Here is a 57671-nt window from a genome sequence, read left to right as displayed (position 1 = left end):
TTAATCCATTTTCATATCCAATAACTAATAATTGGAATGCTTCGCTATAATAAATTGTTGAAATAGTTTCACCTGAAAGCCCATGAACAGTAGTTAGTTCGTCAATCTCATTGGTTTGAGTATCTAGAGTAAAAATTGCATTATCCGAAGCCGCATAAATTTTATTATTCCCTTGAGAAAAGTCTTTAATGTGATTATATGAAAAATGCCCTTCCCAAAGTGCAGAAAAGTCTTGAGAATAGTTAAGAAAAGGGGTTATACAAATAAAAAATAAAACTAATTTCTTATACATGGATATCATTTGGACGCTCAAATATATTTATAACTAACGAGTTTTACTTTAAAATAATATATTTTAAAGTAAAAAAGCTTCCCTTTTTCAAGGAAAGCTTTAATATAATTTTGAGTTAAAGGTTTTAAACAATACCCTGAGCCAACATAGCATCGGCTACTTTTACAAATCCAGCAATATTTGCGCCTTTAACGTAATCTACATAGCCATCTTCATCTTTACCGTATTGAAGACACGATTTATGAATATCAGACATTATATCTTTTAATTTATTATCTACTTCCTCTCTTGTCCATTTATATCTTAAAGAGTTTTGTGTCATTTCTAAACCTGAAGTTGCAACACCACCTGCATTTGAAGCTTTTCCTGGTGCAAATAATATTTTAGCTTTATGGAAAGCAGCTATTGCTTCTTTAGTTGAAGGCATATTTGCTCCTTCACTTACACAAATACATCCGTTTTTTAATAGTGTATTGGCATCATCCTCATTAAGCTCGTTTTGAGTTGCACATGGTAACGCAATATCACATTTTACCTCCCAAGGTGTTTTGCCTTCAACAAATTTAGCCTTAGGATAAGACTTTAGGTAATCGCTTATCCTACCCCTTTTTACATTCTTCAATTCCATTACAAAGGCAAGTTTTTCTTCATTAATTCCGTCAGCATCATAAATATAACCTGATGAATCTGAAAGTGTTAATACCTTTCCTCCTAATTGCAATACTTTTTCAGCTGCATATTGAGCAACGTTACCAGATCCGGAAACTACTACATTCTTACCTTTGATACTGTCACCTTTAGTTTCTAACATTTTTTGTGCAAAATAAACGTTTCCGTAACCTGTGGCTTCTGGTCTAATTAAAGAACCTCCCCAAGACATGCCTTTACCTGTTAAAACACCTGTAAATTCATTGTTCAGTTTTTTATACATTCCGAAAAGAAACCCGATTTCTCTAGCTCCAACGCCTATATCTCCAGCTGGAACATCGGTATTTGGTCCAATATGTCTGAAAAGTTCCGTCATAAAAGCATGACAAAAACGCATAATTTCGTTATCACTTTTCCCTTTAGGATCGAAATCGCTACCTCCTTTACCACCACCCATAGGTAATGTTGTCAAACTATTTTTAAATACTTGTTCAAAAGCTAAGAATTTTAATATACTTGCATTTACTGTTGGGTGAAAACGCAAACCGCCTTTGTAAGGACCAATAGCAGAGTTCATTTGAACTCGATATCCTCTATTTACTTGAATTTCTCCCGTATCATCAACCCAACAAACTCTAAATGAAATTAATCTCTCTGGTTCAACCATTCTAAGTAGAATGTTTTTACCATAGTAAATATCATGTTCAACAATATAAGGGATTACAGTTTCTGCTACCTCTTCAACAGCTTGTAAAAATTCTGGTTCGTGACCATTTCTTTCTTTTACTTGATCTAAAAATGCTTCAATGTTGCTCTTCATATACACACGAATTATATTGTGTTTTTATTAAATAAATAATTTATCGCCACAAATATACGTTATCTTTAAAAATAATGACATTTATTTTAAAAATTCGCAATGGATATTTTTAGGATTATTGCCTAATTCTATTAATATTTGTTTGTTTAGTCAGTTTTTATATATTTGTTGTTAATAACGCCTCAAGAAAACGAACCTTATTATGCTTAACTTGAAACATTTAGCTTATGCTTTTTGCATGTTTGTTATCGCTCAAACAGTAAATGCTCAGCTAGGATTCTCTCACGAAATAGGCGTTATAGCTGGCCCCGTACAATTTCGATCAGATTTTGGTAGTCGAAATGAAGGTGAAACCAATTTTGGTAACATGGGCATTGGTGTAGGTATTATACATTACATTAACTTTTCATATAGAGCAGATTGCAACTGCTACACTACCGATACTTATTTTAACGATCACTTTAAATTAAGAAATGAAATTTCTTGGAATAAAACTAAATTAAATCACCTTGGTCAATGGGTTGGGCCGGACAATATAACTCCAGATGCTGATAGACTTAGGGCTCAGAGTGGTGTTGCTAAAAATTTAGATATTGGTACGCAGATTGAATTTTTTCCATTAAGTATTCGTTCATTTCAAGCTTTTGGATATAGATTTGCTCCATTTGCAAGTTTAGGTGTTCATTATACGTTTACTTCTCCTGAAGCCTATACAACATATGGAAATGGTAATGTTTATGATGAAACAAATATTTATTCGTTCTGGTATTTTGATGATAGTCGTTTACCTCCTGTTCCTTCAGGTGAAGTAAGGCAATATCCCATTGACGATAGTCAATTTTCCTTATGGTCAATCGTATCTAGTGTTGGCGTGCGTTATAAACTTGACAAACTATCCGATTTAATGTTAGACGTTAGGTGGCAATACTATTTTAGTGATTGGGTTGATGGCCTTAACCACGAACTAAGTTTTAACAAAAAAAATGATTGGTTGGTCTGGGTAAATATCGGATATATCTATTATTTAGATTAACCTAGTGCTTGTTTTAAGTCACCTATCAAATCATCAATATCTTCGATTCCTACACTTAATCTTATTAAAGAATCAACCACACCTGTTTTTTCTCGTTCCTCTTTAGGAATACTCGCATGTGTCATACTTGCTGGATGACCTGATAAAGATTCAACACCACCTAAGGATTCTGCCAAAGTAAACACTTTTAAATTTTCAACAATCTTAATCGCTTCTTTATAGTTATTCCCTTTTGTTGTGAAGGATATCATACCTCCAAAATCTGTCATTTGGCTTTTCGCTATATAATGATTCGGATGGTTTTCAAACCCTGGCCAGTATACCTTTTCAATTTTAGGATGACTTGCTAAATACTCAGCAACTGCCTTACCATTTTCGCAATGGCGTTGCATTCTAACATGTAATGTTTTAATACCTCTTAATACCAAGAAGCTGTCTTGAGGGCCACAAATAGCACCACTAGCATTTTGGATAAAATATAACCTGTCCGCTAAATCTTTATCTTTAACTATTAAAGCTCCCATTACCACATCACTGTGACCGCCAAGGTATTTTGTAGCTGAATGCATGACGATATCTGCACCTAAATCTAAAGGCTTTTGCAAATAAGGTGTAGCAAAAGTATTATCAACAGCTAATAGGATCTTATGCTTTTTTGCAATGCCTGAAGCCGCTTTAATATCGATAATATTCATCATAGGGTTGGTTGGTGTTTCAACCCATATAAGTTTTGTGTTTTGATTTACAAAGGCTTCAATATTAGAAGCGTTTTGCATGCCTATAAAATGGAATTTAATACCAAAATCCTGAAATATTTTAGTGAATAATCTAAAAGATCCTCCATACAAATCATTCGTCGAAACAACTTCATCACCAGGTTTTAAAAGTTTTATTATGGCATCAATGGCTGCTAATCCAGACCCAAAAGCAAGACCATAGTTACCATTTTCAATACTTGCTAATGCATTTTCTAATGCATTTCTGGTTGGGTTATGTGTTCTGGAATACTCATATCCTTTATGTCCGCCTGGAGTAGTTTGAGCGTATGTTGATGTTTGATAAATAGGTGGCATTACTGCTCCATAAGCTTTATCATGTTCTTGACCTCCGTGAATAACTTTAGTATTAAATTTCATTTTTCTTTTTAATTTGTACAAATGTAAGTTTTAATTCGGTGTATTCAAATGCAATATTTACCTTTAATGTGGTTTTAAAATTTACATATGCTTTCAAAAAAACTTATCGCAATAATTGGTTGTTTTTTCTTTTTATTATCGTGTAAAGAAGAATTAAAACTAGAATTTTCCGATATTAATGTTTCAACTGATAACAATGATTTGGTTGAAGTCAATATTCCTTTTGTAACCGGAAACACGTTGATCTCAGATAAAATAAATGCAGCAATATCAAAAAATGTTATTACTGCATTGCATATTGGCAACGCGGAAAGTATAACTTCAAAATCGATTGAAGAAAGTATTGCTATTTTTAATCAAGAATATGATACCTTCAAAACCGATTTCCCAGAGACTGTTGCAGAATGGGAAGCACAAATTGATGGTGAAGTTATGTTCCAATCCTCAGAAATAATAAGTTTAGCTATTACTAAATATACCTTTACAGGTGGCGCCCATGGTATTTTAACTATTACATTCTTAAATTTTAATGCACAAACCGGAAATAGTATTGAAAACATTGAATTATTTAATAATCTTAAAAGTTTTAAAACTTTAGCTAAAACTTATTTTGATAAAACTGTTACAGATAAAAACACACTTTTCGAACCTGAAAATTTTGAATTACCGGCGAATTTAGGTTACAATGATGAAGGTATTGTTTTGTTATATAACACCTATGAAATTGCTCCTTATTCAACTGGAATAATTGAATTTTTAGTCCCTTTTGAAGAAGCAAAACCATATTTAGTTTTTAATAGCCTTTAAAAGCGCTAACGTATAGCCATAATGCAATCCTTCGTGGATAACTGCAAACTGCAACGCCTCATCAACATTTGTTAATGTGTTTCCTGTAGTTGAAACCGTATAAGCATTATAATTTTTAAAAATCCCTTTGTTATAATCTTCTTTAGTTTTACTAATAGTAGCAAACAAAAGCTCTTTAATCTGGTCTACTTCAGCTTGTAACACATCGCCATTTGGTTTGGTGTCTTTTCTGTAATTATTAATCATATCGTCCGAAAGTATCGAAGGTAACCCTGATAATCTATAAACTAATAACTGCTCCGAAACCACTACATGGGCAATATTCCAGATAATATTATTATTAAACCCTTTGGGGACTTTGTTTAAATCTTCCAAAGGTGTATTATCAATTATCTTACTTAATATGGCTCTTGTATTATTTAAAACCTGAAATGTAAATTCCATATTATTTATTTTTTTGATAAATATAGTTTTAATTTGTTTTTTAGAAACTAGTGAAAGAATGAAAAAAGTATATTATTTAAAGACATGTAGCACTTGCGTGAGAATTTTAAAAGCGTTGAATTTATCTCCAGAATTTGTTTTACAAGACATTAAAACTGAAGAAATAACCGTGAAACAATTAGAAGAAATGAAGGCTCTTGCAGGAAGTTACGAAGCGCTTTTTAGCAGACGCTCTAAGCTTTATAAAGAAATGGATTTGAAAAACCAAACCTTAACCGAGCGTGATTACAAACAATACATACTGGAGCATTATACGTTTTTAAGCAGACCTGTTATTATTGTTAATGATAAAATTTTCGTTGGAAACTCAGCCAAAACCGTTGAAGCAGCAAAATTATATATTAAATCATTAAATGTTTAGAAACGCCTGTTTTTAAGAATTAACTTAATTATCTTTTAAGCTTTTTCGCTACACTTTTATAATACTCTTGAGTTAATTTCTCTGTCCAAATTGTTGGTTCATTACCATATATGGCAATATAAGAGACCTCACTGTCGGCTGTTGATGTATGCCAATGTTCAATATCTTTTTCACACTTAATTACATCTCCTTTTTTAAGGATTATGGGCTCTTTGCCTCTTTCTTGATAATAACCCTCACCTTCAACAATGATAATTACTTGAGGTGTTGTGTGCTTATGCCAATCTAAAGTTGAGTTGGCACTGAAAGTGGCTTGAGTGATATTGTAGTTTATATCATCATCTGCTTTTACTAGAAAGTTTAACCACGCGTCACCAATATGATGGGTGTTGGGTGCCTTAACACCTTCTTTCATATAAGAAGTAACCGTATAATCGGAATTTTGAGAATAAACTAATAAAGGTAGTATAACCAATAAAATACTTGCTGTTCTTTTCATTGCTAATTATTTTAAATACAAGTTACAAAAAAAGCACCTACATTCCTGTAAGTGCTTTTGTTTTGCTCCCCCTCTTGGGCTCGAACCAAGGACCCTTTGATTAACAGTCAAATGCTCTAACCAACTGAGCTAAGGAGGAGTGTTATCTTTTCGCTTTTGCGAGCGCAAATATATATATATTTTTAATTACTGCAAACTTAATAATTAAAAAAATTATCCAAATAATGCTTTATAAATATCATTTCCGTTTGCAAACAAAACCAAGGCAATTAATATAAAGAACCCTACCATTTGAGCATACTCCATAAACTTATCTCCAGGTTTTCTCCCTGAAACCATTTCATAAAGTAAAAACATAACATGGCCGCCATCTAAAGCAGGTATTGGCAACAAGTTTAAAACTCCTAACATGATGGATAAAAAGGCGGTGATATTCCAAAATACTTGCCAACTCCAAAAGCTTGGAAATATATCATAAATGGCTTTAAATCCTCCAACACCCTTATAAGCACCTGTGCTTGGTGTAAAAATAGCTCCTAATTGATCCCAGTATGAACTCAATTTATCTTTAGTCTTTTTCAAACCAACTGGAAAAGATTCAAAAAAACCGTACTTTTTTGTTTCAAAATTATAATACCCTAGAGCTTCTAGGGTTTCAGGGGTAGAGCCTGTTGCATAAACTAATCCTAATTTACCCTCTTCACTGATTTCTAATGGCATACTAATCTCAGCTTTATCTCTTAAAACTTTAGCGGTAACTTCTTGCCCCTTAAATTTTTCTAACGCCAACTTAACCTCATCGGCATATCTGGTTTCAAAATCGTTTAAGCCAACAATAATGTCTCCTTTTTTAATTCCACTTTTTACATTTGATGATGTATCGGGAACTTTAACTATAACAAATGGTTCTCTTAAGTCTATAAATCCTTTTTCTTTGGAATCAATAAGTTGTGATAAAAAATCTTCTGGCAATATAATTGTTGACTGCTCTCCGTTTCTTTCAATAGTTATATTCTTCCCAAACAAAACCTTTTCAGATATTTCAGAGTAGTTTTCTATTTCATCACCATCAACAGCAATAATTTTATCACCGGTTAAAAGTCCTGCATTATTGGCAACAGTATTTTCTATTAAAAGTCCATCTTTAATATTATCGTTTGGTAAAAACCTATCTCCGTAATAATAGCTCATTCCTATATAAATAAGTATGGCTAATAAAAAATTTACAGTTACTCCACCAAGCATTATTATTAAACGTTGCCATGTAGGTTTAGAGCGAAATTCCCATGGTTGTGGTTCTTGCGACATTTGCTCGGTATCCATACTTTCATCAATCATTCCAGATATTTTCACATAGCCTCCTAGTGGCAACCAACCTATACCATAAACGGTTTCGCCTATTTTCTTTTTAAAAAGTGAAAACTTTACATCAAAAAACAAGTAAAACTTTTCAACTCGTGTTTTAAAAGCCTTTGCTGGAATAAAATGCCCTAGTTCGTGCAAAATAATTAGCAATGAAAGACTCATTAAAAACTGAGATATTTTTATAACAAACTCCATAGTATCTTCAATCAATTTTTTATAATCGCACAAAAGTAAGCTTTTAAACCAACTTTAAAAAGACAATTAAATATCCCTCATTGTTTTTAACATGAATTTATACTTCGTTTCAATTCAGCAATACTAAATTTCATCGTATTTTTGCAAAACAATTACCATTAAACCACTTTTAATGTTATCATTTTTTAAAGATTATAAAAAGTTTGCCATTGTCTTTTCAATAATTTCTATTGTAATAATCGCTCTAATTTATAATACGCTTAATGTTTATAAACCGCTTAATATTTATCAACCTGCAATGGTAAGTACAGAACTTGTTGACAGTACTATTCAATATCAAAAAAAGTATCATAAAATAGCTGATTTTAGTTTAACTAATCAAAACGGAAAAAACATAACCCATAACGACTACAAAGACAAAATATATGTAGCTGATTTCTTTTTTACCACTTGCCAAACAATTTGCCCAATAATGACAGATCATATGGTTGAAATTCAAGAAAAAATTAAAAATGATGACGAGGTTATGTTACTCTCACACACGGTGACTCCAGAAATTGATAGCGTAGCCCAATTAAAACGTTATGCAAAACAAAAAGGAGTTATGGATGCAAAATGGAATTTAGTTACTGGTGATAAAAAACAAATTTATGAGCTTGCTAGAAAAAGTTATTTAGCTGTAAAAGACAATGAATTTGGTGGACAATTTGATATGATTCATACCGAAAACTTCATGCTTATTGATAAAAAGAGACAAATACGAGGATTTTATGATGGTACGAATGCTGAAGACATTGAAAAACTAATTGATGATATTAAAATTTTAAAACAGGAATACGCAAAATAGTTTTTTGGTAACAATTTTTTTAGGCTAAAATTTTACATTACTTTTGCTTCTTTAAAATCAATCTAAATAAGCTTGCAAGACACAATAGCACATCTTAAACGGGGCGAAAAAGGCATTATAGTTGATGTTTCATCAATTCATATCCCATTAAAACTACTAGAAATGGGTTGTTTGCCGGGTAACTCTGTGGAGCTTGTACAGTTAGCACCTTTTCAAGACCCTATGTACTTAAACATAAATGGAACACATTTAGCCATACGAAAAGAAACTGCTACTCATATTTTAATTGAAAAAATAACACATGAGTAAGCAAATTAATGTCGCTTTAATAGGAAACCCCAACACGGGTAAAACTTCGGTATTTAATGCTTTAACAGGGTTAAATCAAAAAGTAGGTAACTATCCAGGTATTACAGTTGAAAAAAAGGAAGGTATTTGTAAGCTACCTCGTGGTGTAAAAGCACATATTATTGATTTACCAGGAACTTACAGTTTAAATGCTTCATCACTTGATGAAAATGTTGTAATTGAACTTCTTTTAAATAAGAACGATAAAGACTTCCCCGATATTGCAGTGGTAATAAGTGATGTTGAAAACCTAAAACGAAATCTTCTCCTTTTTACCCAAATTAAAGATTTAGAAATTCCAACGATTCTTGTTATTAATATGGCAGATCGTATGAATTATAAAGGAATTTCTTTGGATATTGATTATTTAGAAGAACATCTTAAAACCAAAATTGCCTTAATAAGTACGCGAAAAAATCAAGGTATTGAGAATTTAAAAAACCTCATTGCCAATTATAAAGATATTTCGGTAACGCCTTGTTTAAACGCATCGGAAATTGATAAAGATTACTTTGATAATTTACGAAAAGCCTTTCCAAACCAACTACTATACAAACTTTGGTTGGTAATAACCCAAGATGTAAACTTTGGAAAGACTGAAAGAAATGAGATTGATGCAGTTTCCAATTTTAAAACTAAAAGTAAAAGCGATTTAAAACGTTTGCAGCAAAAGGAAACCATAAAACGCTATCAATTTATCAATGATGTTTTGAAAATTGGACAAGTCATTGATGTATCACAGGCAAAAGATTTACGAACTAAACTTGACCGAGTTTTAACTCATAAGGTTTGGGGATATTTTATTTTCTTCATCATTTTACTTACAATTTTTCAAGCTATTTATGATTGGTCGAGTGTCCCCATGGATTTTATTGATAGTGCTTTTGCTTCGTTAAGCGAATGGACAAAAAATCAATTGCCATCTGGTGCTTTTACAAGTTTATTAGCAGAAGGAATTATACCAGGGTTAGGTGGCATTGTTATTTTTATACCACAAATAGCCTTTTTATTTCTTTTTATTTCTGTATTGGAAGAAAGTGGTTATATGAGTCGTGTTGTATTTTTAATGGACAGAGTCATGAGACGTTTTGGCTTAAGTGGGAAAAGCGTGGTTCCATTAATTTCAGGTACTGCATGTGCTATTCCGGCTATTATGGCAACTCGAAATATTGAAAGTTGGAAAGAACGATTAATAACTATATTGGTTACCCCTTTTACAACCTGTTCAGCAAGACTTCCAGTATATTTAATCATAATTGCTTTAGTAATTCCTGAAGGAAGAATTTTTGGTTTAGGATATCAAGCATTAACCTTAATGCTATTATATTTAATAGGTTTTGGAACCGCTATTATTTCGGCTTACATTCTAAATAAAATTTTAAAAATTAGGAGCAAAACATTTTTTGTTATAGAAATGCCTAATTATAAGTTACCGCTTTTCAAAAATGTAGCTTTAACAGTGGTTGAAAAAACAAAATCGTTTGTTTTTGGGGCTGGAAAAATCATATTAGCTATTTCAATTATATTGTGGTTTTTAGCTTCTTATGGACCTGGAGAACAGTTTAATGATGCTGAAAATATTGTAAAAACCGCCTATGCTTCTGAGAATTTAACAGAAGAAGATTTACAGCAAAAAATAGCTTCGCATAAATTAGAACACTCATTTATAGGCATCACAGGACGCGCCATTGAACCGGCTATAAGACCGTTAGGATATGATTGGAAAATTGGTATTGCCATAGTAAGTTCTTTCGCTGCTCGGGAAGTGTTTGTTGGCACGCTTGCAACCATTTATAGTGTTGGTAGTGATGAGGAAGAAACCATTAAAAACAGAATGGCAGGTGAAGTAAACCCGATTTTAGGAGGTCCCTTATTTACCTTTGCCTCTGGTATTTCATTACTATTGTTTTACGCCTTTGCTATGCAGTGCATGAGTACTCTAGCTATTGTAAAACGTGAAACCAATAGCTGGAAATGGCCCACACTTCAACTAGTAATTATGAGTGGTTTTGCGTATATTGTAGCTTTAATTGCTTTTCAATTTTTGAAATAAAATAGTCATAAAAACGACTAAACAAACATGAACACCATTATTCAAAACATCCTAATTTTTATTGCTCTTGGTATCGCCCTAACTTTTTTGGTGCGTAAATTTATTTGGAAACCCAAGAAGAAAAGTTCGAAAGTCTGTGGAAATGATGGTTGTGGTTGCCATTAATTAAAATTTAATCTCTTCATATTATAAATTAGTTACAGGTTTTATTTGTAACTAATTTTTTTTAGTTACATTTGAAAAAAATTTAAGCTTACTTAAAAATATTTTAAAGTAATTAAAAATGTCTATAGCCATAGAAAATTTTGTAAAAGCTATTTACAAAAACGGAAAACGAGATAACAATGATACCAAACCAGGTAACATTGCAAAAGAACTTGGTATTTCAAATGCTGCGGCCACAGATATGGCTCAAAAATTAGCTTCAAAAGACTTACTGCATTATGAAAAATATCAAGCACTAAAACTAACCGACAAAGGCAATAAAATGGCCCTAAATGTGGTGCGAAAGCATCGTTTATGGGAGAGTTTGCTTTTCAAGCTATTTGATATGTCTTTACACGATATTCATCGGGAAGCAGAATTATTAGAACACCAAACTTCGGATTTATTGGCGGATAAGATAAGTGAATACCTTGGAAATCCTAAGTTCGACCCACATGGTGATCCTATCCCAAATGCTAATGGTGAGATTACAACCACTGATACTTCTATGGCACTTTCTCAAACTTCTGAAGGCAAAAAATATACGATTTCTCGATTGATGAGCGACGATAAAGAGTTTTTTGATTTTTGTGCTCAACACGGGTTGAAATATGGGAACTCTCTATTTGTTTCGAAGCAATTCAATAAAAATAAAATGACCCAAATTTCAATAAATAACAATACTATTTTACTAAACGAAGATTTTACTTCAATAATTTATGTCAATGAAAACCATTAAATACACTCTTTTTACACTTAGTTTATTATTATCATTTTTAACCTTTGCGCAAGAGGACGAAAGACTTTCTCAGCCTTTAGTTACAGACCGACCAGATGCTACAGAGGCATCATCAACTGTTGGCAAAGGCACTCTACAGTTCGAAACAGGTGGATTGTTCGAATCTTACAAAACCGGAAATATAAAAACCGAGAATTATACCTTTAATACTATGTTGATTCGTTACGGTATTCTAGATAATTTAGAATTACGATTAGGTTGGGATTTTGTTGAAGGAGTTACCAAAATAAACAACAATAAGCTAGATAATGTTACTAGTGGGTTATCACCCTTATTATTAGGAATGAAAATTGACATAGCCAAAGAAAATGGCGGCTTTCCAGAAATAGCGTTAATCGGGCACGTGTTTCCTGTTTTTAGTGCATCGGCTGATTATAGACCCAAATACACTGGTATTGATTTTAGATTATCACTATCACATACACTCAGCGAAAAATCGAGCATAGGATATAATATTGGTGCCGAATGGGGAAATGATTCTCCCGAAGCTGCAGCCATTTATACACTTGCCTATGGCTATAGCATTACTGATAAATTTGGAATGTATGCTGAGTTATATGGCGATTTACCCGAAGATAGTTCCGCAAACCACTATTGGGATGCCGGTTTTACCTACTTAGTTTCAAACGATTTACAATTAGATACTTATTTCGGTACAAGTATAACCAAAGGGCAAGATATTTTATTCGGACTAGGATTAAGTTATCGAGTAAAGCCTGCTAACAAATTGAAATAAATAATTATGAAAAAACAATTTATCATACTTCTTCTTTCGATTATTTGCATCAGCTGTAAAGAAGAAAAAAAGACTAACGGCAAACTTAATGTAGTTACAACTACAACTATGATAACCGATTTGGTTCAAAACATAGGAGGTGAGCACATTAATTTACAAGGCTTAATGGGTAGTGGGGTCGATCCTCATTTATACAAAGCCAGCGAAGGCGATGTTACTAAATTATCCAACGCCGATATTATTTTTTATAATGGGTTGCACTTAGAAGGTAAGCTAGTTGAAGTTTTCGAGAAAATGAAAAACAAAAAAACCATAGCTATATCTGATGCTATTGATGAATCTACGCTTATTGGATCAGATTATTTTGCTTCAAATTACGACCCACATATTTGGTTTGATGTTGACTATTGGATACAGGCAACTCAATTTGTGGTTAATAAACTTTCCGAAGCTATTCCCGACCAAAAAATAGCATTTGAAACGAATGGTGCTAATTATATTAAAAAATTACAGACCTTAAAGGTTAAGATAAAGAACATTATAGAAACGCTGCCTCAAGAAAAACGTATTTTAGTTACAGCGCATGATGCCTTTAACTATTTTGGAAAAGCTTTCGGTTTTGAGGTTGTAGGTTTACAAGGGCTTTCAACCGCTACCGAGGCCGGTGTTCAGGATGTTCAAAAATTGGCAGCTTTCATTATTGAGAAAAAGTTAAAAGCAATTTTTGTAGAAAGCTCAGTTCCAAAACGTACCATCGAAGCACTACAAGCCGCAGTAAAGTCTAAAAATCACGATGTGGTAATTGGTGGCACACTATATTCCGATGCTCTTGGAAATGCTGGAACTATTGAAGGCACCTATATTGGAATGTTTGAATATAATGTAAATACCATTGTAAATGCATTAAAATAATGAAACAAAAAATAGCAGTACAGGTAGACGATTTAACCGTAGCATACAACTACAAACCCGTGTTGTGGGATATCGATTTAGAAATCCCAGAAGGTGTACTTATGGCTATTGTTGGCCCAAATGGAGCTGGAAAATCTACACTTATAAAATCTATTCTAGGTATTTTAAAACCTATAGCAGGAAGTATAAGTGTTTATGGTAAGCCTTATGAAAAGCAACGTTCGCTTGTGGCTTATGTGCCTCAAAAAGGTAGCGTGGATTGGGATTTCCCAACTACAGCATTAGATGTTGTGATGATGGGCACTTATGGCAGTTTAGGTTGGATAAAACGTCCTGGACAAAAGGAAAAAAAAGCAGCACTTGAAGCTTTAGAAAAAGTTGGCATGTTGCCTTTTAAAAATCGACAGATAAGTCAATTATCGGGCGGACAACAACAACGTATCTTTTTAGCTAGAGCATTAGTTCAGGATGCATCCATCTATTTTATGGATGAACCTTTTCAAGGTGTAGATGCTTCAACCGAAATTGCAATTATTAATATTTTAAAAGCTTTAAGAAAAGCCGGAAAAACAGTTATAGTTGTACATCACGATTTGCAAACCGTTCCCGAATATTTTGATTGGGTAACTTTTTTAAACGTTAAAAAAATTGCTACAGGACCCGTTAAAGATATTTTTAATGATGATAATTTAACAAAAACATACGGTATTAATTATAAAGTAAGTATTCAAGAATAATGACAATAAGTGAATATTTTTCTTTAATTTTCTCAGACTATACGCTGAGGACTATCACTCTGGGAACCGCTGTTTTGGGAGCTGTCACAGGTATGCTAGGTAGTTTTGCGGTATTACGAAAGCAAAGTCTTTTAGGTGATGCTATTTCGCATGCTGCATTACCTGGGATTGCACTTGCCTTTTTAATTACTGGTGCTAAGGATAGTAATATGTTGCTTTTAGGAGCCTTAGTAAGCGGACTTATCGGAACTTTTTGGATTCGCGGAATTATTAAAAAAACACATTTAAAATCCGATACAGCGTTAGGATTAATTCTGTCTTTATTCTTTGGATTCGGCATGTTATTGCTCACTTTTATTCAAAAACAACCCAATGCTAATCAAGCGGGTTTAGATAAATACTTATTTGGGCAAGCGGCCACTTTAGTTGAAAGTGATGTTTGGTTAATGACTATTGTTACTGCTATTTGCTTATTTGTATTGTTACTCTTTTGGAAGGAATTCAAAATGCTCCTTTTCGATGCTGATTATACTAAAACACTGGGGTTTAATACCAAGCTTATTGATGTTCTAATTACGTCCTTCATCGTTTTAGCCATAGTTTTGGGCTTGCAAACCGTTGGAGTTGTATTAATGAGTGCCATGTTATTGGCGCCTGCAGCAGCAGCAAGACAGTGGACAAATAGTTTAAGTGTTATGGTCTTTTTAGCTGCTTTATTTGGTGCTTTTTCCGGCGTATTTGGTACCGCTATTAGCGCTAGTCAAAACAACCTATCAACTGGTCCCGTAATTGTGATTGTAGCAGGAGTTTTTGTTTTAATTTCTTTTGTGTTTTCCCCTAGTCGTGGATTACTTTTTAAACAAATTCGGTTTATTAAAAACCGTCGTGATTTAGAGCTCCATAAAACTTTAGCTTTTATGTTTCATATTGCTGAAACTCACGACAATATTTCGCATCCTCATGCTATTAAAATTTTAAACAATTTTCAAGGATACACAAAAAACACGCTTCAAAAATTAGTAGATAAAAATTATGTGACTATTGTTGGAGACCACTGGAGTTTAACCGAACAGGGTTTTAAAACAGCATCAAATTTATATAATCAACAAAACGAAAACAATGAGTAATGCACAAATTGAAATACAACTTATTGCAAGTTTAGTGGCTATTGCTTGTGCTATTCCAGGAACCTTTCTAGTATTACGTAAAATGGCAATGATAAGTGATGCCATTAGTCATTCCATATTACCTGGTATCGTGATTGGATTTTTTATAACTCAGGATTTAAATTCTCCCTTATTAATACTATTGGCAGCTTTAACAGGTATTATTACCGTCGTTCTAGTTGAGTATATTCAAAAAACCGGCTTGGTAAAAGAAGATACTGCCATTGGGCTTGTCTTTCCAATTTTATTCAGCATTGGTGTCATTTTAATTGCTAAAAATGCAAATGATGTGCATTTAGATGTGGATGCTGTTTTACTAGGTGAATTAGCTTTTGCGCCTTTCGATAGATTGATGATTTCTGGCGTAGATGTCGGCCCAAAATCATTATGGATTATTGGAAGCATTTTAGTAATAACCATTGGTCTATTAATTGCATTTTTCAAAGAACTTAAGGTAAGCACTTTTGATGCTGGTTTAGCCGCATCTTTAGGGTTTTCGCCAGCTATATTACATTATGGATTAATGACGGTTTCTTCGGTTACTACTGTTGGAGCATTCGATGCCGTAGGAGCCATTTTGGTAGTTGCATTGATGATTGCTCCTGCAGCCACTGCTTATTTACTAACCACTAACCTAAAACGTATGCTAGTTTACTCCGTTTGTTTTGGAATTTTTAGTGCCATTTCAGGATATTGGTTGGCACATTGGTTAGATGCATCTATAGCAGGATCCATTACAACCATGTTAGGACTATTGTTTTTAACGGTTTATTTATTTGCACCTAACAAAGGTATTATAGCTGTTTTGTACAGAGAAAAACAACAACGTACAGAGGTTTTACTTATCACCTTTTTGCTTCATTTAAAAAACCATAACGATGAAAGGGAGCGCCATGTAAACCACCTTAACGAGCATATTAATTGGCAAAAAGTACGTTCAAAAACGATATTAGATTTAGCTTTAAAGAATAATATGATTTCAATAGGTAATAAAATAGTCTCACTTACGGAAAAAGGTGATGAGTTTACCACCCAAGCTATTGACTATATAATTACTAATGAAGATGCTCAAATTGAACACATGAAAGATGATTTCTTTTTGTTTAGGGGGTAACTTTAAAAATTATTCCATTCCTCGCTAGAAATATGTAATTGAACAAGAAAATACTTTTTTTGGTTTAAAAGTCAATAAAAAAATGTAAATTTTTCCCACATTATATTTATTAACTGTTACCCATGAAAAAACCTTTATTTTTTACCTACTGCCTACTTATCTCATTTACAATTTCAGCTCAAGAAAAAATCCCATTTATTGATTATGGTAATATATCTGAAGAAGCCGTAAAAGCTATTGAAGCTAATGACTACAACAAAACCATTGAAGTATTAAATAAAATTAATAAGAACGACTCTACGTATTCCAGTGTCTTAATTTCTAAATCTTATTATTTAATTAATCTTGAAAAATACGAAGAGGCCATAAAAGTTACTGATGAAGGATTAAGTTTGAATAACCCTGATTCTAATTTATCCTTTTACATCAATAAAGGTTTAGCATTGTCCAATTTAGAAAAATACGAAGAGGCTATCCAATTATATGAAGAAGGAATAAAAACCTATCCAAAGTATTACCTTTTATGGCATAATAAAGCAGCAGCCTTAGAAAACCTTAATAGAATTAATGAAGCAATTGAAGCCTATCAAAAAGCCATCACCTTTAAACCCAATTTTGCTAAATCACATCTTCAGTTAGGAAATATATGCTACAAACAAGAACTTTTAGCACAAGCACTTATGTGCTATAATATGTACTTGCTTTTAACTTTTGATGAGGATAGTGCCTTTAATACTTTAAAATCACTCAATAATTTAGTTGCCGAAAGAAATGAAAATGAAGCCAATCCAGATTTACAGATTTCTGAAGATGATGAGTCTTTTGAAGATATCGATTTAATTTTAACTAATAAAATTGCTTTAAACGAAGGCTACGAAACGGGAAACAAAATTAACATCTCGCTTACAAAACAAAACCATGCATTACTTACCCAACTTGAAGATTTTGAAGGGAATGGCGGTTTTTGGGACAAAAACTATACTCCTTTTTTTAAATGGGTAAAGGAAAATAATCTGTTCGACATTTTCACTTATACCCTTTCATATTCTATTCAGAATGAAAAATTCATCAAAATAATTAAACAGCAGGAAAAAGAAATTGCTGATTTTGTTGATCAATTTTATGATAAATGGTATAATATTTTAAAAAATAACACTGTATTGTTTGATGGAAAAAAACAAGACGTCGTTTATAATTACTACAACAGTTATACCCAAGCAATTGGTAAAATGACGAACGATCTACCTATTGGCAAGTGGGAGTTTTACAACGAAAATGGGCAATTATCTTCGTTTGGTGAATACGATAACAATGGCAAGAGAAAAGGGAAATGGACATGGCTTCATGAAAATGGCACTATTAAAGAAACTGCATTTTATGAAAACGGAGAGCTTAATGGAGAAAATTTACAGTTTTACAAAAACGGGAAGCCTTATGTTATTGCATCATTTTTAAATCATAAATTAACAGGAGAATATAAATACTATAATGATAAAGGTGCACTCATTCAAAAAAAATATTTTAATGAAGGTGAGTTAGATGGTCTATACCAGTCTTTCTTCCCTGTCGGCGAAGATTTTCTTGAATTTCATATACCATACAAAAACGACTTAGTTAGTGATTTAGCTTTTGAATATTATACAAATGGTACTGTTTATGCAGAAATGCCTTTTAACAATGGTGAACGTCAGGGTTTAGAGAAAAAATATTTCTATAACGAAAAAGTTTCATCTGAAATCAATTATCAAAACGGAGAACTTAATGGTCCATTTAAAAGCTATTATTCTAATGGGAATATATTTGAGGAAGGGCAAAGTTTAAACAATTATTACAACGGTCCATGGAAATCTTATTACTTGGATGGTACTTTGCAGGCAAATTACACATTTGATGAAGGCGCCTTAGATGGAGTATATAATTACTATGATACTGATGGCAAACCCTATTATGATTATCTGTACAGAAAAGGCGAAGTAATAGAATTTAAATACTACGACAAAAATGGTGGTGTTTTAAGTGAAGGTAGAAAAAAAGGAGGCGAATTTCAGTTTACAGGGCATTACCCAAACGGAAATGTTTTATCAAAAGGGCTTTACGACATTAAAGGTGGTAAAGAAGGGTATTGGCAGTTTTTCTCAAAAAATGGCGTTTTAACAAGCAAAGGAAACTACTCGGAGGATAAAATTATTGGTGAATTTATTTCGTATCACAACAACGGTAAAATAGAGGCGGTAAGTAATTATGTAAATGATACTCTTTCAGGATATTATTCGGAATTTTATAAGAATGGTCAACTAAAAAGACAAGGTTGGCATAAAAAAGGTACTGCACATGGTGAATGGCGTTCCTATTACATTGATGGTACTTTAGAAATTATAAATTTTTATCACAAAGATAAGTTACACGGTATTCAAGAATTTTATGCTGTTGAAGGGAAAATTGAGCGTATTTATAAATATGAATATGGCGAATTAAAATCTGAAACCTATTATGACAATGAAGGTAATGTTTTAGGAGAAATTGATTTTGCCCCAAAAGAAAATAATTTCACCGTTGAGTACTTATATAAAAATAAAAAAACAAACACTAAACTAGAATATGTAAACGGCGTTAAACATGGCTTGTACCAATGGTATGACTATTACGGGAATAAATTACTTGAGGGAAATTATGTTAATGGCGATCAAAGTGGAAAATGGATCTGGTACCACAAAAATGGTACAATTGAAAGTGAAAGAACCTATTTGAATGGAAATTTGAATAGTGAAGGTTTTGATTATTACGAAGATGGTTCAATTGAAGCCAAAATGTTTTACGACTATGGGAAAGCTACGGGAACTTGGATTACCTATCATAAAAATGGGAAAATGGCAAGAAGTACAAGTTACTCAAACGACCTTTTGCATGGAAAAAGAATGTTTTATGATAATTCGGGAAAACTACAGCTTACGAGATTTTACGACTATGGAACTCTTATCGGGTATAGCTATTTAAATGAAACATCAGAAGAGTTACCAATGACTCCTATTGAAAATGAGACTGCAAAAATTACAAGTTATTTTGATAATGGAAAGATAGCGAGAGAGCTGGTATATAAAAATGGTGATTTAGTTAACACCTACAAAGAATATTACGCTTCTGGACAATTAGAAAATGAAATGACGTTTATTGATGACGAATATAACGGTACGGATATTGAATACTACACCAATGGGAAAAAAAGAAGCGAAAAAAATTATCACATGGGTGTATTGCAAGGTGTGACCAAAAATTATTATGAAAATGGCCGTTTGAAGGAAGAATTCATTTATAAAAATGGAAGTAAGTCTGGTGAAGCTAAATACTTTAGCGAAAATGGAAAACTCACAAAAAAGGAGTTTTATTTTAATGGTGAAATATACAAATCTGAAATCTACTAAAATGCGAATATTAAGTCTCTTTTTTTGCTTAGCTTTTCTAAATAGTTTTGCTCAAGAATCTGTAGAATATAACCTTTATAAAAAGTTATATCCGAACGCTAAATCCGTTAGAATTAATCAAAATACAACGGTTACAATAAAATTAAATTCGGGGAATATAGATATAACTCAAGAGTTTTTTGAAGAAGATTTATACTTAGATGAAAGTGCTAATTATAACTCTAAAAAAGCTTTAAACTTCTCTTCTTTCTTTGAACTAGATAAAGTTGAAGCTTCATCATTCACTTATACCGATGGCAAGTATAAAGAAATTGAGGTGACAGAGTTTAAAGAAAAAGACGAGTTAGACATGTCATTTTATGACGACAACAAGTCATTAAATTTTATTTTTCCTAGTCTTCAAAAAGGATCAAAATCTGTTTTAAAGTATTCAGAAACTGTAAAAAACCCTCGTTTTTTAAGTCCGTTTTATTTTGGCGATTTCTCTCCAATAGTTAACAACAAAGTTACCATAATTGCTGATAAAGGCATTGACCTTGCGTTTAAAGCCTTTAACACAGATACATTAAATATAAACTTTAAAAAAGTTGAAAAAAGAAACTACAATATTTATACTTGGGAATTAAAAAATATTGATGAGTTTGAATATGAACCCAATACCCCTACTTACAAGACAATACTTCCACATATTGTACCTATTATAACTTCATACAAATCGAACGATATTGATACAAATTTGGCAAAAAATGTGTCCGACTTATATGCATGGTACTATTCATTAGTAAAAGACATTAACAAAGAAGATGTTGATGAAAATCTTGTTAAATTAGTTAAAGAGCTCACTGCCGATAAACCTAACGATTTAGAAAAAGTTAAAGCTATTTATTATTGGACTCAAAAAAACATAAAATATATAGCTTTCGAATATGCCCTTGGAGGATTTATTCCCAGACAAGCTAATGAGGTATTTCAAAAAAAATATGGTGACTGTAAAGACAATTCAAGTATATTATATCAAATGCTAGATATAGCTGGTCTAAAAGGGGATCTAACCTGGATTGGTACACGAAGTATTCCTTACGATTATAACGAAGTTCCTACGCCTTTGGTAGATAATCATATGATTTTATCTTATACAGATGAAAATGATAATACTTACTTTTTAGATGCTACAGGTAGATATGTCTCCATTGATTATCCTACATCATTTATACAAGGAAAAGAAGCCTTAATTTCGGATGGTGCATCTAACTTCATTATTAAAAAAGTACCAATTATTCCTGCCATTAAAAATGCGGTTATAGATTCAACCTCTATTAGAATTGAAGGTGAAAATATAGTAGGAACAGCCAAAATTGAGATTTCAGGATACAATAAAATGGACACCTACAACTATTTAGAAAATGAAACTACCGATGAAAAATTAAAAGCATTTTACAACGCACGATTGAAAAAAGGTAATAACAAGTTTTTAATTAAGTCCTTTTTAGAAACTAACAAATATGATTATGAGAAAAATTTCATTGTAGATTATGATTATACAATTAGTGGCTATGCGAAAAGACTAGGGAATGAAATATATCTTAATTTAAATTTAATTAAAGATTTAGCGGCTTACAAAACTAAAGAAGATAGAAAGCATGATATTGAATACGACCACACAACTTATTTTAACTATATAACTAATTTAGAAATTCCAGAAGGTTACACTGTTGATTATATTCCAGAGAATATTAATTTATCTAATGATTATATATCTGCCAGTATAAATTATGAAGTAACAGATAAAATGGTTATTTATAATCACGCATATAGCCTTAACACTATTACTCTAAACCTAAAAGAGCAAAAGGAGGTTAATTCACTTATTAAAAAATTAGAAAATGCCTTTAAGGAAGTTATTATCTTAAAAAAAATATAATTCATCAAATATGTTAAAAGCCAAATTCATTTTAGTATTTATTTTATTTACTCAATTAGCATTCACTCAAAAAGAGCTGCCGTTTTATACAAGTTACTCTTGGGATAAAAATCCCTCTTACTCAATGACCGAGGATGTTGAGGATCCTATTATTGCTTTGAAGGATAAAATTTTAACCGAATTTTATTTTCAAGAAGAAGGTCTTGTTGAGTATTTTTTAGAACATCGCGTTTTATGGTTAAACTCTGATGATAAAATTGAAAGCTATAATAAAATATATTTGCCATACACGGCAACTTCTGAGCTAAAAGTTAACAAAGCGCGGGTAATAAAAAAGAATGGTGAAATTGTTGAATTAGACGATAGTAAAATATTAACTGCACAAGACGAAGAAACGGGTCAGAACTACAAATATTTTGCTTTTGAAGGTATAGAAAAAGGCAGTTTTATTGAATATTATTATGTTGTAAGAAGATATCCTAGATATAAAGGAAATAAAATAACGTTTCAAACAGATTACAAAAAAAATAACGTAGAATTTGATTTGTATTCACCTAATAATTTGATTTTTGAGTTTAAAACCTATAATGATACTCCTGATATAAAACAAGACACCCTATCAGAAAACAAACTTCACTGGCAATTACATATTGATAGTATTAACTCTTTAAATAAAGAAGATTTGTCTGCTTACAACGCTTCGAAAAAAGCAGTAGTTTATAAATTAGATAAAAATACTGCTGATAATTCTAAGGATATATCTTCATACGGTAAAGTCGCACAAAATATTTATTCTTATTATTATGAAGAATTGAATGGTAAAACTCAAAATCTTCTAAATAAGTTTGTTTTAGAAGCGACTAATGGAAAAGATTTAAATGAGGAAGAAGCTCTTATTCGAAAACTTGAGTTCTTTATCAAATCAAACGTGTACATAACTAAAGATGATAGCGATAGTTTCAAGGATTTAAATAACATTCTTGACAAAAAAATCGCAAATGAAACGGGAATTTTAAAGCTTTATCTCACTCTATTCAAAAGCTTAAATATTAAGCATGAAATAGTAATTACTAGCGATAGACAAGACTTAAAATTTGACAAAGATTTTGAAGCTAATAACTTCTTAACCGATTTTTTAATCTATTTTAATAAATCGAAAAAGTATTTATCTCCACACGAATTAGATTCCAGATATGGATTTCCTCCCGCTTTTTTAACCAACAATTACGGTCTTTTTATTAAAGAAGTAAAGGTTGGTGATTTTGTTTCTGGTCTTGGAAAAATAAAATATATTAAGTCCATTGAGGCGGATAAAACTGTTGATAGAATGATTATTGATGTTGATTTTGATAAAGACAACATATCTAATTGTAGTGTTAAACTAGATCGTTCTATGGCTGGTTATTATGCTATGTATTTTCAACCATATATGCATTTAATTAAGGATAAAGACAGAGATGATTTGATTGAAGGATTTGCAAAAAATATAAATGAAAATATTGATATAACTAACAAGCAAGTATTAAATGATGACCCTGAGTTATTTGGTGTAAAGCCAATTCAATTTAAAATCGATTTTAACACCGAAGCACTCTCAGAAAAAGCGGGGAACAAGTACTTATTTAAAGCAGGCGAATTAATTGGTGAACAAATGCAACTTTACCAAGAAAAAGAAAGAATCTTACCTGTAGAAAACGAATTTACGCGAAGCTATTATAGAACAATAAATATTAAAATCCCTGAAGGGTATAAAATTGCCAATCTAGATGATATTAATATTAAGAATTATTTTACGAAAAATGGAGAAGAACTACTAATTTTTCACTCATATTACGAACTTTCCGGTAACGACTTAGTAATAACAGCTGATGAACATTATAGAGAAAATATAATAGAAACCGAAAACTACGAAGATTATAGAACCGTAATAAATAGTGCTGCCGACTTTAATAAGCTGGTCCTCGTTTTTGAGCCTATATAACCTGCTTATTAATTAAATGGCAAAACACAACGAACTTGGTAAAAAAGGTGAGCAATTAGCAGTCGATTTTCTGTTGAAAAAAGGTTATGACATTATTGAACGTAATTACCGTTTTGATAAAGCTGAAGTAGATATTATCGCGCAACAAAAGTACACCTTAGCCATTATTGAAGTAAAAACTCGTTCGAGTACCGATTTTGGAAATCCCCAAGATTTTGTAAAACCAAAGCAAATAAAAAATCTAGTAAAAGCGGTGGATGAATATGTTACAGTAAATGCTTTAGATGTTGAAGTTAGATTTGACATTATAGCCATTGTAAAAGAAACTAAAGACTATACGATTGAGCATTTAGAAAATGCTTTTTACCATTTCTAAATTAGTTTTCAAAAAACTCTTTTAAAGCGTCAAAATTTTCAGGTTTTGCAGTAATTTCTTTATTCTTATTTAACACAAAATAGGTTGGTGTTGCCTTTACTCCGTAATCGTTACCAATTTCATTATCCCATTTTCCTTTACCATAAACATGAATAAATTCAGGGTATTTTTCAACTAATGGTTTCCAACTATCGGGCTCATCTTCCAAACCAATAGCAACTACTTTTACAAACCCTTTTGCTTTAGTTTTTACAAATGCTTGTAATTGCGGAACCTCATCTAAACAATGCGAACAGGTGCTACTCCAAAATACTATGATATAATTTTCCGCAACATTAAGCTCACTAAGTTTTTGGGTAACTGTTGTTTTATCTTTCTTTATTTGAAATGAAAAGTCGGGTGCTACACTTCCGGTTGAAGTGTCTTTGTATACTATTAAGGCATGTAAAAGATTTTGGTCATTTAAACTTACAGCAACATCCATTAAATATTCTTCTGCAATATAATTTGCAACAGGCTCAATCCCTAAATCTACCATCTGTTGCCATAAATCGAACAGTAAAATGCGCTTAACTTTTGGTGATGTATTTTTCATTTTACTACAAACAACATTAATGTTTTGCTTATAATTAGCAATAACATCCTTTGAATTAGAAGACATCCCAAATACATAATTCAGCATTTTTTCTTCTAAAAAGCTAGAGCTTTGAAGCGTTTTGTTATTAAAATCTACATAATCAAAATAATGCTTTTTTAAATTATTTACATAGGTTTTAACATCTTCCGCTTTTGTTGGAATATATGGCTTATTGGCTTTTATAAACTGAAGTGCTATGGCTTCTTTTGCAGCATTTTCAAAATTTGTTTGGGTATCTCTTTGTGTTTTAAAAATAGCTTTTAACGCAATAGTATCTTTAGCTTGTTTACCATAATAGTTACTTATACTTTGTGTAACCATTAGCATACTATTAGTGTAAGATTCTAATAATTTATTTTCAACTGATTTTATGAATTTCACACCAGTTTCTGAATTGAATGTTAACTCAATATCTTCTTTTCCATTATAAATTATATCAAAATTATAATCTTCTTGAGGAATAGCATAAACCACTCTATACATTCCTTTGGTTGCTGTAGAATCTAATTTGAATTCAAAACTACCGTCCTTTTTTACGTCAGCATTTTTTATATATTCTGATATGGTTGGAGTTACTTTATACAATAACGCCACGTTATAATTTTCAGGTGGTGAAAATTTACCTTTTATGGTATGTTGAGCTAGCAAAAAACTCGGTAATAAAAGCGTTAAAAAAAGAATACGTTTCATTGATGTGTGTGCACTGTTTTTAGTTGATCTTCATTTATTTTAATACAATAATTAAGCCACAATAGGTTGCAAAACATGTAACGCCTGTTTTACAGACTTTATATTGTTGAAAGTTAACATTAATCGCAGACCATTACGAGTTTGTTTTTCTTTCATTACGCAATCGGTTGGGTGCGTTTGTACAAACTGCAACACTTTTGTAAAGTTATTGCTTTGATAAAAGCTACTTTGTTGGTCGTTAATAAAATATCCGATTAACTTTCCTTGTTTCATTACTACTTTTTCAAATCCTATTTTAGTAGCCAACCACTTTATTTGGACGCTGTTTAGCAAATCGGTCACTTCTTTTGGTAATTCTCCAAAACGGTCAACTAATTCATTTTCAAAAGTATGCAATTCTGCCTCCGTTTTTAAATTATTTAATTGCGTGTACAAATTTAAGCGTTCGGTAATATTGTTTATATAACTATCTGGAAAAAGTAATTCAAAGTCACTGTCAATGGTTACATCTTTTACATAAACCTTATTGGCTTCATCTTCATTATACAAATCTTTAAACTCATTTTCTTTAAGCTCTTCAATCGCTTCATTTAAAATTTTCTGGTAAGTATCAAACCCTATTTCATTTATAAATCCACTTTGTTCGCCACCTAATAAGTCCCCTGCTCCACGTATTTCTAAATCTTTCATGGCTATATTGAAGCCACTTCCTAACTCGGTAAATTGTTCAAGTGCGGTAATACGTTTTCTAGCATCATCAGTCATTGCCGAATATTCAGGGGTTATAAAATAGCAAAAGGCTTTTTTGTTACTTCGTCCCACTCTACCTCGCATCTGATGTAAATCACTCAACCCAAAATTGTTGGCGTTATTTATAAATATCGTGTTTGCATTTGGTACATCGAGTCCACTTTCAACAATCGTTGTACTTACTAAAACATCAAATTCACCATTCATAAATGCGAGCATCAATTGTTCAAGTTTTTTCCCGTCCAATTGCCCATGACCAATACCTATTTTAGCATCTGGCACCAAACGTTGTATCATGCCAGCAACTTCCTTAATATTCTCAATACGGTTATGAATAAAGAATATTTGCCCGCCACGTTGAATTTCGTAACTCACGGCATCGCGAATGGTTTCTTCATTAAAACGAATTACATGGCTTTCAATAGGATAACGGTTTGGTGGTGGCGTTGTAATAACCGATAAATCTCGCGCAGCCATTAAACTAAACTGTAAAGTTCGAGGTATTGGTGTAGCGGTTAAGGTTAAAACATCTACATTTTCTTTAATCGTTTTTAATTTCTCTTTTACAGCAACACCAAATTTTTGTTCTTCATCAACAATAAGCAACCCTAAATCTTTAAATTTTACATTTTTATTCACTAATTGATGTGTGCCTATAATAATATCAACCTTACCTTGTTCCAAACCTTCCAAAGTTTCACGCTTTTCCTTGGTAGTTCTAAACCTATTTAAATAATCTACCGTTACAGGAAATTCTTTTAACCGCTCTTTAAATGTTCTGGAATGCTGATATGCCAAAATAGTGGTTGGAACTAAAACCGCTACCTGTTTTCCGTTATCAACTGCTTTAAAAGCAGCACGAATAGCAACCTCGGTTTTACCAAAACCTACATCACCACAAACAAGTCTGTCCATAGGGCGCTCGCTTTCCATATCAGCTTTAATATCAGCCGTTGCAGTACTTTGATCTGGAGTGTCTTCATATAAAAAAGAGGCTTCCAGCTCGTGTTGCATGTAACTATCTGGATTATACTGATACCCTTTTTTAGTTTTACGTTTAGCGTACAGTTTAATTAAATTAAACGCAATATGTTTAACTCGAGTTTTTGTTTTCTCTTTTAATGCTTTCCAAGCATTGCTACCAAGCTTATATATTTTTGGAGGCTTCCCATCTTTTCCATTAAACTTGGTTATTTTATGTAAAGAATGAATGCTTAAATAAAGTATATCACGCTCGCCATACACTAATTTAATAGCTTCTTGTTTTTTGCCTTCCACATCAATTTTTTGAAGTCCACCAAAGCGCCCTATCCCATGGTCGATGTGCGTAACATAATCGCCAATATCTAAATTTGTAAGCTCTTTTAAAGTTATGGCCTGCTTTTTTGCATAGCCATTTTTAAGATGAAACTTATGATAGCGTTCAAAAATTTGATGATCAGTATAGCAGACTATTTTATTATCGTGGTCTATGAATCCATTATGCAACGAAAGAATAAGCGTTGTGTATTGTTTTACATCTAAATGCGAATCGTCAAAAATATCATGAAAGCGTTTTGCTTGTTGCTCGCTTACACATGCAATGTAATTGGTATAACCCTTGTTATGATTAGTGTTTAAATCTTCAATTAACAAATCAAACTGTTTGTTGAATGAAGGCTGAGGCGTCGTGTTGAATTCAATATGATGAGATGTCTCGACTGCGCTCGACATGACCGAAACACTTCCAAACTCAATAATTGAAAAATCTAGTAATTGTTTTTTTAATACTGTTGAACTGCAAAATAATTCATTAGGTTTTGCATGCTTAATATCTGTAGAAAGGGTTTTAAAAGCTTCCTCTGCTTTGTTGTAAAATTCGTCTATTCGTGAAAACATCAAGTCGGCATCCTTTAAACAAACCACCGTTTTTTGCGCTATATATTTTAGAAAACTTTGTCGACTTTCTTGCAACAATTTATTAGCAACATTAGGAATAATATTTATCTTTTTTATTTGCTCGATAGACAATTGCGTTTCTACATCAAACGTTCTGATACTATCAACCTCGTCACCAAAAAATTCAATACGATAAGGTTCGTCGTGCGAAAACGAAAATACATCTACAATGCCGCCACGTACTGAAAACTCTCCTGGCTCAGTAACAAAATCGACCCGTTTAAATTGATACTCAAACAGTACTTCGTTTACAAAATCGATAGATAAATTATCATTAACTGAAACTTTTAAGGTATTACGCTCTAACTCTTTTCTTGTAACTACCTGCTCAAAAAGAGCATCTGGATAGCTTACTATTATGGCAGGTTTTTTTTGCGAATTAATACGGTTTAAAACCTCTGCCCTAAGAAGTACATTGGCATTATCAGTTTCTTCAATTTCATAAGGTCTGCGATAACTTCCTGGATAAAAAAGCACATCTTTATCGCCACAAAGTTGTTCTAAATCGTTTAAATAAAACGCCGCTTCTTCCTTGTCGTTAAAAACTATTAAAAAGGGTTTTTCGGAAACCTTAAAAATATTTGATATTACAAATGAAAAAGAGGATCCTACAAGTCCTTTTAAATGAATCTTATTTTGAGTTTGGGCAATAAGATTTTGCAGATTTTGCGTTTGCAAAGTCTGTGCATAGGTTTGCGAGAGGATGGATTTACTCACCTAATCTTTGTGTTTTTAACGATTGCAAAGATACATTTTACAGTTAATTTTTAACGTATATTCTATCAGAGAATTTATTAGCATTTTTGTACCTTGTTTTTGCATTAGGGATTGAGCTATTTGTTTGAGCACTCCCGATTTTTTTAATCGGGAAGCGAGTAGTAAAAGCCCGCCCAAGCCGAAGCGCAGGAATGCCCAAAAAAAAGAAGTTTTGAGTTACATTTTATAAAAAAAATATGTAGGTTTGCACCACAAAAAATAAGAAATTATGTCGTTTTCAGATTTGTTTGATAGTGGATTTAAAAAGCGAAATGAAGATCATTTTGCGGCCATTGTTCGTGTTGCCATGGATGACGGGATTATAAGTGAAGAAGAAAAAGCGTTTTTAGATAGATTGGCTCGTAATTTAGACATTAGCGAAGCTGACTATAAAGTAATTTTAAAAGATTACAAGTCGCATCCAATTAATCCGCCTTTATCTTATGACAATCGTTTAGAACGTTTATATGATTTATCGAGAATGGTATATGTTGACCATATAAAAGGCGACCATGAAGAGGTTTTACTTAGAAAAATTGGTATTGGATTAGGGTTTCATCCTGATAATGTAAAGTATGTAGTTGATAAGGCTTTAACATTAGTTAGTAATGGAGTTGACTTAGATACCTTTATACATGAAATAAAAAATATGAATAAATAACCTTTGTTGTTTATTAAAAAAAAAGCGAACTCAATAGGTTCGCTTTTTTTTTAAATAGGGTTTATAGACGCAATTGAGGGCTAACCTCAATCAGAAAAGACACACTGAAACTTTATATTTTTATTAACAAACTTTGTTATACATTTACATAGTTATTTTATGATTAATGATAAGGTTTAACTGTTTTCTTTTAACAGTAACGCTAAGCGTCTTTTCGGTAGTTCTCTTAAGCACAGAGAACCAAGTTTCTATTAAATCAGTTAATCACAGCCATGACATAAAATTTGATCATACGTTTAATGCGATAGCAATTTCAGCTAATAATTTACTTCTAGAATTATTTAGTTTTAATGATCAAAAAAACAATAAACCCCTTCTATATTTAGAATCATACGTTGCTTTAAACAAGCTGTTTTTTAATAACAACGAGCTTTATTTAAAAACTTGTGGTTTCATTAATCTAACTTTCACTGCTAGGGAAAAAATCTACCCCTTTCATTCTTTCTTGTAGCATTCTATATTTTTTAGGCCTTTTAAAACTCTAGTTATTTCAAAATAATGACTTAGTGGGTTTTAACTATTCAAAAAAATAATTTAAAATATATACAAAATGAAAATTTCATTAATTATTGTTTCAAGCATTTTAACTTTAAGCGTTTTCGTTCCATTTTTCTTATTCATTATTAATGGAACTCATAATACTTCTAATACCAAAAAACATATTAATTACTTGCTAAAAGATAATGGGGTAGTTTATAGCGCTAAAGAAATATGGCGCAAAAACTTTTTAGGCATTAGTAATGATAAAAAAATACTAACGTACTTAAATTCGAACCAAACAAAATCCATTATTAAAAACATTAATTTAGAGGATATAAAACAGTGCAATATCCTTAAAAGTTATCATAAGGATCGAGACAAAATAGTTAGATTAAAAAGTTCAAGTTTAGAACTCGTTTTTAAATCCTCTGCCAAACAAAACATAACAATTCCTTTTTTCAACATTGACGATGATTTGAGTGAAGATTATGAGATAGAGCGCATTGAAAAATGGCATAAATTAATTTTTGATATCATTACCAAACAATCAAATATAAAATTGGCTTCTTAAATATTAGTATCCATAAAAAAAAGCGAACCATTTGGTTCGCTTTTTTTTATGTTTTATATTTATGAGAGTTTATCCCCCCGCTTGTTGTTTGGCGTCTTCAATCATTTTATCGTTAGGTAAAATAACCACATTTACACGTCTGTTTTTAGCTCGACCTTCAGCGGTTGAATTATCGTGCATTGGTTGTGTTTCACCAAACCAATTAGTTGTTAAACGCCCTGAACTTACCCCACTGCTTGTAAGATAGTTAGTTACAGCATAGGCTCTGTTTTTAGATAGTGTCATATTATAATCGGCATCTCCAACGCTATCGGTATGTCCCACTACAAGAATATTGGTATCTGGGAATTCTTTAAAAACTCCAATAAGCTTATTAAGCGTTGTTTGAGAATTGCTGTTAATATTGTATTTATTTGTTGCAAAATAAACACCACTACCTTCATCAAAAGTTACAACAATACCGTTTTCAACACGCTCTACCTGAGCACCAGGGATTTCTTCTTCAATTTTTTGAGCTTGCTTATCCATTTTATTTCCTATGAGTACACCTGCTGTACCACCTACAACACCACCAATAACAGCTCCTAATTCACCATTACCTCCTTTACCAACATTGTTTCCAATGATGGCACCTATTATAGCGCCACTTGTTGCTCCTATTACGGCTCCTTTTTGTTTGTTATTTGCGTTTTGTACAGCTTTACAGTTTGTAAAACTCATAACTAAAGTGAATACAAATAATACTATGCCTGTTTTTTTTATAAATGTTTTCATGTTTGATTATTATTTAGTGAAATTCAAGTTTATTATAAATGGTTTTCCATCTACATAAACCGTTTGTTGCCATTGCATTTGCGTTTCTGATAAGGCTTTTAACTTTAGTCTAAACCCTTGATTGGTTTCCGATTTACCTTTTTCATTCGTTGGTTTAAGAAGAAAATCATAAAGCCCTGTTTGAGCATCGACTTCTTGAATTGTGAACACAAAATGTCTTTCCCCTGTTAAACAGTTTGAATTATTAATCGTGTAAATGCCAGTATTATTATTAGGTATAAATTTCCAAGTACTGCCTTCAAAGCATTCTTTAGAAACATCGTTTAATAAAGTAACGTTAAAAGTTCCTAAAGCACTATAATCAATAGTGTTTAAAGTCCAATCTCCTTTAATAGTTTTTTTTGAATCTCTTACCGTTTTGGATGCCCCACAGGACATTAATGTTACGGTTATTAGTAATAAAATAATTCGTTTCATATAGTTTATTTTAATTAATGGCTATACTATACATACGAATTTGGTATACCTAGTAGATGTTTGTTTTTGAGCTTCAAATAATTTATAAGATTTTAAACCTCAACAAAAAAGCAAGTATTGTGTTAGTTTTCAGGATGATATGTACTTATATCTGAATTGATTTTAAAAGTTTTTTAACAAGGAATTAACTAATATTCAATACTCCTTAGTCTTCAAATTTCATGATTGTGTACTCCTTGCAATCACCTAAGCAAGAACCAAAAAATAAGCTGTCATTATATTTAAAAATAGTTTCAGCGTTTATAAATTTTTCTTTATCAGATTTAAAATCGGAAATTTTATCGAATACGTTTTCTTGAATTTCCCCTTCAATGTGCTCGAAATTTTCATTAAAAAGGCAGTTTATAAATGTACAGGTTGTATTATTGTAAGTGAGGTAGGAAAAAGTGATAGGCTCAAAAGAAGGGTTTACACTTATAAATTCTACTTGGGGTGCTGAAGGGAATCCAGAATTTGAAGGGCCTTTTGTAATCTTAAATTCATATTGGTTGAACCCATTATTAAACATATTATTATTACCCATACGATTTAATGTAGAAATATTGAGAGCATCTCTTATTCCCCCAAGCGTAATTTGGTGAATGCCATTTATATTGTAAGCTGATATCCCTATTTTTTGAGCTGTAATTTTTCTTAAAAACTTCTTGGTTTTTTCCAGTTCTCTATATTTTCCAAAGGTTAAACTCAATGAATTTACATCTTCGGCTTTATCAGAACCTTTTTCTTGTATAATAGGTGAATTTTTGAAAGTGATAGAGTCATTTTTCTCTACTCTGTACTCTTTAATAGTTGTTTTTGCTTGTAAATCTTTTATACTAAAAGCTAATTCATTTCTTGTTGAAACCAATTGAAACAATTTATCATCATATAAAAACGAATTACTTCTAAAATATTCATTTTCAGCATGAATGAATGGCTTCTCAAAATTCTCAACAGTGGCATTATGGTTTTTTAAGTTGATTTTTATAAGTTGTGTATACGATGTTGTATTGTCCACAGAAATTATAATGTCATCTTCTATAACATACATTTTAATATTCTCAGATGTCAATTCTATGGCATTCGGATTCGAACTTTGAATTTTATGAACTTCAATTGTTTTTCTAATAATTCGATCATCAGATAATGCAAAATTCAATGAGCTAACACCGTTTTTTTTACTTAGAAATTTTTCTTTACTTAAATCGAAGTACGTTTTTTCATACTTACCATCACTATCAAACGTATAAAGGTTGAAACCATTTTCTATTGCAGTGAGTATATAGAAGTTATTTTTATGTGAAATAGATTGCAAAAAAGACTCTTTTTTATACTCAAAATCAATTTCTACCAGTTTTGTCACTTGAAGGTCAAATGAAAAACTAATCATTCCGAAAGCTGTATACTTGTCATTACATATGAAAAGATTATAACTCCCATTACTAATACTGGTTCCTAAAAACTCCTTATACTTTTTAGCTAAAGTTTCTGACGTTACAGTATTAAGTAGCTCAAATTTATTATTGTACAAGTAGGCGTAAATAAAATCTTTATCCTTTAAAAAAACAGCTAAATCATCTGAATAATAGTCGACAATCGTAAATGTTTTTTCTATTTCCCGATCACTTGTTTTAAGCGTGTTTTTAATTCTTAAAACTTCTTCTTGAGCAATTCCACAAAAAGATGAAACAATCAGTGCAACATAAAATATTTTTTTCTTCATAAATAGAATGTCTAGCTAATTTGTAATCCGTTTTTAACATTTGTACCAGCATCCGGATTTACAAACACCAACTTCCCTTCTGGAGTTTCTGTCATTAAAATCATGCCTTCACTTTCAACTCCTCGCAACGCTCTAGGTGCTAGATTCACTAAAACGGTTACTTTTTTACCTACCACTTCTTCCGGTGTAAAACTTTCAGCAATCCCTGACACGATAGTTCTTACATCAATACCTGTATCTACTTTTAAAACCAACAGTTTTTTGGTTTTTGTCATTTTTTCAGCCTCTAAAATAGTCCCGACACGTATATCTAATTTGGTGAAATCGTCAAACGTAATAGTCTCTTTTTGGGGCTCAACGGTTTTTTTAGCTACTTCGTTTGCTTTTTTGCTAGCTGCTAATTTATCAAGTTGAAATTGAATGGTCTCGTCTTCAATTTTAGAAAATAATAATTCGGCTTTCCCTATCTGGTGACCCGCAGGGAGTAATACTTTTTTGGTACTTATTTGATTCCAGGTGTTCTCGATACGATTCTCCGCTGTCGAATCACTCGAACTGACATTCAAAATTGATTTTAACTTCGCAGAAGTAAATGGCAAAAACGGTTCGCTTAACGTTGCTAAAGCGGAAGCGATTTGAAGCGCCACAAACATGATAGTTTTGGTACGTTCTTCATCTACTTTTACCACTTTCCAAGGTTCAGCATCGGCTAAGTATTTATTTCCAAGACGTGCTAAATTCATCATTTCTTGTCCCGCTTCTCTAAAACGATAACGCTCAATAGAGCTTGCTATCACATCTGGATACGCTTTTACAGCAGCCAACGTTTCTTCATCAACTTGCGAGAACTCAGAAGGCTGTGGTACAATACCATCATAGTATTTATTGGTTAAAACCACCACCCGGTTTATAAAATTCCCAAAAATAGCCACTAATTCATTATTATTTCTCGCTTGAAACTCTTTCCATGTAAAGTCGTTATCCTTTGTTTCAGGAGCACTCGCATTTAAAGCGTAGCGTAATACATCTTGCTGACCTGGGAACTCTTTCAAATAATCAGGTAACCACACAGCCCAGTTTTTTGAAGTAGACAATTTATTGCCTTCTAAATTCAAAAACTCATTTGCTGGCACATTCTCTGGTAGGATATAACTGCCTTCCGCTTTTAACATGGCCGGAAAAATAATGCAATGAAAAACGATGTTGTCTTTCCCAATAAAATGCACCAGTTTAGTGTCTTTGTCTTTCCAATAGGGTTCCCAATCTTTTCCTTCGCGTGCAGCCCATTCTTTGGTTGAAGAGATGTAACCAATAGGTGCATCAAACCAAACATAAAGTACTTTTCCTTCGCCTCCTTCTGCTGGAACAGGAATTCCCCAATCTAAATCGCGCGTTACGGCACGCGGACGCAAACCATCATCTATCCACGATTTTACTTGCCCGTATACATTAGGTTTCCAATCTTTTTTATGCCCTTTTAAAATCCAGTCTTTTAAAAAACCTTCATATCGGTCTAATGGTAAAAACCAATGCTTTGTTTCTTTTAAAGTAGGGACATTACCCGTTAAAGCAGACTTAGGATTAATTAAATCGGTAGCATTCAAACTGCTCCCACAATTTTCGCATTGGTCGCCGTAAGCTTCTTCGTTACCACATTTAGGGCAAGTTCCCGTAACAAATCTATCGGCTAAAAACTGTTTAGCTTCTTCATCATACAATTGTTCTGTAACCTCTTCAATAAACTCGCCTTTTACATTTAAGGTTTTGAAAAACTCCGAAGCCGTTTCGTGATGAATTGGCGCTGATGTTCGTGAATAATTATCATAGGTAATCCCAAATTCTTCAAACGATTTTTTAATAATAGCATGGTATTTATCCACCACATCTTGCGGAGAAATGCCTTCATTCTTTGCTTTAATGGTGATAGGAACTCCATGTTCATCACTACCACCTATCAGTGCTACATCGTTTCCAGTTAATCGCAAATAGCGTGCATAAATATCTGCTGGCACATAAACTCCTGCTAAATGCCCAATATGAATGGGGCCATTGGTATAAGGTAACGCTGTGGTAATGGTATATCGTTTTGGTGTGCTCATCAATCTAAAATTAAGCCGTAAAAGTACACATTTTGAGTTCGATTTAGAAAAAAAATGTACATTTACATTATGTCAAAAAACCTACTAATTTTAAGTTTATTTTGTATTGCTTTTTTCTTCGGGAAAAATCTTGTTTTAGCACAAAGTAGCTTATCTCAAAACACTAAAGAATTGATACAGCCACCATACCTAAAAATAGGCGATACCGTTGCTATTGTTGCGCCTTCTGGAATTTTAAAGAATAGAACCAAAGAAATTGACCAAGCCAAAGATTTACTTAAAAGTTGGGGACTAAATGTAGTTGTTGGGAAACACGTCTTTAGTAAAGCCAATCATTTTGCAGGAACAGATGACGAGCGTTGTGAAGATTTTCAGAACGCTTTAAACGATCCAACAGTTAGTGCTATTTGGTGTGCACGAGGTGGTTACGGAACAGTTAGAATTTTAGATAAGTTAGATTTTTCAATATTCAAAAAGAAACCTAAGTGGGTAATTGGGTATTCCGATATTACAGCACTTCATAATCAAATACATAATGTGGGTGTTGAAAGCATTCACGCTATGATGTGTACCAGTTTACAGGACGATTTAAGTAGCATCGCTGAAACCGTTTCAACTTTTAAAGATGCCATTTTTGGTAAGTCTTTAAGCTACACTTTAAAAGGTTCAAAACATAATAAAACAGGGCAAGCATCAGGTGAATTAGTTGGTGGTAATTTAACTATGTTGCATACTATGTTGGGTTCAAAAACTAGTATTGATGTTTCTGGAAAAATATTATTTATTGAAGAAATTGGGGAGTATAAATACCATATCGATCGTATGCTACAAAGCTTAAAACGTGCTGGTTATTTTGATGATTGTAAAGGACTGATTGTTGGCGATATGAGTAAACTTAGAAAAAACACAACCCTTTGGGGAACATCTGTTGAACAACTAATTTTAGATGCACTAGCCGATTTTGATTTCCCAATTGCTTTTAATATGCCTGCTGGTCATGAAAAAGATAATCGGGCTATGATTTTGGGAAGAACAATACAATTAACTGTTGGCAGTGAGCAGTCAACAGTTATTTTTGAGTAGTTAGTGTCTTAATTAGACCCCAAATTGCTTTAAATGATGGTCTAAATGCTTGTAAAATAAATTATTCCATTCGCTCGCTGTTAATTTTCCAAAAGAATGTGATGGTTTATTATCAAAATACGCACTTCCTAAACTTTGTGTCTTTTTTAAAAAATCAATTAACCTAGCTTTTTCCTCAACAAAATTTTTGGCATTAGAAATGACAAACTCTGGTGCCGTCCTACTGTTTTTCTTATAGGGTTTTTCGCTAACTACAAAAGGCTTCACAACAGCTTTTAGCATGAATTTTTTAAATGCATTAGGCTTTTGGTGTTTGGTGTCATAAATCATCTCATAAGTCACATTACAATGCGCTAACATCTGGTCAACACTCATTTTACCCCATAAAGGTTTTGCATAAGCATCCAACTTATTAATTCTTTCAATAATAGCATTAGTTTCACTTAAATCGAAGATGTTTTTCATCTGTTAATATTTATTCGTTTTCAATGGTCATATGTAATGCCCAAATTACTATTTCGGTGGGTTTACAAAAATTGTGAATGGCATTTCATGATTCAAATTTTTGATAGTTAAAACCCACGCTCCTTTTGCAACTGCTCGTAGGCCGCTTGTACTTGTCTAAATTTTTCTTCTGCGCCCACTTGATGCTCTTTTCCTAAATGAATTACTTTATCAGGATGATATTTTTTAGCCATCTTTCTGTAAGCCTGTTTAATTTCATCAACTGACGCGTTTTTATCAATCTCTAATACTTTATAAGCATTATCACTACTGTTATAAAACATGGCTTTTATACTCTCATAATCGCGAGTACTAATGCCTAAATAACCCGCTATAGTATAAATTTGGCGTTCTTCATCACTGGTTACAGTGCCATCAGCTTTTGCTATACCAAACAAAAAATGCATAAGTTGCAAACGTGATGGATGATCCATCATTTGACGAATTTGCAAACACACAGGTCTGACCGATACATTTTGTTTGCTAATACCTTTAAACAGCTTGAAAGCGTGGTTTGCTCGTTCTTTACCATACATGTTTAAAAACTGTTGGCGCACAAAATCCAACTCACGTTGGTCTTGTTTACCATCGGCTTTTATAACTACGGAGGCTAAAATGAGAAGACTTACCTCAAAATCGCCCGATTGGGTTTGCGGACGTTGTCTTGGTTGTGTTCTATAAGTTGTTCCTCTTTTTCTTTGCGTGCGTCGGCCTTCCTCTAAAAAAGGGCGGTCATTTCCATTAGTCATGGCGTCTACCATACTGCCAATTGCAAGCCCTATTATCGCACCGATGGGACCTCCAAACGACCATCCTAAAGCACCTCCTATCCATTTTGAAAAACTCATGTAACTTTATTGTTTTTATATGTTCAAATATACTATTGTTAGTTGAGTTTTTAATGCTTTTGTTACGCAACCTATTTCAATATTTTGCATCTATTTTAAAAAATAAATGAAAACAAAACTTTTTATAATAGTAATATCTACTTTAATCATAGGTGCTTCAAGTTGTAAAACAGATGATGATTTTAATCCTGTAATTTGTACAACAGAATATGTTTATGGACTAAAGATTACGTTGAAAGATATTGATACAGATGCTATAATTACTGAGGGAGTAACTATTGAAGCTATTGATGGACCCCATCAAGAAACATTAGTGCTTAGTGAATCTTCAAATTCTTTTTATGGAGCAGGGGAACGAGCTGGAACTTATACGTTAACTATAACGTCTCTTGATTACCAAACCTATGTAAGTGATCCCATTGAAGTCTCTCGTGATGAATGTCATGTAATTACTGAGACTATTGAAATTTTGCTGCAATCAAATTAAAGCCGCTGCTTTTTCGTTAAGGATAGGAGCGACATCCTTTTTTATGTTCGACACGTTTCATCATCTTAAGATTCCGAACTAAATTCGGAATAAAAAAGATATAGCGTATAGCCTGACCTTATAACGCCATAAGCGTTTTAAGGGAACGCCCAAACAAAAATTGTATGATTTTTGATTAACTTTGCACAGTATTAATTATGAAATAAAAATTTAAAAATATGTATCCAGCAGAATTAGTAAAACCAATGCGTGAAGATTTAACCAAAGTTGGTTTCGAAGAATTGCATACTGCTGAAGCGGTTGATGCTGCTTTAGCAAAAGAAGGAACTACATTGGTAGTGGTAAATTCAGTTTGTGGGTGTGCTGCAGCCAATGCGCGTCCAGGAGCTAGAATGAGTTTGCAAAATGCAAAAAAACCTGACCATATTGTAACGGTTTTTGCGGGTGTTGATAGAGAAGCTGTTGATGCTGCAAGAGGTTATATGGTGCCATTCCCACCAAGTTCTCCGAGTATGGCATTGTTTAAAAATGGCGAATTAGTGCACATGTTAGAGCGTCATCATATTGAAGGACGTCCTGCAGAATTGATAGCAGAAAACCTTGTTGATGCTTATAACGAGCATTGTTAAGACATACGGAAGTATAAAAATTAAAATATTAAAAACCACGATTTGTTCGTGGTTTTTTTGTGCTTAAAACTCATTGAATTACCTTTGTTTTATGATTAAAATATTGGCATATCCATTAACCGTAATTTATTACATACTCTTTTTACTAACCTTAGTAATATTCCACCCTATACAATGGTTTTGCTTTAATGTTTTAGGTTATAAGGCTCATAAAATAAGTGTAGATTGGTTACAGTTTTTCCTGATGCGTTGTATGAATGTTTTAGGAACTCGTTTTACTTTCAATAATCCACATAAAATCGATACAACTCAACCCCTTATAATAGTTGCTAATCATCAAAGTATGTATGATATATCACCTATTATGTGGTATATGCGAAAACATCATCCAAAATTTATTAGCAAAATTGAATTGGGTAAAGGGATTCCTAGTGTGTCATATAATTTGCGTCATGGCGGTTCGGTTTTAATTGATAGAAAAAATCCGAGGCAATCCCTACCTGCTATTATGAAATTTGGGGAATACATTGAAGAGACTAAACGGGCTGCTGTTATTTTCCCTGAAGGTACACGAAGTAAAAATGGCACACCAAAACCTTTTCAAACTAAAGGCTTAGAGATATTATTAAAAAAAATACCTTCGGCCTTAATTGTTCCTATTTCCATAAATAATTCATGGAAAACGTTAAAATATGGTAAATTCCCAATGGGTTTAGGCACTCATATTACTTTTACTGTACATAAACCTATAAATTTAGCTACCTTTGATAATAAGCAGGAACTTATTAATAGTATTGAAACTACTATAAAAGAACATATACACCCTTAAAACATTCAGATGTCGTTAAAAAATGTGCGGTTAGAAGTGATGCAGTTTTTGGAAAAAGACGTAGAATCTCTTATTGAAAAATATCTAATTCCTATAGAGAAAATTTGGCAACCAACAGATTTTCTTCCAAATTCAGAAGGTGATAACTTTTTTGAAGAGGTTAGAGAAATACGTGAGCTATCAAAAGAATTATCATATGATTTTTGGGTAGTTCTGGTGGGCGATATGATTACTGAAGAAGCCTTACCCACCTACGAATCGTGGTTAATGGATGTAGAAGGTGTAAAACAACAAGACCGAGAAAACCCTTGGGCAAAATGGGTACGCCACTGGACCGGAGAAGAAAACCGCCATGGTGATGTACTTAACAAATACTTATACCTTTCTGGGCGCGTAAACATGCGCGAAATTGAAAAAACCACACAATATTTAATTGCTGATGGTTTTGATATCGGTACCGATAGAGATCCTTATAAAAACTTTGTTTACACCAGTTTTCAGGAGTTAGCCACTTACATTTCCCATAATCGGGTTGCAAAAATTGCTAAAAAAAATGGGAATAAACAACTAGGGAAAATGTGTCAGATTATTTCGGGTGATGAAATGAGACATCACAATGCATATTCAGAATTTGTAGAACGCATTTTTCAGGTAGACCCTAGCCAAATGATGATGGCGTTTTATGATATGATGAAGCTTAAAATAGCAATGCCTGCTCATTTTTTAAGAGAGTCTGGGAATAAAATTAGTACAGCTTTCGAAGAGTTTTCAAATACGGCACAACGAATTGGGGTTTACACCTCAACAGACTATGTTGATATTTTAGACAAGCTTATCAAACGTTGGGAAATTGATAAAATTACGAACTTAACCGATGAGGCTGAAAAAGCTAGAGATTATTTAATGAATCTGCCCACAAGAATGTATCGTTTATCCGAACGAATTAAAATCCCTGAAAACTCATTTCAGTTTAAATGGGTAGAACCGGCGATAATAAAATAATTGTTATTATAAATTCCTTTCCAAACCGAGAGGAATTTTTATTTTTATGCAATTATGACTTCAGAAGATATAATCAACAAAACCATTTCATTTGTAAAACATACTTTGGCTGATGCTGAAGGTGGACACGATTGGTTTCATATTGAGCGGGTTTATAAAAATGCCTTGTTAATTGCTAAATCGGAACCCGTGGAAACCTTCGTTGTTTCACTTGGAGCCTTACTTCATGACATTGCCGATAGTAAATTTCATAATGGTGATGAAACTATTGGTCCTAAAGTAGCACGTGAATTTTTATTTAAAATGAATGTAGATTCTTCTGTAATAGAGCACGTGGTTAATATTATTGAAAATATTTCATTTAAAGGCGGCAATGAAACTCAAACATTTAAATCGCCCGAGTTAGACGTTGTACAAGATGCCGACCGTTTGGATGCCATAGGAGCCATTGGTATTGCACGCTGTTTTAACTATGGTGGTTTTAAAAATAGGCCACTTTACAATCCTGATATAAAGCCTAACTTAAATATGACGAAAGAAGCATACAAAGCGTCTAACGCGCCTACCATAAATCATTTTTATGAAAAACTATTGCTATTAAAAGACCGTATGAATACCAATACGGGGAAACGCATTGCCGAAGAGCGTCATAAGTTTATGGAACTATACTTAAAACAATTCTATTCCGAATGGAAAGGCCTAAAGTAATATCTATTTTAATGCTTTAGATTACTGAATAATATGTTTAATCTCCTTTCGGTAGCTTGATGCACTTTTGCCTGTAATCTCATTAAACTGCTTATTAAAATGCGAGAAATTATTAAATCCGCATTCAAAACAAATATCAGCAATACTCATCTGGCTTTCATTTAAAAGTTTAGTGGCATGCACCACACGATGCTCATTTACCAGTTGTGTAAAGGTTTTTCCAGTGGTTTTCTTAAAATATCTACAAAATGCAGGCACCGTCATGCTTACTTTATCAGCTATTTCATCGAGCGTGATATGGCTTTGAAAATTAGCATTTACATACTTATAAATGGTGCTAATCTTAGCACTGTCTTGTGGATTTGTTTCGAGTGCTAACCCATCTGCATTTAAAACCGTGTAATTTTCGGTATTAGCTAGTAAATTTAAAATATTCAGCAACTTTAATAATTGTTCTAAACCACCATATTGTACCAGCTTCATTATTTTAGGACCTACAACAGCTTTAATATCTATCCCGAATTTAATACCTTTTTTAGCGCGATCAAATAATGCTGAAACATTTGCCATTTCTGGGATATTTATAAAATCATTTCCTAAAAAATCTGCTTTAAATTGTATGGTAGTTTCAGTTCCGTTCGCTGTAAGGCGATCTGCAAATCCATTATGTGGTAAATTTTCGCCTATAAGTATAAGCTGACTGTTATTAAAATATGATAGATGGTTTCCAATATGTGTTTTTCCTTGTCCTTTGTTTACGTAAACGAGTTCTAACTCTGGGTGAAAATGCCAAAAAGCATTGTTTTTGTCTACTTTTTCTGCATGCTGTCTCACTAATATAGAACTACCAAAACTAGGGCTAAGTTTTTCTAATGTAGGTTTCTTATTAATCATGTAAACTATTTTAAAACAAATTTACTATATATTATGCATACATTATATGTTTAATTGCCATAATTATATGTTATTTTACCTTAACATTCTCTTAACACTAATTTAATGGATAAAATACCATATAAAATAGTCAAAATTGATGTTTTCTAACACGTATATCACGTGTATCTTTGTAGTGTTAAACATTATGAATCCCAAATCATGAATAACCTAATCTTCAATCCTTAATATTTAGTTAAGTTTAGGTAACATGAAAACAGATAAACTCTATCCTAATAGAGTAACAGAATTCATTAATAATTAGTTTAATGTCTTATTTAGTTTAGTTGGTAAAAGTGAGCTGTGGTGGCTCACTTTTTTTATACATATAATTAAAATTGAATATTTTTAAACTGTACTCTTTTAACAAAAATATATACTAAATTAACTTTACAAAAACTTAACTTAATAATAACAGATAAAATAGCATATAAACTCATTAAAATCCATGTTTTATAAACTTTAATTCCCCTATATCTTTGCAGTGTTGAACGTTAAAAAAACCAAATCATGAAAAACGTAATTAAACACTCAAAAAAAGGAATCTTAATGGTAACATTGTTTGCTACCTTGTTAAGTTTCGCAAATGAAGCTTCATTCTACAGAATTAAAAATGATGCTAAAAGAACCTCACTTACTTTAAGAAATGTAAAGAAAGGAAACCAATTATCTATTATAGATAATCACGGTGTAGTATTATACAAAGAACTTATTGAACGATCTGGTATTTACACGAAAGGATTTGATTTAACATCGCTTCCTGATGGTAGTTATATTTTTGAATTAGACAAAGATTTAGAAATTAATAAAATACCATTTACAGTAACATCTAATAAGGTGGAATTCAATAAAACTGGAGAAAAAACAATTTTTAAACCTTATACTAGAGTTAAAGGGAATGTAGTTTATGTTACAAAACTTGCTTTAAACGAAGAGCCATTGAAAATTGAGATTTACTCTAGAGGTTCTAATGGTAAAGAGCTTGTTTTCTCTGAAAAAATTGAAAACACAAAAAACATTCAAAAGGCTTTCAGATTACCTAATTTGGCAAAAAGTAATTACAAAATTGTGTATTACACTGACGGCAGAACATTTACATCAAATATTTAATTAAAAATTTTCAACATTAATGGTAAAAGTGGGTGTAACAACCCACTTTTTTTGTTTAAAATAACTTTAATTGTCCATCTTTAAAAGACTCATGTAAATCACAATTCAATTTAGGCATTGCTTTATCTTTAAAATACTTATGTCTTGCCAGCTTAACCAGATTATTAATTTGCTCCGCTATTTTACCTTCACCACGCATTCTTGTTTTGTACCGCGAATCGTTTAAAGTACCACCATGGCAACTTTCTATCTGATGCAATACTTTGTCAGCTTTATCAGGCATGGTTTTATTAATCCAATCTGTAAAAATCTGTCCAATAGCACCATTCAGTCGTACAATAGTATGCGCTATTGATAGTGCCCCATGTTCACTTACTGCTTTGGCTAATGGTAAAATTTCATGACTGTTTATGGAAGGAATTATAGGTGCCAACATCACATCTACCGGAATATTATTATTACTCAATATTTTTACGGTTTCCAAACGCCGCTTTGTGGTGGCTGTTCTAGGTTCTAAAACACGGCGCGTTTCTTCTGATAAAGAAGTAATCGACACATTCACACTTATTAAACCATCGGCTGTTAATGCTTTTAAAAGATCTAAATCTCTTAGAATTAAGGCGTTTTTTGTAATAATAGAAACTGGATGTTTGTACTTTAAAAATACCTCCAGACACTGTCGTGTAATTTCAAATTCCTTTTCAGCTGGTTGGTAGCAATCTGTGTTACCAGACATAACAATAGGGTAGGCTTTCCAACTTTTCTTTTTTAGTAGGTTTTCTAATAGTTTAGGCGCGTCTTTTTTTACTAAAATACGTCGCTCAAAATCTAACCCTGCACTGTAACCCCAATATTCATGTGAGTTTCTGGCGTAACAATAAATACACCCATGTTCGCAACCTTGGTAAGCATTCATGGAATATAACATACCAACATCAGGACTTTCTACTTTATTTACTATAGTTTTAGGGAAAACAGGTAAGTAAAGTGTTTTGTTTTTATCGCTTGCTTCACCTTCTTTATGGCAAAATTCAAGAAAATCATCACGTATTTCGTGGCTTAATTCGAAGAAACGATTGGGTACATTAAGCTGTGCACCACGACCTTTTAAAGTAGCTTTGGGGTTCATTAAAGTAAAATTTAAGGTTTGTTGCTGTTTTGAGTAGCTCCTTAAAATTACTTATTATTTGTTTTGGAAAATGTTAAAGTGAAAAGTGATTATTAACAAAATAGTAGTAACCTTACTGTTTAACCAGTTTCATGGTAGAGGTTCTATCTTGTTCGCTAATTAATTTTAAAATGTACACGCCACTTTGTAACGATCTGGAAAAATATTCAAAATCGGAAACCTTTGTAGACTTGTAAATTACTTTACCTAATAGGTTATATAACTCTAAAGATTGTATTTGAGATTTAGTGTCAATATTTACCCCATCAACGAACGGATTAGGATAAATTTTGATGTTTTCAATTTCTAATTTTTTTTTACTCAGGGTAGAACCGTCGCCAGTAAATAGCTGATCGAAATGAGCAGTTGCTGTTCCAGGATCCTGAAGATATACACCTGCTTTCCAATAGCTTGGAAATGTCCAATATGAAACATCTACATTTACTTTTTCCACGCCTTCAAAATCAATAATCATATTTCCATTTACCAATCGGATATCTACGTTAAAGTATCCACCCGGATCAGCTCCTAAATCTACATGCGCATTAATATCCCCTGTAATATCTGTCTTGTAAACCGCCCAAATGTGGTTGTTTGGTGTCTTGTTATTATGCTTGTAAATTCTTAGCAATGGCTTATTTGGTCCACTTCCAGCATTGGCGTCATCATGAATTTGCAATATCGTTACCTGATAGTTATCAGGTGTCTGAGAAACCACATCTATGGTTGCATGTAATGAGCGATCTGCTGAATTAAGATTCCAGTTCACTTCATCTCTCAATTCAGTGCGATTACTATCACCGGTTTGATTAAAAAGAATTTTATCCCCATCAACCACATGAAACCAAGTGCCGTGTGTATAACCATTGTTTAGAACCGTATTTGATGCCGCTGTATTACTACCAGGAGCTTGCAATTTACAATGTGATAAAAAAGCTTGAAATTTAGTTATATCTGAAGGCGCCTGAGCAAATACTCCTGTAATGCTTAGCATGAAACTAAAAATAAAAGCTATTTTTAAACTTGATTTAAGTGTAAAAAAACCACAATAATTTTTCGATAATTTTGATTGTATTAATTTGAAATTCATCATTTTAGAAGCAGTATTCGTGGTGCCAAATAATTGGTTGACCAATTTCACAAAAATTATTGAATAATCCTATTAAAATTTGAGCATTTATAATTATTACTGAAAACTGTAAAAAAACGAAAATGGATTAATGACAAATCTTGTTTTGAATGGTATTTGACCTTGCACGAAAAATTGACTAACTTCGTTTACCAGTGCTGAATTTATTTCAATAACTGCTGATATAAACTACTTGTACTGAACTTGTTTCAGTATTAAAAAAGTTTATATCAAGAACATTGTACGCAAGCTGAAAAACTCACTCAAATTGATAAAAAAAGTACTGATTGGAATAATAGGATATATTCTTGGTATGAGTTTCGGATTCTATTCCGAAGGTTTCTTTCGAGAATTAATTCAAGATATTATGCGATTTACAACTTCTGATAAAATTCAGTTTGTGGGAAAAAATATTTCCATCTTTTCGGACAGAACATTCGAATATATACTCGGATTTGCTTTAATGACTCTTTTATTAGCAAACATCGGACTTAAAACAAAGCAGATTTTTAAAAATATTATACTTTGCTTACTGATTTTTGGAATCTCTATTTTCCTAATTTCAGCTATTAATGCAAATTTAAAAGTAGTTCAATGTACGGCTTGCGAAAACGGAATTGTAAAAATTCATTGGAACAATATAAATTTCGGACTCACAATTGGATTAAGCTCAATATTATCAATAGTTCCAAGTATTATAATATTAGTAAACAAAATAAAAGCCAGCGTAAAACAACGTCTTTAAAAACATCCCTTATTTTCCAGGAAAATCAGCTTTTCTTTTTTGTAAAAACGCCGTTGTACCTTCTTTAAAATCTTCAGTACCAAAGCACTTTCCAAATTGTTTAATCTCAACTTTAAAACCATCTACACCATCTTTATAATTGGCATTTATGGCTTTAATAGCACCACGTATTGCAACCGAAGAGTTATTAGAAATTTTATAGGCTATTTTTTCGCAAAGTGGTAGTAACTCGTCTTGCGTGGTTACATGGTTTACTAACCCGTAGTTTAAAGCGGTTGTAGCATCAATCATGCCTGCTGTCATAATCATTTCCATAGCACGCCCTTTACCAACTAATTGTGGTAAACGCTGCGTACCGCCATACCCAGGAATAACCCCTAACGATACCTCAGGAAGACCTAGTTTTGCATTATCGCTGGCTACTCTAAAATGGCAAGCCATGGCTAATTCGAGTCCGCCACCTAAAGCAAATCCATTTACTGCCGCCATAACAGGTGTAGATAAATTTTCAACAAAATCAAACAACAATTCTTGTCCTTTTGCAGCTAATCGAGCGCCTTCTTTTACATCAAAATCTGCAAACTCACTTATGTCTGCCCCTGCAACAAAAGCCTTTTCGCCTCTTCCGGTTACTATAATAACCTTCGTGTTTTTATCAGCATTGGCTTCATCAAAAGCATCGTGCAATTCTTCAATGGTCTCTTTATTTAAAGCGTTTAATTTGTTTGGTCGATTGATAGTAATAGTAGTAATACCGTTGTTTGCTTCTGATAGAATGTTATTGTAATTCATAGTTTAGTTTAATAAAATCCTTTTTTAGTTAAATGTTTTTTTGAAAACTATATGCTAACAATACCCATGTTGCCTAAATTTAATGGAATTGTTTTTCCGCCTTCTTTTATCGATTTGTAAATGGCTTCAACAATAATCATATCACGTTTACCCATTTCACCTGGAGCAAAGTTAGTGCTTCCTGTTAAAATATGTTTCGCAAAATCGTCCATTTGAATCAATTGCTGACTTCGATGTGGAAAGCTAATGCCTCTGCCCTCAGAAGTTCGTCCTGCTAGAGGTCCATAACTATGACACGGATTCAGCTCTACCCAACCACTTTTAAAACTTACAAAAAGCCTATTTGCGTTAGCGTTATGAGAAGTAAATAAATTGCCAACGGCTCCATTAGGAAATTGCATTTGTGCTGTTATAGTCTCATCGGTGTCTTTAAAATACTCTGGTCTAGTACTAAACTCTTGAGCAGACACGGATATAGGGTTTGTTCCTGTACCATAAATATTACTTTGAATGGCATAAACACCCATGTTTACTAAAGCTCCACCACCAGACAGTTTTTTGTTTAACCGCCACTGGTTGGGATTACCACCAGAATAATACCCAGCATCGGAAGACACGTACTGCACGGTGCCAAATGGCTTTTCTTTTACTAAACGTTTAACCTCATTCGTATAAGGATCGGACTGCATACGATATCCAACACTTAATTTTACACCTGCCTTATTACAAGCATTTATAATAGCATCACATTCTGCAACACTAACCGCCATTGGTTTTTCACAAATTACATGCTTACCTGCCTTTGCTGCTCGAATGCTAAAATCGGCATGCATACTGTTGGGTAACACCACATAAACTATATCTATAGCACTGTTTTTAGCAATCTCATCAAAATTATCGTAATTATAGACATTTTCTTTTGGGATGTTATAGGTTCGCATCCATTCTTTTCCTTTTGATGGTGTACCAGTAACAATACCTGCTAAATAACAATATTTAGTATCTAATAGTGCCGGAGCTAATTGCCATTTGCTATAACCTCCTAAACCAACGAGAGCAACTCCTAATTTTCTTTGATTTTTTTTATCAAAATTATATGCCAAAGCAGACTTAGATAATAAAGATACTCCAAGCAATCCACCAGCTAATTTTGTGTTGAATGTTCTTCTGCTAATTTTCATCGTTCCTAAACTTAATGGGAATAGCGTTTAACTCTTAAATTTATAAAAAATTAAAAGATTATTAACTCGTTAATTACTATTGCTTAGGAAAAACAACTTTAAAGGATGTGCCTTTATTTTTTATCGATGTAAAAGTAATGCTCCCCTTATGCGTTTCTACAATGTTTTTTACCATAGCTAAGCCGAGTCCCATACCACTTGTTTTTGTAGTAAATTTAGGCTCGAATACTTTATTGAAGTTTTCTTCTAAAATTCCAGAACCGTTATCAGCCACTGTTATTACCACATTGTTTTCAAAGGTTTCAACATTAACCGTAATTTTTGGTATTCTATCATCGGGTATGGATTGAATACCATTTTTAACCAAGTTTGTCACTACGCGTATAAGCTGTGTTCTGTCAAACTTTGCAATTATTTCGTCAGCGTCGGCTTTAAATATGATATAATCTTCATTAAAAATATCCAATGCCAATTTTACAATTTTAACCACATTTAAGGTTTCGTTTTGTTGCGCAGGCATTTTTGCGAAATTTGAAAATGCCGAAGCAATAGAGCTCATAGTATCTATTTGTTGAATGAGTGTTTTACTATACTCATTAACTTTGGTATGGATATTTTCGTCTTCAGGATTAAACTTTCGTTGGAAGTTTTGCACAGTCAAACGCATAGGTGTTAGCGGGTTTTTAATTTCGTGTGCCACTTGTTTTGCCATTTCTCTCCAAGCTTGCTCACGCTCGCTTTTAGCTAATTGTACTGCACTTTCTTCAAGCTCGTCAATCATACTATTATATGAATTTACTAAAGCCGAAATCTCTTCACTGGTATCATCTATGTCAATTTTTTCATTACGCTTTTCTAAACGTGTTGTGTTCATTTTATCGCTTATGGTTTTTAACGATTTTGTAATGTATTTTGAAAGCCAAAATGCAATGGCAATTGCCATGAGTAAAACCAACATAAATGCATAACCCATCCGAGTTAAAAATTCTTCTAGCTCTTTTTCAAGAAAATCATCCTTTTCTAAATAAGGTAAATTTAGTATGGCTAAAGCTTTCGATTTTTGGTCGGTAATAATAGTGTATGAAGACTGGAAAATTTCACCATTTTCTTGGTGTTTATCTACATATCGATGTATTGCTGTATTGGTAATGGCATTTAAAACCGTTGGCGTTAAACACTTTTCAGCCGCATAATTTTGTAATCCTGCTTTGGAAGAAATAAGTAAATTCCCTTCTAAATCGTATAAATTTATTTGCAGTTTATGAATGTCGGCTATATTATAAATTTCCTCCTTGAAAATTAATGGAATATTCTCGGTTTTTACTTCCCAAGTATTTTGTCTGCCATTTAAAACACGCTTTAGGTGGGTTTGAATATTTTCCTCCTTACGTTCTAATCGCCCTCTGTGGTAGTCTTCACTTTGTTCTTTATACTGATAGATTGCTACAGCCGAAATTAGTACAGAACCCAGTAACACCAAAAGTATCATGGCAAGAAAAATGCGCGTTCGTAAAGAAAGTTTCTTTATTTTCATTTAAACGATTAATGCCTTAAATATAGCAATAATCAAACCAATTTTTATGGATTAAGCTTCAGGGTTTTTATTTCGGATGTTTTTATAAATTTTAAATCCTAACATGAGCAAAATTCCTAGAATCAAAATACCTACAATCCCCCAAACCCAATTAATAGCGCTTTTTAAAACTACCAAAAACACCACGGCAAAAAGAATAAAAGTGGCGCCTTCATTCCAAATACGCATAAAATTTGATGATTTTACAACCACATCGTTTTGTAACTGCTTAAAATATTGATGGGTTTTTAAGTGATAAATAATTAATAAAACTACAAAGGTTAATTTTACATGCATCCAAGGTTGTTGCAACCAATAAGGTTGTAAAACAAGCAACCAAATAGCAAACCCAGTTGCTAAAATGGCTGATGGCCATGTAATAATATACCACAACCGTTTAGCCATTAATTTAAGTTGCTTTCCTAAAATTTCTTTTTCTGGAGATGGTTTATGAAATGCTTCAATTTGATACACAAATAGTCTTGGAATATAAAATAAGCCGGCAAACCAGGTAATGACAAAAATAAGGTGAAACGACTTTATATAAGGGTAAAATTCCATAAGCTAACTTATTTCAACTGATTCTTTTGCCCAAGTATTAATCCATTTTGATAATAAATTCACAAAGGCATCATCATCATTTAAACAAGGAACGGTTGTGAATTCTTTTCCGCCTACTTCATGGAAAAGCTCTGCGCCTTCCATGGCAATTTCTTCTAATGTTTCTAAACAATCGCTCACAAAAGCAGGTGTAACTATAGCCATGTTTTTTATGCCTTGTTTTCCTAAACGCTCAATAGTTCTATCGGTATAAGGCAACAACCATGGATCGAAACCTAATCGTGATTGAAAAGATGTTGAATATGTCCCTTCTTTAAGTTGAAGTTTTTCAGCAACCAATCTAGTAACTTCTAAACATTGATGCCTATAACAAAACTCGTGTGCTTTACTTGGGGTAACACAACAACTGTTATTTATTTTGCAATGTGATTTAGTAATATCACTTTTTCGAATATGACGCTCAGGAATACCATGATATGAGAACAATAAATGCTCATAGTTTTTGTCTTTCAGATGATTTTTTATGGAGTTTGAAAGTACTTCAATATAGTCAGGTTTGTTATAAAACGCAGGAACCGATTCAATCTTTAAGTTTGGGAAATGTTGCTGGCGTAATTCTTCGGTTAACACCGTAATGGTTTCAGTAGTCGCCATAGCAAATTGTGGATATAGCGGAAATAATAAAACCTCTTCAACCCCTTTATCTACCAATTCTTCAAGTCCTTTTTTTATGGTCATACTTCCATAACGCATGGCTAAAGCCACAGGGTATTCAACTTCCTTTTGTATTTTATTTTGTAATCGTTCTGATAGTACAATTAAAGGAGACCCTTCGTCCCACCATATTTTTTTATAGGCTTTTGCCGATTGCTTTGGGCGCGTATTTAAAATAATGCCTTTTACAAGCGCTGTTCTGGCTGCCAACGGGATATCGATAACACGCTCGTCCATTAAAAACTCCCCTAAATACTTTTTTACATCTTTGGGTTCTGGACTATCTGGTGACCCAAGATTTACTAGTAAAATTCCTTTTTTCATATTCAATTTGAACAATTTTTTTAATCAATCTTCAGATTCAGTTGCTTTCTCCTCTTGAAGTTCTTGAAATAATTTAGGGCGTTCTTCATTGTAATCACAATCTTGAAAAATGCCACAAGAAACATTCGTACGAGCCAACGATTTAGTGTTGATGTTTTTAGATAAAGCTTCAATTTCTGGAGTTAAATATTTCATGTTTTTAAGACTAAAAATATTAATTTAATGACATAATATATTTCTTTGGTGTCGTGCCATATTTCTTTTTAAATGCTGCAATAAAATGACTTGAAGTACTGTAACCAACTTTAAGCCCTACTTCGTTTACATTATCATTACCCGCTTCCAATAACTTTCTGGCAACTTCCATTTTGTAATCAAATAAAAAACTAAAAACCGAATCGCCATAAATTTGCTTAAAGCCTTCTTTTAGCTTTTTTAAATTTAATCCAATTTCATCAGCCAGTTCTTGTAAACTTGGTGGTTCAGCCATCCGATTAATTATAATGTCTTTTGCTTTCCTAATTTTAATAACATTGGTTTCATCAACCAAAAAAGGACATTGTTCAATATCGGCATCTTCACTTCTATTAAAATATAAACTTAACAGCTCGTATGCTTTTCCTTTAAAATATAAGTTTTTAATAGACTGATTTAAATTGTAATTGATAACTTGATTAAGTACAATAGCCATAGATGGCGATATAACACCATCTTTATAATATTTTTTGTCTTTATTATCGTCACTTAAAAATGAAATGTAACCAGCTTCGTTAGAAAATAAACCATGAAATTTTTTAATGGAAATTAAAATGGAAACTATCCATGAATTAGGGTCTATTTGAAGATTTATAGGTAAATCGCGCTGCGGATTATAAAGTAAAAGTGAGTTTTCTTCAAGAATATTAAGAGTGTAACGCCCTTCGTTAAAAATAAATTTACAACATCCTTTTACACAAAAATGAAATTGAATGTAATCGCTATTTATTTCTTTTACAATACTTTGTGACACACTTTCATCATTCTTATAAGTCAAAACCAAAAAACCATCATCTATTTTTGATTCATTAAAAGAACTTTGAGCGATATTTTTTTGTAAGCTTTCAGAGTTGTTCATATGTCATTTATTTAGATTCGTTCTAAATAGATTTTACCAAACCCGTTGATTTTAGTGCAAAAATATGACATTTATCATTGATTTAAATAAAAACTAATTAAAAAACTTAAAACGATACTAAAAGTTCTTTCAGCGTTATTTTTTTTATGAGTATCCCTATATTTTTGTTCAACATTTCAGATATCAGAATGCAGAAGTACAATATATCACGTAGTAACTACTTTTACGCCATTGGTTTAAGTTATAAAAAAGCCGATGCAGATATACGTGGGCATTTTAGTTTAGATGATGCTTCTAAGTTAAATCTATTAAATCAAGCCAAAGAAAATGGTATTGAAAGCTTGGTGGTAACTTCTACTTGTAACCGTACTGAAATCTATGGATTTGCCCAACACCCTTTTCAGCTTATTCAACTACTATGCGATAATACCACCGGTACTGTTGAAGAGTTTCAAGAGGTAGCTTACATTTATAAAAACAACGACGCCATCGCTCATATGTTTCGTGTAGGTTCGGGTTTAGACAGTCAAATTCTTGGTGATTTTGAAATTATAAGCCAGTTAAAAACAAGTGCTCGTATTTCAAAAAAGCATGGTTTACTTAATCATTTTACTGAACGCTTAGTAAATGTAGTAATTCAAGCCAGTAAACGTATTAAAAATGAAACCGAAATTTCTTCTGGCGCAACATCTGTATCGTTTGCATCCGTTCAATACATCTTAAATACTGTACAGGATGTTACCAATAAAAATATTTTACTGTTTGGAACTGGTAAAATAGGCCGAAATACTTGTGAAAATTTAGTGAAACATACTAAAAATGAACACATCACTTTGATAAATAGAACTAAAGATAAAGCGGAGCAAATTGCTGGAAAGTTTAATTTATTGGTTAAAGATTATGCTAATTTACAAGAAGAAATAAGCCATTCGGATATTTTAATTGTAGCTACAGGTGCTCACAGACCTACTATTGATAAACATATTATCCAAACAAAAAAGCCCCTTTTAATTTTAGATTTATCCATTCCTAAAAATGTAAATGAAGATGTAGAGGAACTAGACAATGTTTCGCTTTTGCACCTTGACCACTTATCTAAAATTACCGATGAAACTTTAGAAGCTCGAAAAGCACATATTCCTTTAGCAGAATCGATTATAGAGGAAGTAAAAGCCGAGTTTAATCAGTGGTTAGAAACCAGAAAGTTCGCGCCTACCATAAAAGCTTTAAAACATAAACTTGCTGATTTTGCTTCGGCCGAATTAGAAACTCAACGCAAGAAAAATGCTGATTTTAATGAAGCTCAAGCGGAAATAATTAGCAACAAAATCATTCAAAAGATAACAAATCATTTTGCACATCATTTAAAAGATGAAAGTGTTTCCACAGATGATAGTCTGGAACTAATAAAAAAAGTGTTTCAGTTAGAACCAAAAACAAATGTCTAAACCTATAAGAATTGGTACTCGCGATAGTGAACTAGCACTATGGCAAGCCAAAATAGTACAAAGTCAACTTGAAAATTTAGGGCATAAAACGGAACTTGTTCCTGTAAAATCCACTGGAGATTTAGTTTTAGATAAACCCCTTTATGAGCTAGGAATAACGGGCATTTTTACCAGAACCCTGGATATTGCCATGTTAAACTATGATATTGATATTGCAGTTCATTCACTTAAAGATGTTCCAACCATTTTACCAAAGGGTATTGTACAAGCTGCCGTTTTAAAACGTGGAAACGTAAATGATACTTTGGTTTATAAAAATAATGAGGAGTTTTTAAGTGCCAAAAAAGCGGTAATTGCTACTGGAAGTTTACGAAGACGCGCACAATGGTTAAACAGATATCCAACGCATACCGTTGTAGATTTACGTGGTAATGTTAATTCGCGCTTACAAAAACTCGAAGATAACGACAATTGGAATGGTGCTATTTTTGCAGCTGCTGGCATTGGTCGTATTGGGTTAAGACCTGAAGAAGCCATTAATTTAGATTGGATGATTCCTTCCCCAGCACAAGGTGCTATTATGATTACAGCTTTAGAAGAAGACGAAGAAACTAGAGCCATTTGTAAAGAATTAAATCATGAAGAAACCGAAATCTGCACTACTATTGAGCGCGAGTTTTTAAATAAGCTAGAAGGTGGATGTACGGCTCCTATTGGTGCTCTTGCTTACATAAAAAACGAGGAAATACATTTTAAAGGTGTTTTATTAAGTACTGATGGTTCTAAAAGAATTGATGTTACCAGAGTAAAAAAACTTGGTGAACATACAGATATGGCTCAATATTGTGCAAATTTTGTTATTGAGAGAGGTGGCAAACGCTTGATGGATACTATTAAAAATCAAACAAAGAAAACAAATGTATATTCTACCAAATCATTAACAGAAAGTCAACGCTTATTATTTCACGAAAAGGTGGTTGCTGAAAGTTCAGACTTTATAAAAATAAGCCTTAATAGAATTCATCCTCGTTTTCTTAAAAATGAAATTCAGAATGTTATTATTACCAGTAAAAATGCCGTTGAATCTTTAGTTACAAACTATTCAGCCATCGAATTACAATTTAAAAATATTTATTGCGTAGGTAGAAGAACAAAACGACTGGTCGAGCAAAAAATAGGAAAAGTAAAACACGCTGAAAAAAATGCGAAAGCCTTGGCGGAATATTTAGTTGATTATATTGATGGAACTGAGGTGACGTATTTTTGTAGCGATATAAGGCTAGATGCACTTCCTTATATATTGACCGAAAACCATATTAAAGTTAATGAAGTTGTAGCTTATGAAACTAAGTATGATGGCATTAAAGTAGGTGATTCTGTTGAAAGTGTTATGTTTTATAGTCCGTCAACAGTTGAAAGTTTTGTGAGAAGTAATCATAATGAAGTGATAGCATTTTGTATTGGAGAAACTACGGCTTCCGAAGCAAAAAAACATTTTAAGGATGTGAGAGTTGCAAAAGTACCAACTGTAGAAAGTGTAATTGAATTAGTAAACGAACATTACGTTTAAAATATATGAACATAAAAAACGATTTATTTTTAAGAGCTTTAAAAGGAGAAACCGTTAATCGCCCGCCAGTTTGGATGATGCGTCAAGCAGGGCGCTACCTACCAGAATTTATGGAGATAAAGGCTAAGTACGACTTCTTTACTCGTTGTCAAACTCCTGAATTAGCAAGTGAAATTACGGTACAACCAATACGTAGATACGGCATGGATGCTGCTATTTTATTCAGTGATATATTGGTAATTCCTCAAGCCATGAATATCGAGGTGCAGATGAAGCCTAATTTTGGTCCGTATTTGCCAAATCCTATTCGTTCACAAAAAGATGTTGACAATGTAATTGTTCCAGATGTTACTCAAGCATTAGATTATGTGTATCAAGCCATAAAAGCTACTAAAGAGAAGCTTAATGATGAAATTCCTTTAATAGGTTTTGCGGGTTCCCCTTGGACTATTTTATGCTATTGCGTTCAAGGTCAAGGCAGTAAAAATTTTGATAAGGCCAAAGAATTTTGCTTTACAAACCCTGTTGCGGCGCATCAATTACTTCAAAAAATAACAGATACAACTATAGCCTATCTAAAAGAGAAAGTGAAAGCAGGATGTAACGCTGTACAAGTTTTTGATTCTTGGGGAGGTATGTTGTCACCAGTAGATTATCAAGAATTTTCATGGCAATATATTCAGCAAATTATTGATGCGTTAAAAGACGATGCTCCTGTAATCGCGTTTGGAAAAGGCTGTTGGTTTGCACTGGGCGAAATGGCAAAATCTGGTGCTTCCGCCTTAGGTGTAGATTGGACATGTTCTGCAAGAAATGCGCGTTATTTAACTGGTGGAAACATTACGCTACAAGGTAATTTCGATCCAACACGTTTGTTTTCGCCACCTTCAGAAATCAAAAAAATGGTACACCAAATGATTAACGAATTTGGTAAAGATAAATACATTGTAAATTTGGGTCATGGTATTTTACCTAACATTCCGTTAGATCATGCCAAAGCCTTTATAGATGCTGTAAAAGAATACAATGCTTAACAATATTGTCATAGGAATCAAAGCATATTTTGGTGCTTTTAGTTTAATCTCTAAACTAAAACTCTGGAAATTTTTTGCAATTCCTATGTTAATTAGTTTTGTAACAGCGGTCATAATTTTTGGTTCTGCATATGCATTATCCGATAATGTTGGTGCTTTTATTTCGAAAGTCTGGATTTGGGATTGGGGCAAAGAAACCTTTTCTACCATCAGCAATTTCATTGGAGGGCTTATTATTTTGGTTATTGGGCTTATTC

55 protein-coding genes and 1 tRNA gene (2 of these 56 only partly in view) are annotated in these 57671 nt (G+C 32.6%); 31 read left to right on the top strand and 25 right to left on the bottom strand.

What is annotated here, in order from left to right; translation table 11 throughout:
• Positions 1 to 292: the 5' end (the start) of a type IX secretion system anionic LPS delivery protein PorZ gene (gene porZ, locus L3X39_RS03665; RefSeq protein WP_237230388.1), read on the bottom strand. It extends 2060 nt beyond the left edge of the window; only the first 292 of its 2352 coding nucleotides appear in the window; it begins with the start codon at positions 290 to 292; its stop codon lies beyond the left edge, outside the window.
• Positions 293 to 416: 124 nt separating this feature from the next.
• Positions 417 to 1760 carry an NADP-specific glutamate dehydrogenase gene (gdhA, locus tag L3X39_RS03660; protein ID WP_237230387.1) on the bottom strand — a complete coding sequence of 448 codons (1344 nt, stop codon included), beginning with the start codon at positions 1758 to 1760 and terminating at the stop codon, positions 417 to 419.
• A gap of 202 nt (positions 1761 to 1962) precedes the next feature.
• Between gdhA and L3X39_RS03655 the strand changes: the two genes are divergently transcribed.
• Positions 1963 to 2793 carry a THC0290_0291 family protein gene (locus L3X39_RS03655; protein WP_237230386.1) on the top strand — a complete coding sequence of 277 codons (831 nt, stop codon included), beginning with the start codon at positions 1963 to 1965 and terminating at the stop codon, positions 2791 to 2793.
• Here L3X39_RS03655 and L3X39_RS03650 read toward each other — a convergent pair.
• Positions 2790 to 3929, bottom strand: coding sequence for a cystathionine gamma-synthase (locus L3X39_RS03650; protein ID WP_237230385.1), 1140 nt, complete (start codon positions 3927 to 3929; stop codon positions 2790 to 2792). The genes L3X39_RS03655 and L3X39_RS03650 overlap by 4 nt on opposite strands.
• An 87-nt stretch (positions 3930 to 4016) precedes the next feature.
• Here L3X39_RS03650 and L3X39_RS03645 point away from each other — a divergent pair, with 87 nt between their 5' ends.
• Complete coding sequence (locus L3X39_RS03645; protein WP_237230384.1) at positions 4017 to 4736, top strand: DUF3298 and DUF4163 domain-containing protein; 720 nt, start codon at positions 4017 to 4019, stop codon at positions 4734 to 4736.
• Here L3X39_RS03645 and L3X39_RS03640 read toward each other — a convergent pair.
• Positions 4716 to 5180 (bottom strand): DinB family protein, encoded by a 465-nt coding sequence (locus L3X39_RS03640; RefSeq protein WP_237230383.1) that lies wholly within the window; start codon positions 5178 to 5180, stop codon positions 4716 to 4718. The two genes, L3X39_RS03645 and L3X39_RS03640, sit on opposite strands and share 21 nt — an antisense overlap.
• A 58-nt stretch (positions 5181 to 5238) precedes the next feature.
• Between L3X39_RS03640 and L3X39_RS03635 the strand changes: the two genes are divergently transcribed.
• Complete coding sequence (locus L3X39_RS03635; RefSeq protein WP_237230382.1) at positions 5239 to 5601, top strand: arsenate reductase family protein; 363 nt, start codon at positions 5239 to 5241, stop codon at positions 5599 to 5601.
• A 28-nt stretch (positions 5602 to 5629) separates the two neighbouring features.
• Here L3X39_RS03635 and L3X39_RS03630 read toward each other — a convergent pair whose 3' ends face one another.
• The 3 genes from L3X39_RS03630 to rseP all read right to left on the bottom strand — a co-directional run bounded on the left by L3X39_RS03630 (position 5630) and on the right by rseP (position 7660).
• On the bottom strand, positions 5630 to 6100 hold the full coding sequence (locus L3X39_RS03630; RefSeq protein ID WP_237230381.1) for a cupin domain-containing protein: 471 nt from the start codon (positions 6098 to 6100) through the stop codon (positions 5630 to 5632).
• A gap of 65 nt (positions 6101 to 6165) precedes the next feature.
• A tRNA-Asn gene (locus tag L3X39_RS03625) sits at positions 6166 to 6239 on the bottom strand.
• A gap of 74 nt (positions 6240 to 6313) precedes the next feature.
• Positions 6314 to 7660: an RIP metalloprotease RseP gene (gene rseP / locus L3X39_RS03620; protein WP_237230641.1), complete on the bottom strand. Its 1347-nt coding sequence runs from the start codon at positions 7658 to 7660 to the stop codon at positions 6314 to 6316.
• 172 nt (positions 7661 to 7832) lie between these two features.
• On the opposite strand from rseP, the gene L3X39_RS03615 reads away from it, so the two are divergent.
• The 14 genes from L3X39_RS03615 to L3X39_RS03550 all read left to right on the top strand — a co-directional run bounded on the left by L3X39_RS03615 (position 7833) and on the right by L3X39_RS03550 (position 24273).
• Entirely contained in the window at positions 7833 to 8507 is a 675-nt protein-coding gene (locus L3X39_RS03615; protein ID WP_237230380.1) for an SCO family protein, read from the top strand.
• A 72-nt stretch (positions 8508 to 8579) separates the two neighbouring features.
• Positions 8580 to 8816 (top strand): FeoA family protein, encoded by a 237-nt coding sequence (locus L3X39_RS03610; RefSeq protein WP_237230379.1) that lies wholly within the window; start codon positions 8580 to 8582, stop codon positions 8814 to 8816.
• Positions 8809 to 10908: a ferrous iron transport protein B gene (gene feoB / locus L3X39_RS03605; RefSeq protein ID WP_237230378.1), complete on the top strand. Its 2100-nt coding sequence runs from the start codon at positions 8809 to 8811 to the stop codon at positions 10906 to 10908. The genes L3X39_RS03610 and feoB overlap by 8 nt, the downstream gene beginning before the upstream one ends.
• A 27-nt stretch (positions 10909 to 10935) precedes the next feature.
• Positions 10936 to 11073: a FeoB-associated Cys-rich membrane protein gene (locus tag L3X39_RS14785; protein WP_237230377.1), complete on the top strand. Its 138-nt coding sequence runs from the start codon at positions 10936 to 10938 to the stop codon at positions 11071 to 11073.
• 118 nt (positions 11074 to 11191) lie between these two features.
• Positions 11192 to 11851, top strand: a complete 660-nt coding sequence (locus tag L3X39_RS03595; RefSeq protein WP_237230376.1) for a metal-dependent transcriptional regulator — start codon at positions 11192 to 11194, stop codon at positions 11849 to 11851.
• Positions 11838 to 12647, top strand: coding sequence for a transporter (locus L3X39_RS03590; RefSeq protein WP_237230375.1), 810 nt, complete (start codon positions 11838 to 11840; stop codon positions 12645 to 12647). Before L3X39_RS03595 ends, L3X39_RS03590 begins: the two co-directional genes overlap by 14 nt.
• Before the next feature lie 6 nt (positions 12648 to 12653).
• On the top strand, positions 12654 to 13559 hold the full coding sequence (locus L3X39_RS03585) for a metal ABC transporter solute-binding protein, Zn/Mn family (RefSeq protein ID WP_237230374.1): 906 nt from the start codon (positions 12654 to 12656) through the stop codon (positions 13557 to 13559).
• Positions 13559 to 14296 (top strand): metal ABC transporter ATP-binding protein, encoded by a 738-nt coding sequence (locus tag L3X39_RS03580; RefSeq protein WP_237230373.1) that lies wholly within the window; start codon positions 13559 to 13561, stop codon positions 14294 to 14296. Before L3X39_RS03585 ends, L3X39_RS03580 begins: the two co-directional genes overlap by 1 nt.
• Entirely contained in the window at positions 14296 to 15423 is a 1128-nt protein-coding gene (locus L3X39_RS03575) for a metal ABC transporter permease (RefSeq protein ID WP_237230372.1), read from the top strand. Before L3X39_RS03580 ends, L3X39_RS03575 begins: the two co-directional genes overlap by 1 nt.
• Positions 15416 to 16576 (top strand): metal ABC transporter permease, encoded by a 1161-nt coding sequence (locus L3X39_RS03570; protein WP_237230371.1) that lies wholly within the window; start codon positions 15416 to 15418, stop codon positions 16574 to 16576. Before L3X39_RS03575 ends, L3X39_RS03570 begins: the two co-directional genes overlap by 8 nt.
• A 122-nt stretch (positions 16577 to 16698) precedes the next feature.
• Positions 16699 to 19995: a tetratricopeptide repeat protein gene (locus L3X39_RS03565; RefSeq protein ID WP_237230370.1), complete on the top strand. Its 3297-nt coding sequence runs from the start codon at positions 16699 to 16701 to the stop codon at positions 19993 to 19995.
• Position 19996: 1 nt separating this feature from the next.
• Complete coding sequence (locus tag L3X39_RS03560; RefSeq protein WP_237230369.1) at positions 19997 to 21916, top strand: DUF3857 domain-containing protein; 1920 nt, start codon at positions 19997 to 19999, stop codon at positions 21914 to 21916.
• A 10-nt stretch (positions 21917 to 21926) separates the two neighbouring features.
• A complete protein-coding gene (locus L3X39_RS03555) occupies positions 21927 to 23897 on the top strand; it encodes a DUF3857 domain-containing protein (protein WP_237230368.1) in 1971 nt (656 codons plus the stop codon).
• A gap of 16 nt (positions 23898 to 23913) precedes the next feature.
• Complete coding sequence (locus L3X39_RS03550) at positions 23914 to 24273, top strand: YraN family protein (RefSeq protein WP_237230367.1); 360 nt, start codon at positions 23914 to 23916, stop codon at positions 24271 to 24273.
• Position 24274: 1 nt separating this feature from the next.
• Here L3X39_RS03550 and L3X39_RS03545 read toward each other — a convergent pair whose 3' ends face one another.
• Together L3X39_RS03545 and mfd are read right to left on the bottom strand one after the other, a co-directional pair.
• Positions 24275 to 25600: a TlpA family protein disulfide reductase gene (locus tag L3X39_RS03545; protein WP_237230366.1), complete on the bottom strand. Its 1326-nt coding sequence runs from the start codon at positions 25598 to 25600 to the stop codon at positions 24275 to 24277.
• 51 nt (positions 25601 to 25651) lie between these two features.
• Complete coding sequence (mfd, locus tag L3X39_RS03540) at positions 25652 to 29005, bottom strand: transcription-repair coupling factor (protein ID WP_237230365.1); 3354 nt, start codon at positions 29003 to 29005, stop codon at positions 25652 to 25654.
• Positions 29006 to 29273: 268 nt separating this feature from the next.
• On the opposite strand from mfd, the gene L3X39_RS03535 reads away from it, so the two are divergent.
• Positions 29274 to 29705, top strand: a complete 432-nt coding sequence (locus tag L3X39_RS03535; protein ID WP_237230364.1) for a tellurite resistance TerB family protein — start codon at positions 29274 to 29276, stop codon at positions 29703 to 29705.
• A gap of 610 nt (positions 29706 to 30315) precedes the next feature.
• Positions 30316 to 30816: a hypothetical protein gene (locus tag L3X39_RS03530; RefSeq protein WP_237230363.1), complete on the top strand. Its 501-nt coding sequence runs from the start codon at positions 30316 to 30318 to the stop codon at positions 30814 to 30816.
• A gap of 69 nt (positions 30817 to 30885) precedes the next feature.
• Here L3X39_RS03530 and L3X39_RS03525 read toward each other — a convergent pair whose 3' ends face one another.
• The 4 genes from L3X39_RS03525 to metG form a co-directional block, all read right to left on the bottom strand.
• Positions 30886 to 31590: a YiaD family glycine zipper/OmpA-like lipoprotein gene (locus tag L3X39_RS03525; RefSeq protein ID WP_237230362.1), complete on the bottom strand. Its 705-nt coding sequence runs from the start codon at positions 31588 to 31590 to the stop codon at positions 30886 to 30888.
• 9 nt (positions 31591 to 31599) lie between these two features.
• Positions 31600 to 32067 (bottom strand): lipocalin family protein, encoded by a 468-nt coding sequence (locus L3X39_RS03520; protein ID WP_237230361.1) that lies wholly within the window; start codon positions 32065 to 32067, stop codon positions 31600 to 31602.
• A 205-nt stretch (positions 32068 to 32272) separates the two neighbouring features.
• Positions 32273 to 33829 (bottom strand): hypothetical protein, encoded by a 1557-nt coding sequence (locus L3X39_RS03515; protein WP_237230360.1) that lies wholly within the window; start codon positions 33827 to 33829, stop codon positions 32273 to 32275.
• Between the two features lie 11 nt (positions 33830 to 33840).
• Positions 33841 to 35928, bottom strand: a complete 2088-nt coding sequence (gene metG / locus L3X39_RS03510) for a methionine--tRNA ligase (protein ID WP_237230359.1) — start codon at positions 35926 to 35928, stop codon at positions 33841 to 33843.
• 69 nt (positions 35929 to 35997) lie between these two features.
• Between metG and L3X39_RS03505 the strand changes: the two genes are divergently transcribed.
• Entirely contained in the window at positions 35998 to 37011 is a 1014-nt protein-coding gene (locus tag L3X39_RS03505; protein ID WP_237230358.1) for a S66 peptidase family protein, read from the top strand.
• Positions 37012 to 37023: 12 nt separating this feature from the next.
• Here the strand turns inward: L3X39_RS03505 and L3X39_RS03500 are convergent, their stop codons facing one another.
• Positions 37024 to 37476: a DUF1569 domain-containing protein gene (locus tag L3X39_RS03500; RefSeq protein ID WP_237230357.1), complete on the bottom strand. Its 453-nt coding sequence runs from the start codon at positions 37474 to 37476 to the stop codon at positions 37024 to 37026.
• Between the two features lie 107 nt (positions 37477 to 37583).
• A complete protein-coding gene (locus tag L3X39_RS03495; protein WP_237230356.1) occupies positions 37584 to 38363 on the bottom strand; it encodes a TerB family tellurite resistance protein in 780 nt (259 codons plus the stop codon).
• Positions 38364 to 38595: 232 nt separating this feature from the next.
• On the opposite strand from L3X39_RS03495, the gene L3X39_RS03490 reads away from it, so the two are divergent.
• The 5 genes from L3X39_RS03490 to L3X39_RS03470 all read left to right on the top strand — a co-directional run bounded on the left by L3X39_RS03490 (position 38596) and on the right by L3X39_RS03470 (position 42018).
• Positions 38596 to 38850 (top strand): hypothetical protein, encoded by a 255-nt coding sequence (locus L3X39_RS03490; RefSeq protein ID WP_237230355.1) that lies wholly within the window; start codon positions 38596 to 38598, stop codon positions 38848 to 38850.
• 218 nt (positions 38851 to 39068) lie between these two features.
• Positions 39069 to 39479 carry a BrxA/BrxB family bacilliredoxin gene (locus tag L3X39_RS03485; protein WP_237230354.1) on the top strand — a complete coding sequence of 137 codons (411 nt, stop codon included), beginning with the start codon at positions 39069 to 39071 and terminating at the stop codon, positions 39477 to 39479.
• 91 nt (positions 39480 to 39570) lie between these two features.
• On the top strand, positions 39571 to 40308 hold the full coding sequence (locus tag L3X39_RS03480; protein ID WP_237230353.1) for a lysophospholipid acyltransferase family protein: 738 nt from the start codon (positions 39571 to 39573) through the stop codon (positions 40306 to 40308).
• A gap of 9 nt (positions 40309 to 40317) precedes the next feature.
• On the top strand, positions 40318 to 41310 hold the full coding sequence (locus L3X39_RS03475; protein ID WP_237230352.1) for an acyl-ACP desaturase: 993 nt from the start codon (positions 40318 to 40320) through the stop codon (positions 41308 to 41310).
• A gap of 54 nt (positions 41311 to 41364) precedes the next feature.
• Positions 41365 to 42018, top strand: coding sequence for an HD domain-containing protein (locus tag L3X39_RS03470; protein WP_237230351.1), 654 nt, complete (start codon positions 41365 to 41367; stop codon positions 42016 to 42018).
• A 21-nt stretch (positions 42019 to 42039) separates the two neighbouring features.
• Here the strand turns inward: L3X39_RS03470 and L3X39_RS03465 are convergent, their stop codons facing one another.
• Positions 42040 to 42912, bottom strand: a complete 873-nt coding sequence (locus tag L3X39_RS03465; protein ID WP_237230350.1) for an AraC family transcriptional regulator — start codon at positions 42910 to 42912, stop codon at positions 42040 to 42042.
• A gap of 549 nt (positions 42913 to 43461) precedes the next feature.
• Here L3X39_RS03465 and L3X39_RS03460 point away from each other — a divergent pair.
• Positions 43462 to 44061 carry a hypothetical protein gene (locus tag L3X39_RS03460; protein WP_237230349.1) on the top strand — a complete coding sequence of 200 codons (600 nt, stop codon included), beginning with the start codon at positions 43462 to 43464 and terminating at the stop codon, positions 44059 to 44061.
• A 55-nt stretch (positions 44062 to 44116) separates the two neighbouring features.
• Here the strand turns inward: L3X39_RS03460 and L3X39_RS03455 are convergent, their stop codons facing one another.
• Both L3X39_RS03455 and L3X39_RS03450 read right to left on the bottom strand, forming a co-directional pair.
• A complete protein-coding gene (locus L3X39_RS03455; RefSeq protein WP_237230348.1) occupies positions 44117 to 45190 on the bottom strand; it encodes a PA0069 family radical SAM protein in 1074 nt (357 codons plus the stop codon).
• A 112-nt stretch (positions 45191 to 45302) separates the two neighbouring features.
• The gene (locus L3X39_RS03450) at positions 45303 to 46223 is read right to left on the bottom strand and encodes a polysaccharide lyase family 7 protein (protein WP_237230347.1); all 921 of its coding nucleotides are present in this window, start codon (positions 46221 to 46223) and stop codon (positions 45303 to 45305) included.
• Positions 46224 to 46626: 403 nt separating this feature from the next.
• Here L3X39_RS03450 and L3X39_RS03445 point away from each other — a divergent pair, with 403 nt between their 5' ends.
• A complete protein-coding gene (locus L3X39_RS03445; RefSeq protein WP_237230346.1) occupies positions 46627 to 47103 on the top strand; it encodes a hypothetical protein in 477 nt (158 codons plus the stop codon).
• A 9-nt stretch (positions 47104 to 47112) separates the two neighbouring features.
• On the opposite strand, the gene L3X39_RS03440 is transcribed toward L3X39_RS03445, so the two are convergent.
• The 7 genes from L3X39_RS03440 to L3X39_RS03410 form a co-directional block, all read right to left on the bottom strand.
• Complete coding sequence (locus L3X39_RS03440) at positions 47113 to 47895, bottom strand: enoyl-CoA hydratase/isomerase family protein (protein WP_237230345.1); 783 nt, start codon at positions 47893 to 47895, stop codon at positions 47113 to 47115.
• Positions 47896 to 47942: 47 nt separating this feature from the next.
• Positions 47943 to 49076 (bottom strand): Gfo/Idh/MocA family protein, encoded by a 1134-nt coding sequence (locus L3X39_RS03435; RefSeq protein ID WP_237230344.1) that lies wholly within the window; start codon positions 49074 to 49076, stop codon positions 47943 to 47945.
• Between the two features lie 76 nt (positions 49077 to 49152).
• Positions 49153 to 50610 carry a sensor histidine kinase gene (locus tag L3X39_RS03430; RefSeq protein ID WP_237230343.1) on the bottom strand — a complete coding sequence of 486 codons (1458 nt, stop codon included), beginning with the start codon at positions 50608 to 50610 and terminating at the stop codon, positions 49153 to 49155.
• 51 nt (positions 50611 to 50661) lie between these two features.
• The gene (locus tag L3X39_RS03425) at positions 50662 to 51210 is read right to left on the bottom strand and encodes a CopD family protein (RefSeq protein WP_237230342.1); all 549 of its coding nucleotides are present in this window, start codon (positions 51208 to 51210) and stop codon (positions 50662 to 50664) included.
• Between the two features lie 3 nt (positions 51211 to 51213).
• Entirely contained in the window at positions 51214 to 52248 is a 1035-nt protein-coding gene (hemH, locus tag L3X39_RS03420; protein ID WP_237230341.1) for a ferrochelatase, read from the bottom strand.
• A 24-nt stretch (positions 52249 to 52272) separates the two neighbouring features.
• Positions 52273 to 52443, bottom strand: coding sequence for a hypothetical protein (locus L3X39_RS03415; RefSeq protein WP_237230340.1), 171 nt, complete (start codon positions 52441 to 52443; stop codon positions 52273 to 52275).
• A gap of 19 nt (positions 52444 to 52462) precedes the next feature.
• Positions 52463 to 53362 (bottom strand): AraC family transcriptional regulator, encoded by a 900-nt coding sequence (locus L3X39_RS03410; protein ID WP_237230339.1) that lies wholly within the window; start codon positions 53360 to 53362, stop codon positions 52463 to 52465.
• Positions 53363 to 53550: 188 nt separating this feature from the next.
• Here L3X39_RS03410 and hemA point away from each other — a divergent pair, with 188 nt between their 5' ends.
• The 4 genes in view from hemA to L3X39_RS03390 are tightly spaced (at most 5 nt apart) and all read left to right on the top strand, a layout consistent with a single transcriptional unit that may run on beyond the window.
• Positions 53551 to 54810: a glutamyl-tRNA reductase gene (gene hemA, locus L3X39_RS03405; RefSeq protein WP_237230338.1), complete on the top strand. Its 1260-nt coding sequence runs from the start codon at positions 53551 to 53553 to the stop codon at positions 54808 to 54810.
• Positions 54803 to 56380 (top strand): hydroxymethylbilane synthase, encoded by a 1578-nt coding sequence (hemC, locus tag L3X39_RS03400; protein ID WP_237230337.1) that lies wholly within the window; start codon positions 54803 to 54805, stop codon positions 56378 to 56380. Before hemA ends, hemC begins: the two co-directional genes overlap by 8 nt.
• Positions 56381 to 56385: 5 nt before the next feature.
• Positions 56386 to 57414, top strand: coding sequence for a uroporphyrinogen decarboxylase (gene hemE / locus L3X39_RS03395; RefSeq protein ID WP_237230336.1), 1029 nt, complete (start codon positions 56386 to 56388; stop codon positions 57412 to 57414).
• Positions 57407 to 57671 carry the beginning of an EI24 domain-containing protein gene (locus tag L3X39_RS03390; RefSeq protein ID WP_237230335.1) on the top strand. Its footprint extends 494 nt past the window's final position, so the window shows 265 of its 759 coding nt (coding positions 1-265); it begins with the start codon at positions 57407 to 57409; its stop codon lies off the right edge, out of view. Before hemE ends, L3X39_RS03390 begins: the two co-directional genes overlap by 8 nt.

Origin of the sequence: Flaviramulus multivorans (assembly GCF_021728415.1) — a bacterium.
GTDB classification, from domain to species: Bacteria; Bacteroidota; Bacteroidia; order Flavobacteriales; family Flavobacteriaceae; genus Sabulilitoribacter; species Sabulilitoribacter multivorans.
The sequence above is the reverse complement of the archived record's forward strand: the minus strand, read 5'-3'. Positions and strand labels throughout refer to the sequence as shown.

Coding starts and splice junctions, on each gene's coding strand:
- gdhA (WP_237230387.1), bottom strand. CDS start 1,760: ATGAAGAGCAACATTGAAGCATTTTTAGATCAAGTAAAAGAAAGAAAT.
- L3X39_RS03655 (WP_237230386.1), top strand. CDS start 1,963: ATGCTTAACTTGAAACATTTAGCTTATGCTTTTTGCATGTTTGTTATC.
- L3X39_RS03650 (WP_237230385.1), bottom strand. CDS start 3,929: ATGAAATTTAATACTAAAGTTATTCACGGAGGTCAAGAACATGATAAA.
- L3X39_RS03645 (WP_237230384.1), top strand. CDS start 4,017: ATGCTTTCAAAAAAACTTATCGCAATAATTGGTTGTTTTTTCTTTTTA.
- L3X39_RS03640 (WP_237230383.1), bottom strand. CDS start 5,180: ATGGAATTTACATTTCAGGTTTTAAATAATACAAGAGCCATATTAAGT.
- L3X39_RS03635 (WP_237230382.1), top strand. CDS start 5,239: ATGAAAAAAGTATATTATTTAAAGACATGTAGCACTTGCGTGAGAATT.
- L3X39_RS03630 (WP_237230381.1), bottom strand. CDS start 6,100: ATGAAAAGAACAGCAAGTATTTTATTGGTTATACTACCTTTATTAGTT.
- rseP (WP_237230641.1), bottom strand. CDS start 7,660: ATGGAGTTTGTTATAAAAATATCTCAGTTTTTAATGAGTCTTTCATTG.
- L3X39_RS03615 (WP_237230380.1), top strand. CDS start 7,833: ATGTTATCATTTTTTAAAGATTATAAAAAGTTTGCCATTGTCTTTTCA.
- feoB (WP_237230378.1), top strand. CDS start 8,809: ATGAGTAAGCAAATTAATGTCGCTTTAATAGGAAACCCCAACACGGGT.
- L3X39_RS14785 (WP_237230377.1), top strand. CDS start 10,936: ATGAACACCATTATTCAAAACATCCTAATTTTTATTGCTCTTGGTATC.
- L3X39_RS03595 (WP_237230376.1), top strand. CDS start 11,192: ATGTCTATAGCCATAGAAAATTTTGTAAAAGCTATTTACAAAAACGGA.
- L3X39_RS03590 (WP_237230375.1), top strand. CDS start 11,838: ATGAAAACCATTAAATACACTCTTTTTACACTTAGTTTATTATTATCA.
- L3X39_RS03585 (WP_237230374.1), top strand. CDS start 12,654: ATGAAAAAACAATTTATCATACTTCTTCTTTCGATTATTTGCATCAGC.
- L3X39_RS03580 (WP_237230373.1), top strand. CDS start 13,559: ATGAAACAAAAAATAGCAGTACAGGTAGACGATTTAACCGTAGCATAC.
- L3X39_RS03575 (WP_237230372.1), top strand. CDS start 14,296: ATGACAATAAGTGAATATTTTTCTTTAATTTTCTCAGACTATACGCTG.
- L3X39_RS03570 (WP_237230371.1), top strand. CDS start 15,416: ATGAGTAATGCACAAATTGAAATACAACTTATTGCAAGTTTAGTGGCT.
- L3X39_RS03565 (WP_237230370.1), top strand. CDS start 16,699: ATGAAAAAACCTTTATTTTTTACCTACTGCCTACTTATCTCATTTACA.
- L3X39_RS03560 (WP_237230369.1), top strand. CDS start 19,997: ATGCGAATATTAAGTCTCTTTTTTTGCTTAGCTTTTCTAAATAGTTTT.
- L3X39_RS03555 (WP_237230368.1), top strand. CDS start 21,927: ATGTTAAAAGCCAAATTCATTTTAGTATTTATTTTATTTACTCAATTA.
- L3X39_RS03550 (WP_237230367.1), top strand. CDS start 23,914: ATGGCAAAACACAACGAACTTGGTAAAAAAGGTGAGCAATTAGCAGTC.
- L3X39_RS03545 (WP_237230366.1), bottom strand. CDS start 25,600: ATGAAACGTATTCTTTTTTTAACGCTTTTATTACCGAGTTTTTTGCTA.
- L3X39_RS03535 (WP_237230364.1), top strand. CDS start 29,274: ATGTCGTTTTCAGATTTGTTTGATAGTGGATTTAAAAAGCGAAATGAA.
- L3X39_RS03530 (WP_237230363.1), top strand. CDS start 30,316: ATGAAAATTTCATTAATTATTGTTTCAAGCATTTTAACTTTAAGCGTT.
- L3X39_RS03525 (WP_237230362.1), bottom strand. CDS start 31,590: ATGAAAACATTTATAAAAAAAACAGGCATAGTATTATTTGTATTCACT.
- L3X39_RS03520 (WP_237230361.1), bottom strand. CDS start 32,067: ATGAAACGAATTATTTTATTACTAATAACCGTAACATTAATGTCCTGT.
- L3X39_RS03515 (WP_237230360.1), bottom strand. CDS start 33,829: ATGAAGAAAAAAATATTTTATGTTGCACTGATTGTTTCATCTTTTTGT.
- metG (WP_237230359.1), bottom strand. CDS start 35,928: ATGAGCACACCAAAACGATATACCATTACCACAGCGTTACCTTATACC.
- L3X39_RS03505 (WP_237230358.1), top strand. CDS start 35,998: ATGTCAAAAAACCTACTAATTTTAAGTTTATTTTGTATTGCTTTTTTC.
- L3X39_RS03500 (WP_237230357.1), bottom strand. CDS start 37,476: ATGAAAAACATCTTCGATTTAAGTGAAACTAATGCTATTATTGAAAGA.
- L3X39_RS03495 (WP_237230356.1), bottom strand. CDS start 38,363: ATGAGTTTTTCAAAATGGATAGGAGGTGCTTTAGGATGGTCGTTTGGA.
- L3X39_RS03485 (WP_237230354.1), top strand. CDS start 39,069: ATGTATCCAGCAGAATTAGTAAAACCAATGCGTGAAGATTTAACCAAA.
- L3X39_RS03480 (WP_237230353.1), top strand. CDS start 39,571: ATGATTAAAATATTGGCATATCCATTAACCGTAATTTATTACATACTC.
- L3X39_RS03475 (WP_237230352.1), top strand. CDS start 40,318: ATGTCGTTAAAAAATGTGCGGTTAGAAGTGATGCAGTTTTTGGAAAAA.
- L3X39_RS03470 (WP_237230351.1), top strand. CDS start 41,365: ATGACTTCAGAAGATATAATCAACAAAACCATTTCATTTGTAAAACAT.
- L3X39_RS03465 (WP_237230350.1), bottom strand. CDS start 42,912: ATGATTAATAAGAAACCTACATTAGAAAAACTTAGCCCTAGTTTTGGT.
- L3X39_RS03460 (WP_237230349.1), top strand. CDS start 43,462: ATGAAAAACGTAATTAAACACTCAAAAAAAGGAATCTTAATGGTAACA.
- L3X39_RS03455 (WP_237230348.1), bottom strand. CDS start 45,190: ATGAACCCCAAAGCTACTTTAAAAGGTCGTGGTGCACAGCTTAATGTA.
- L3X39_RS03450 (WP_237230347.1), bottom strand. CDS start 46,223: ATGCTAAGCATTACAGGAGTATTTGCTCAGGCGCCTTCAGATATAACT.
- L3X39_RS03440 (WP_237230345.1), bottom strand. CDS start 47,895: ATGAATTACAATAACATTCTATCAGAAGCAAACAACGGTATTACTACT.
- L3X39_RS03435 (WP_237230344.1), bottom strand. CDS start 49,076: ATGAAAATTAGCAGAAGAACATTCAACACAAAATTAGCTGGTGGATTG.
- L3X39_RS03430 (WP_237230343.1), bottom strand. CDS start 50,610: ATGAAAATAAAGAAACTTTCTTTACGAACGCGCATTTTTCTTGCCATG.
- L3X39_RS03425 (WP_237230342.1), bottom strand. CDS start 51,210: ATGGAATTTTACCCTTATATAAAGTCGTTTCACCTTATTTTTGTCATT.
- hemH (WP_237230341.1), bottom strand. CDS start 52,248: ATGAAAAAAGGAATTTTACTAGTAAATCTTGGGTCACCAGATAGTCCA.
- L3X39_RS03415 (WP_237230340.1), bottom strand. CDS start 52,443: ATGAAATATTTAACTCCAGAAATTGAAGCTTTATCTAAAAACATCAAC.
- L3X39_RS03410 (WP_237230339.1), bottom strand. CDS start 53,362: ATGAACAACTCTGAAAGCTTACAAAAAAATATCGCTCAAAGTTCTTTT.
- hemA (WP_237230338.1), top strand. CDS start 53,551: ATGCAGAAGTACAATATATCACGTAGTAACTACTTTTACGCCATTGGT.
- hemC (WP_237230337.1), top strand. CDS start 54,803: ATGTCTAAACCTATAAGAATTGGTACTCGCGATAGTGAACTAGCACTA.
- hemE (WP_237230336.1), top strand. CDS start 56,386: ATGAACATAAAAAACGATTTATTTTTAAGAGCTTTAAAAGGAGAAACC.